Source organism: Corallococcus sp. Z5C101001, from assembly GCF_007352635.1.
GTDB classification, from domain to species: Bacteria; Myxococcota; Myxococcia; order Myxococcales; family Myxococcaceae; genus Corallococcus; species Corallococcus silvisoli.
Map to the genome: position 1 here is coordinate 681,249 of NZ_VKLU01000001.1, position 56,842 is coordinate 738,090.

48 protein-coding genes (2 of these 48 only partly in view) are annotated in these 56,842 nt (G+C 71.6%); 21 read left to right on the plus strand and 27 right to left on the minus strand.

Features of this window, described 5'->3' with window-relative positions; translation table 11 throughout:
• From treY to hemH, 5 genes are all read left to right on the plus strand, one after another.
• Positions 1-1,994: the 3' portion of a malto-oligosyltrehalose synthase gene (gene treY, locus FOF48_RS02860; protein ID WP_186001741.1), read on the plus strand. It extends 1,114 nt beyond the left edge of the window; 1,994 of the gene's 3,108 nt are visible here — the last part of the coding sequence; its start codon lies off the left edge, out of view; its stop codon occupies positions 1,992-1,994.
• A complete protein-coding gene (gene glgX, locus FOF48_RS02865; protein ID WP_143898467.1) occupies positions 1,991-4,135 on the plus strand; it encodes a glycogen debranching protein GlgX in 2,145 nt (714 codons plus the stop codon). The genes treY and glgX overlap by 4 nt, the downstream gene beginning before the upstream one ends.
• 113 nt (positions 4,136-4,248) lie before the next feature.
• Complete coding sequence (locus tag FOF48_RS02870; protein ID WP_304503193.1) at positions 4,249-5,244, plus strand: TerC family protein; 996 nt, start codon at positions 4,249-4,251, stop codon at positions 5,242-5,244.
• A 63-nt stretch (positions 5,245-5,307) separates the two neighbouring features.
• Positions 5,308-5,691, plus strand: a complete 384-nt coding sequence (gene apaG, locus FOF48_RS02875; protein WP_143898469.1) for a Co2+/Mg2+ efflux protein ApaG — start codon at positions 5,308-5,310, stop codon at positions 5,689-5,691.
• A 20-nt stretch (positions 5,692-5,711) separates the two neighbouring features.
• The gene (gene hemH, locus FOF48_RS02880; protein ID WP_143898472.1) at positions 5,712-6,779 is read left to right on the plus strand and encodes a ferrochelatase; all 1,068 of its coding nucleotides are present in this window, start codon (positions 5,712-5,714) and stop codon (positions 6,777-6,779) included.
• Here the strand turns inward: hemH and FOF48_RS02885 are convergent.
• Positions 6,754-7,830, minus strand: a complete 1,077-nt coding sequence (locus FOF48_RS02885; protein ID WP_143898474.1) for a hypothetical protein — start codon at positions 7,828-7,830, stop codon at positions 6,754-6,756. The genes hemH and FOF48_RS02885 overlap by 26 nt on opposite strands.
• A gap of 541 nt (positions 7,831-8,371) precedes the next feature.
• Between FOF48_RS02885 and FOF48_RS02890 the strand changes: the two genes are divergently transcribed.
• Complete coding sequence (locus FOF48_RS02890; RefSeq protein ID WP_186001742.1) at positions 8,372-9,943, plus strand: aldo/keto reductase; 1,572 nt, start codon at positions 8,372-8,374, stop codon at positions 9,941-9,943.
• A gap of 28 nt (positions 9,944-9,971) precedes the next feature.
• On the opposite strand, the gene FOF48_RS02895 is transcribed toward FOF48_RS02890, so the two are convergent.
• Complete coding sequence (locus tag FOF48_RS02895) at positions 9,972-10,901, minus strand: L-threonylcarbamoyladenylate synthase (protein WP_255441833.1); 930 nt, start codon at positions 10,899-10,901, stop codon at positions 9,972-9,974.
• Positions 10,902-10,969: 68 nt separating this feature from the next.
• Here FOF48_RS02895 and FOF48_RS02900 point away from each other — a divergent pair, with 68 nt between their 5' ends.
• The 5 genes from FOF48_RS02900 (at position 10,970) to FOF48_RS02920 (ending at position 17,245) form a co-directional block, all read left to right on the plus strand.
• Complete coding sequence (locus FOF48_RS02900; RefSeq protein WP_143898479.1) at positions 10,970-12,388, plus strand: TIGR01777 family oxidoreductase; 1,419 nt, start codon at positions 10,970-10,972, stop codon at positions 12,386-12,388.
• A gap of 108 nt (positions 12,389-12,496) precedes the next feature.
• On the plus strand, positions 12,497-13,423 hold the full coding sequence (locus tag FOF48_RS02905; RefSeq protein WP_143898481.1) for an ABC transporter ATP-binding protein: 927 nt from the start codon (positions 12,497-12,499) through the stop codon (positions 13,421-13,423).
• The gene (locus FOF48_RS02910; RefSeq protein WP_143898483.1) at positions 13,420-14,142 is read left to right on the plus strand and encodes an ABC transporter permease; all 723 of its coding nucleotides are present in this window, start codon (positions 13,420-13,422) and stop codon (positions 14,140-14,142) included. Before FOF48_RS02905 ends, FOF48_RS02910 begins: the two co-directional genes overlap by 4 nt.
• On the plus strand, positions 14,139-16,010 hold the full coding sequence (locus tag FOF48_RS02915) for a Gldg family protein (RefSeq protein WP_143898485.1): 1,872 nt from the start codon (positions 14,139-14,141) through the stop codon (positions 16,008-16,010). Before FOF48_RS02910 ends, FOF48_RS02915 begins: the two co-directional genes overlap by 4 nt.
• Positions 16,007-17,245: a hypothetical protein gene (locus FOF48_RS02920; protein ID WP_143898487.1), complete on the plus strand. Its 1,239-nt coding sequence runs from the start codon at positions 16,007-16,009 to the stop codon at positions 17,243-17,245. Before FOF48_RS02915 ends, FOF48_RS02920 begins: the two co-directional genes overlap by 4 nt.
• 9 nt (positions 17,246-17,254) lie before the next feature.
• On the opposite strand, the gene FOF48_RS02925 is transcribed toward FOF48_RS02920, so the two are convergent.
• From FOF48_RS02925 to FOF48_RS02940, 4 genes are read right to left on the minus strand one after another with little or no spacing between them, the layout of a single operon-like run.
• Entirely contained in the window at positions 17,255-18,016 is a 762-nt protein-coding gene (locus FOF48_RS02925; RefSeq protein WP_143898489.1) for a GvpL/GvpF family gas vesicle protein, read from the minus strand.
• Positions 18,017-18,055: 39 nt separating this feature from the next.
• Positions 18,056-18,466 (minus strand): response regulator, encoded by a 411-nt coding sequence (locus FOF48_RS02930; RefSeq protein WP_143898491.1) that lies wholly within the window; start codon positions 18,464-18,466, stop codon positions 18,056-18,058.
• Entirely contained in the window at positions 18,463-20,580 is a 2,118-nt protein-coding gene (locus FOF48_RS02935) for a PAS domain-containing sensor histidine kinase (protein ID WP_143898493.1), read from the minus strand. The genes FOF48_RS02930 and FOF48_RS02935 overlap by 4 nt, the downstream gene beginning before the upstream one ends.
• Positions 20,581-20,584: 4 nt before the next feature.
• On the minus strand, positions 20,585-20,803 hold the full coding sequence (locus FOF48_RS02940) for a hypothetical protein (protein WP_143898495.1): 219 nt from the start codon (positions 20,801-20,803) through the stop codon (positions 20,585-20,587).
• A gap of 226 nt (positions 20,804-21,029) precedes the next feature.
• Between FOF48_RS02940 and FOF48_RS02945 the strand changes: the two genes are divergently transcribed.
• The 3 genes from FOF48_RS02945 to FOF48_RS02955 all read left to right on the plus strand — a co-directional run bounded on the left by FOF48_RS02945 (position 21,030) and on the right by FOF48_RS02955 (position 23,860).
• A complete protein-coding gene (locus FOF48_RS02945; protein ID WP_143898497.1) occupies positions 21,030-22,544 on the plus strand; it encodes an FAD-dependent oxidoreductase in 1,515 nt (504 codons plus the stop codon).
• 80 nt (positions 22,545-22,624) lie between these two features.
• Positions 22,625-23,116 (plus strand): hemerythrin domain-containing protein, encoded by a 492-nt coding sequence (locus FOF48_RS02950; protein WP_143898499.1) that lies wholly within the window; start codon positions 22,625-22,627, stop codon positions 23,114-23,116.
• Positions 23,117-23,173: 57 nt separating this feature from the next.
• Positions 23,174-23,860, plus strand: coding sequence for a DNA-3-methyladenine glycosylase (locus FOF48_RS02955; RefSeq protein WP_143898501.1), 687 nt, complete (start codon positions 23,174-23,176; stop codon positions 23,858-23,860).
• Positions 23,861-23,921: 61 nt separating this feature from the next.
• Here FOF48_RS02955 and FOF48_RS02960 read toward each other — a convergent pair whose 3' ends face one another.
• Positions 23,922-24,281 (minus strand): GFA family protein, encoded by a 360-nt coding sequence (locus FOF48_RS02960; RefSeq protein WP_143898503.1) that lies wholly within the window; start codon positions 24,279-24,281, stop codon positions 23,922-23,924.
• A gap of 192 nt (positions 24,282-24,473) precedes the next feature.
• Complete coding sequence (locus FOF48_RS02965) at positions 24,474-25,721, minus strand: MFS transporter (protein WP_143898505.1); 1,248 nt, start codon at positions 25,719-25,721, stop codon at positions 24,474-24,476.
• 62 nt (positions 25,722-25,783) lie between these two features.
• Here FOF48_RS02965 and FOF48_RS02970 point away from each other — a divergent pair, with 62 nt between their 5' ends.
• On the plus strand, positions 25,784-26,467 hold the full coding sequence (locus tag FOF48_RS02970; protein WP_143898507.1) for an SIMPL domain-containing protein: 684 nt from the start codon (positions 25,784-25,786) through the stop codon (positions 26,465-26,467).
• Between the two features lie 25 nt (positions 26,468-26,492).
• On the opposite strand, the gene FOF48_RS02975 is transcribed toward FOF48_RS02970, so the two are convergent.
• The 10 genes from FOF48_RS02975 to FOF48_RS03020 all read right to left on the minus strand — a co-directional run bounded on the left by FOF48_RS02975 (position 26,493) and on the right by FOF48_RS03020 (position 39,018).
• The gene (locus tag FOF48_RS02975) at positions 26,493-27,767 is read right to left on the minus strand and encodes a pyridoxal phosphate-dependent aminotransferase (protein WP_143898509.1); all 1,275 of its coding nucleotides are present in this window, start codon (positions 27,765-27,767) and stop codon (positions 26,493-26,495) included.
• 39 nt (positions 27,768-27,806) lie between these two features.
• Positions 27,807-28,289, minus strand: coding sequence for a DNA starvation/stationary phase protection protein Dps (gene dps / locus FOF48_RS02980; RefSeq protein WP_143898511.1), 483 nt, complete (start codon positions 28,287-28,289; stop codon positions 27,807-27,809).
• Positions 28,290-28,402: 113 nt separating this feature from the next.
• Complete coding sequence (locus tag FOF48_RS02985; RefSeq protein WP_143898513.1) at positions 28,403-28,930, minus strand: carboxymuconolactone decarboxylase family protein; 528 nt, start codon at positions 28,928-28,930, stop codon at positions 28,403-28,405.
• Positions 28,931-28,936: 6 nt separating this feature from the next.
• On the minus strand, positions 28,937-29,491 hold the full coding sequence (locus tag FOF48_RS02990; protein WP_014394422.1) for a peroxiredoxin: 555 nt from the start codon (positions 29,489-29,491) through the stop codon (positions 28,937-28,939).
• 460 nt (positions 29,492-29,951) lie between these two features.
• On the minus strand, positions 29,952-33,092 hold the full coding sequence (locus tag FOF48_RS02995) for an efflux RND transporter permease subunit (protein ID WP_143898515.1): 3,141 nt from the start codon (positions 33,090-33,092) through the stop codon (positions 29,952-29,954).
• A gap of 22 nt (positions 33,093-33,114) precedes the next feature.
• Positions 33,115-34,233: an efflux RND transporter periplasmic adaptor subunit gene (locus FOF48_RS03000; protein WP_370456541.1), complete on the minus strand. Its 1,119-nt coding sequence runs from the start codon at positions 34,231-34,233 to the stop codon at positions 33,115-33,117.
• 389 nt (positions 34,234-34,622) lie between these two features.
• The gene (locus FOF48_RS03005; RefSeq protein ID WP_143898518.1) at positions 34,623-35,999 is read right to left on the minus strand and encodes a TolC family protein; all 1,377 of its coding nucleotides are present in this window, start codon (positions 35,997-35,999) and stop codon (positions 34,623-34,625) included.
• A gap of 123 nt (positions 36,000-36,122) precedes the next feature.
• Positions 36,123-36,890 (minus strand): outer membrane lipoprotein-sorting protein, encoded by a 768-nt coding sequence (locus tag FOF48_RS03010; protein ID WP_143898521.1) that lies wholly within the window; start codon positions 36,888-36,890, stop codon positions 36,123-36,125.
• A 134-nt stretch (positions 36,891-37,024) separates the two neighbouring features.
• Complete coding sequence (locus FOF48_RS03015) at positions 37,025-37,840, minus strand: LytTR family DNA-binding domain-containing protein (RefSeq protein WP_143898523.1); 816 nt, start codon at positions 37,838-37,840, stop codon at positions 37,025-37,027.
• Positions 37,837-39,018, minus strand: a complete 1,182-nt coding sequence (locus FOF48_RS03020) for a sensor histidine kinase (RefSeq protein WP_143898525.1) — start codon at positions 39,016-39,018, stop codon at positions 37,837-37,839. Before FOF48_RS03020 ends, FOF48_RS03015 begins: the two co-directional genes overlap by 4 nt.
• A gap of 235 nt (positions 39,019-39,253) precedes the next feature.
• On the opposite strand from FOF48_RS03020, the gene FOF48_RS03025 reads away from it, so the two are divergent.
• Positions 39,254-40,843 carry a sigma 54-interacting transcriptional regulator gene (locus tag FOF48_RS03025; RefSeq protein ID WP_255441834.1) on the plus strand — a complete coding sequence of 530 codons (1,590 nt, stop codon included), beginning with the start codon at positions 39,254-39,256 and terminating at the stop codon, positions 40,841-40,843.
• A gap of 57 nt (positions 40,844-40,900) precedes the next feature.
• On the opposite strand, the gene FOF48_RS03030 is transcribed toward FOF48_RS03025, so the two are convergent.
• The 7 genes from FOF48_RS03030 to FOF48_RS03060 form a co-directional block, all read right to left on the minus strand.
• Positions 40,901-41,488 (minus strand): hypothetical protein, encoded by a 588-nt coding sequence (locus tag FOF48_RS03030; protein WP_143898527.1) that lies wholly within the window; start codon positions 41,486-41,488, stop codon positions 40,901-40,903.
• Between the two features lie 94 nt (positions 41,489-41,582).
• The gene (locus tag FOF48_RS03035; RefSeq protein ID WP_143898529.1) at positions 41,583-42,956 is read right to left on the minus strand and encodes a hypothetical protein; all 1,374 of its coding nucleotides are present in this window, start codon (positions 42,954-42,956) and stop codon (positions 41,583-41,585) included.
• The gene (locus tag FOF48_RS03040; RefSeq protein ID WP_143898531.1) at positions 42,953-43,879 is read right to left on the minus strand and encodes a biotin-dependent carboxyltransferase family protein; all 927 of its coding nucleotides are present in this window, start codon (positions 43,877-43,879) and stop codon (positions 42,953-42,955) included. The genes FOF48_RS03035 and FOF48_RS03040 overlap by 4 nt, the downstream gene beginning before the upstream one ends.
• On the minus strand, positions 43,876-45,165 hold the full coding sequence (locus FOF48_RS03045) for a LamB/YcsF family protein (RefSeq protein WP_143898533.1): 1,290 nt from the start codon (positions 45,163-45,165) through the stop codon (positions 43,876-43,878). Before FOF48_RS03045 ends, FOF48_RS03040 begins: the two co-directional genes overlap by 4 nt.
• 27 nt (positions 45,166-45,192) lie before the next feature.
• Positions 45,193-45,888 (minus strand): histidine phosphatase family protein, encoded by a 696-nt coding sequence (locus FOF48_RS03050; protein ID WP_143898535.1) that lies wholly within the window; start codon positions 45,886-45,888, stop codon positions 45,193-45,195.
• A complete protein-coding gene (locus FOF48_RS03055) occupies positions 45,888-46,967 on the minus strand; it encodes a phosphotransferase family protein (RefSeq protein ID WP_143898538.1) in 1,080 nt (359 codons plus the stop codon). The genes FOF48_RS03050 and FOF48_RS03055 overlap by 1 nt, the downstream gene beginning before the upstream one ends.
• Positions 46,968-46,969: 2 nt before the next feature.
• Positions 46,970-48,208, minus strand: coding sequence for an acyl-CoA dehydrogenase family protein (locus FOF48_RS03060; RefSeq protein WP_143898540.1), 1,239 nt, complete (start codon positions 48,206-48,208; stop codon positions 46,970-46,972).
• A gap of 60 nt (positions 48,209-48,268) precedes the next feature.
• On the opposite strand from FOF48_RS03060, the gene FOF48_RS03065 reads away from it, so the two are divergent.
• A complete protein-coding gene (locus FOF48_RS03065; RefSeq protein ID WP_143898542.1) occupies positions 48,269-49,216 on the plus strand; it encodes a LysR family transcriptional regulator in 948 nt (315 codons plus the stop codon).
• Between the two features lie 24 nt (positions 49,217-49,240).
• Here the strand turns inward: FOF48_RS03065 and FOF48_RS03070 are convergent, their stop codons facing one another.
• Positions 49,241-49,957: a TetR/AcrR family transcriptional regulator gene (locus FOF48_RS03070; protein WP_143898544.1), complete on the minus strand. Its 717-nt coding sequence runs from the start codon at positions 49,955-49,957 to the stop codon at positions 49,241-49,243.
• Positions 49,958-50,090: 133 nt separating this feature from the next.
• Here FOF48_RS03070 and FOF48_RS03075 point away from each other — a divergent pair, with 133 nt between their 5' ends.
• The 4 genes from FOF48_RS03075 to FOF48_RS03090 all read left to right on the plus strand — a co-directional run bounded on the left by FOF48_RS03075 (position 50,091) and on the right by FOF48_RS03090 (position 56,783).
• Positions 50,091-50,738, plus strand: coding sequence for a hypothetical protein (locus FOF48_RS03075; protein ID WP_143898546.1), 648 nt, complete (start codon positions 50,091-50,093; stop codon positions 50,736-50,738).
• Between the two features lie 25 nt (positions 50,739-50,763).
• On the plus strand, positions 50,764-51,885 hold the full coding sequence (locus FOF48_RS03080) for an efflux RND transporter periplasmic adaptor subunit (protein WP_143898548.1): 1,122 nt from the start codon (positions 50,764-50,766) through the stop codon (positions 51,883-51,885).
• Complete coding sequence (locus FOF48_RS03085; protein ID WP_143898551.1) at positions 51,882-55,577, plus strand: efflux RND transporter permease subunit; 3,696 nt, start codon at positions 51,882-51,884, stop codon at positions 55,575-55,577. Before FOF48_RS03080 ends, FOF48_RS03085 begins: the two co-directional genes overlap by 4 nt.
• A 66-nt stretch (positions 55,578-55,643) precedes the next feature.
• A complete protein-coding gene (locus FOF48_RS03090) occupies positions 55,644-56,783 on the plus strand; it encodes an aminotransferase class V-fold PLP-dependent enzyme (RefSeq protein WP_143898553.1) in 1,140 nt (379 codons plus the stop codon).
• Between the two features lie 30 nt (positions 56,784-56,813).
• Here the strand turns inward: FOF48_RS03090 and cysK are convergent, their stop codons facing one another.
• On the minus strand, positions 56,814-56,842 hold the 3' portion of the coding sequence (cysK, locus tag FOF48_RS03095; RefSeq protein ID WP_143898555.1) for a cysteine synthase A. It continues 892 nt past the right edge of the window; only the last 29 of its 921 coding nucleotides appear in the window; its start codon lies beyond the right edge, outside the window; the stop codon is at positions 56,814-56,816.

Genomic DNA, 56,842 nt, shown 5'->3' on the forward strand with positions numbered 1-56,842 from the left:
TCACGGGCCTGCGAATCGACCATCCGGACGGCCTGTTCGACCCCACCGCCTACTTCCTGGACCTCCAGGAGCGCTTCTTCGTGGAGCGCGCGCGGGCGCGCTTCGAGGCGGAGCACGCGGGCGGGGCGGGTTCGCGCTGGGCGGAGGTGGAGGCGCTGCTGCGCGCGAAGTGGCGCGGCGAGGTGATGGACACGCCGGACAGCCCGCTGCGCAAGGCGCTCTTCGTGGCGGTGGAGAAGATCCAGGGCGGCCGCGAGCGCATCCCGGACGCGTGGGGGGTGCACGGCACCACCGGCTACCGCTTCGCCAACGCGGTGAGCGGCCTCTTCGTGCACCCGGCCGCGGAGGCGCATCTGACGGAGACGTACGAGCGCTTCGCGGGCGGCACGCAGGACTTCGCGGAGCTCGTGTACCAGAAGAAGCTGCTCATCATGCGCGTGAGCATGGCGAGCGAGATCAACGTGCTGGCGCACGAGCTCAACCGCATCTCGGAGATGAACCGCCGCACGCGCGACTTCACGCTCAACAGCCTGCGGCGCGCGTTGGTGGAGTTCATCGCGCTGTTCCCCGTCTACCGCACCTACGTGGACGGCTGGCGCGCGGAGCTGGACGTGCGCGACGTGCAGTACATCGAGTGGACGCTCCAGCGCGCGAAGGAGCGCAACACCACCACCAACGCGTCCATCTTCGACTTCCTGCGCGACATCCTCCTGGGCCGCTACCCGGAGCACGTGGGCGACGAGGAGAGGGCGGTGATGCTGCGCTTCGCGATGAAGCTCCAGCAGGTGACGGGGCCCGTGATGGCCAAGGGGCTGGAGGACACCGTCTTCTACATCTACAACCGGCTGGTGAGCCTCAACGAGGTGGGCGGCGAGCCGGAGCACTTCGGCATGCGCGCCACCACCTTCCACCTGCGCAACCAGGAGCGCGCGGAGCGCTGGCCGGGGAGCATGCTCACCTCCAGCACCCACGACACCAAGCGCAGCGAGGACGTGCGGGCGCGCATCAACGTCCTCACGGAGCTGCCAGAGGCCTGGCGCGAGCGGGTGCGCGCCTGGGCGGACCTGACGCAGCCCTTCGTCAGCCACCTGCCCTCGGGCCCCGCGCCGTCCTCCAACGACGTCTACTTGTTCTTCCAGACGCTGGTGGGCGCGTGGCCCATGGGCGAGCACGTGCCCGCCGACGAGCTGAAGGCGTTCCACCGCCGCGTGCGCGAGTACATGGGCAAGGCCATCAAGGAGGCCAAGGTCCGCACGTCGTGGACCAACCCGGACGGCGCCTATGACGACGCGATGGCGCGCTTCGTGGACGCGTGCTTCGACCCGGCGAAGGGCGGCGCGTTCCTGGACGACGTGAGGGCCTTCAAGCGCCGCATCGAGCGCGCGGGCCAGCACAACTCGCTGGGGCAGCTGCTCCTGAAGCTGGCCTCGCCCGGCGTGGCGGATACATACCAGGGCTGCGAGCTGTGGGACCTGTCGCTGGTGGATCCCGACAACCGCCGGCCGGTGGACTACGCGCTGCGAGAGAAGCTGCTCGCGGCGCTGGACGCGGCGGCGGCGAAGGACCGGCCGGCCCTGTGCGCGCGGCTGTCCGCGGACCTGGACGACGGGCAGGGGAAGCTCTTCCTGCTGGCGGAGGCGCTGCGGCTGCGCCAGCGGCACGCGGACCTGTTCCGCGGCGGGGGCTACGAGGCGCTGGAGGTGTCCGGTCCCCGCTCGCCCGCGGCGGTGGCGTTCGCGCGCACGCACGGTGCCAGCGTGCTGATTGCCTGCGCGCCGCGTTACACCTTGGAGGCGCTGGAGTCAGGCGGGCTGGCGAAGGCCTACGACGGCACGTTCCTGGACCTTCCGGAGGCATATGCGGGCATGATGTTCCGCAATGTCTTCACCGGGCGCCCCGTCCGTCCCCAGCCGGGGCCGGGAGGCGTGGGGCTGGCCCTGGGGCCGCTCCTCGCGGAGTTCCCGGTGGTGCTGCTGGAGAGGAGCACTGGATGAGAAGGACCGAGGTGCTTCCAGGGAAGCCGTTTCCCCTGGGCGCCACGTACGACGGGAACGGTGTCAACTTCGCTGTGTTCAGCGAGCACGCGAAGAAGGTGGAGGTCTGTCTCTTCGACCCCGCCGACCCGAAGAAGGAGACCCGCCGCTTCCCGTTGCTGGAGACGACGCATCACGTCTGGCATGGCTACCTGCCGGGCTTGCACGCCGGCGCCCTGTACGGCCTGAGGGTTCACGGGCCGTACGAGCCGAAGAAGGGCCTGCGCTTCAACCCGCACAAGCTCTTGGTGGACCCCTATGCCCGGGCGTTGCACGGCAAGGTGGACCCCAAGGCCCCCATCCACGCCTACGTGCACGGGAGCAAGGACGAGGACCTGTCCTTCGACACGCAGGACGACGCCTGGGGCGTGCCCAAGGGCGTCATCCTGTCGGACGCGTTCGACTGGGAGGGCGACCGGCGGCCGGACGTCCCCTGGCACAAGACGGTCCTCTACGAGCTGCACGTGAAGGGCTTCACGAAGCTCCACCCCCGCGTGCCCGAGCACCTGCGCGGCACCTACGCGGGGCTGGCGCACCCGGCGACGCTCGAACACCTGAAGAAGGTGGGCGTGACGTCCGTGGAGCTGCTGCCCATCCACGCGTTCATGGACGAGCCGTTCCTCACCCAGCGCGGGCGCACCAACTACTGGGGCTACAACACGCTGGGCTTCTTCGCGCCGGACGCGCGCTACAGCGCGTCGGGCTCGCTGGGCGAGCAGGTGTCGGAGTTCAAGGGGATGGTGAAGCTGCTGCACCGCGCGGGCATCGAGGTCATCCTCGACGTGGTCTACAACCACACCTGTGAAGGCAACCACCTGGGGCCCACGCTGTCCTTCAAGGGGCTGGACGCCGGCGCGTACTACCGGCTCAGCGACAAGGACCCGCGCTACTTCATGGACTTCACCGGGTGCGGCAATTCGTGGAACGCCACGCACCCGTACGCGCTGAAGCTCATCGCGGACTCGCTGCGCTACTGGGTGGAGGTGATGCACGTGGACGGCTTCCGCTTCGACCTGGCGACGACGCTGGGGCGGGACCGGCACGGCTACGACACCCGCGCGGCGTTCTTTCAGATCCTCCACCAGGACCCGGTGCTCAGCCGCGTGAAGCTCATCGCGGAGCCCTGGGACGTGGGGGACTACGGCTACCAGGTGGGCAACTTCCCGGTGCTGTGGAGCGAGTGGAACGGCAAGTACCGCGACACCATGCGCCGCTACTGGAAGGGCGACGACCGGCAGGCGGCGGAGATCGGCTCGCGGCTCACTGGCAGCTCGGACCTGTATGCGCTGTCCGGCCGCAAGCCCACGGCGAGCGTGAACTTCGTCACCGCGCACGACGGCTTCACGCTGCATGACCTGGTGACGTACAGCCAGAAGCACAACGAGGCCAACGGCGAGGAGAACCGCGACGGCGCCAACGACAACCACGCGTGGAACTGCGGCGTGGAGGGGGAGACGCACGACCCCAAGGTGAACGCGCTGCGCGAACAGCAGAAGCGCAACTTCCTGGTGTCGCTCTTCCTGTCCCAGGGCGTGCCCATGCTGGTGGCCGGCGACGAGATGGGCCGCACGCAGAAGGGCAACAACAACGCCTACTGCCAGGACAACGAGCTGTCGTGGGTGAACTGGGAGCTGAACGAGACGCAGCGGCAGCTCCTGGACTTCACCACCCGCATCATCAAGCTGCGGCGCGAGCAGCCGGTGCTCTCCAAGCGCCGCTTCTTCCGCGGCGCCCACATCTGGGACAGCGAGCTGAAGGACCTGGCGTGGTTCCGGCCGGACGGCAGGGAGATGAAGCGCGAGGACTGGGAGAAGCCCTATGTGCGCTCCCTCGCCTTCCTGCTGGGGGGCGACGCCATCGCCACGCCGGACGACGAGGGCCACCGCATCGTCGGGGACACGTTGCTGGTGTTGCTCAACGCGCACCACGAGCCCATCACCTTCCTCCTGCCCGCGCTGGAGTGGGGCGCGGACTGGGAGCTGGTGGTGGACACGGCGGCCACGGGCGAGTCCCAGCGCACGCACACCCCCGCGGGGGGCAAGGTGCAGGCGGTGGGGCGCTCCGTGGTGGTGCTGCGGCGGCCCGCGACGGAATGGGAGTAGCCGCCGGGGCCGTCCCGGGGTAGGCAGCGGATTCGAGACGCGCGGCGCGGCACCTCCCCCGGGGTGCCTTCCGCTGGCGCGCGGCGGCTGACCGACCGGGAACGGATGCGCGCGTGACGACCAACACACTCTGGCTCTGGGTGGGCTTCAACGTCTTCGTCCTGGCGATGCTCGCCCTGGACCTGGGGCTGTTCCACCGCAAGGAGCACGTGGTGTCGCCGAAGGAGGCGACGCTGTGGACGCTGGTGTGGGTGAGCATCAGCCTCGCGTTCTGCGGGGGCGTCCTGCACTACGGCGGCCGGGGCCCGGCGCTGGAGTGGCTGACGGCGTACGTGGTGGAGTACGCGCTGTCGGTCGACAACCTCTTCGTCTTCCTGATGGTGTTCGGCTACTTCCGCGTGCCGCCGCAGCACCAGCACCGGGTGCTCTTCTGGGGCATCCTGGGCGCGTTCGTGATGCGCGCGCTGCTCATCGTCGCGGGCACCGCGCTGGTCGCGCGCTTCAACTGGCTCATCTTCCTGTTCGGCGCGTTCCTCGTCTACACGGCCTCCAAGATGCTGTGGGCCAAGGACGACGACGAGGTGGACCCGGAGGCGGGGCTCATCGTCCGGATGGCGCGGCGCCTGTTGCCGGTGGCGCGGCAGGGCGAGGGCAGCCGCTTCTTCCTCACCGAGGACGGCCGGCGCAAGGTGACGCCGCTGTTCATCGTCCTGCTGGTGGTGGAGGCGACGGACCTGCTCTTCGCCATGGACTCCATCCCCGCGGTGCTGGGCATCAGCAAGGACCCGTTCATCATCTACTCGTCCAACGTCTGCGCCATCCTGGGCCTGCGCTCGCTGTTCTTCGTCGTCTCCAGCCTGATGGAGAAGTTCCACCTGCTGAAGGCCGCGCTGGGCGTCATCCTGGCCTTCGTGGGCGTGAAGATGCTCATCGAGCACTGGTACAAGATCCCCATCGGCGTCTCGCTGTCGATCATCGGCGGGTGTCTGGGGGTGGCCATCCTCGCGTCGCTGGTGTTCCCCAAGCCCCCGGAGGCGGAGCAGCCCCCGGAGGTGGCGGAGGCGGACAAGACCCCGGAGGCGCCGGCCCGGAAGCAGGAGCGCGGCTGACGGGCGGCGCCGGGGCCTGTGTTTCCCTTGCATCGGGCGGGAGTCGCTGCCAAGTCTTCCGCCATGTCCACCGCCACCACCGATGGCATCCGCGTCACCGTGGAGCCGACCTTCTGGCCGGAGCGCAGCACGCCTGAGTCCGGTCAGTTCGCCTTCATGTACAAGGTGGAGATCGCCAACGAAGGCGAGGTCCCCGCGCAGCTCCACGCCCGGCACTGGCTCATCACCGACGCCCAGGGGCACGTGGACGAGGTGAAGGGCGAGGGCGTGGTGGGCCGCCAGCCTCACCTCAAGCCGGGCGAGCGGTTCGAGTACACGAGCTGGGCGATGCTGCGCACGCCCTTCGGCACCATGCGCGGCACCTACGAGATGGTGCGCCCGGATGGCACGCGCTTCGAGGCGCGCATCGCCGAGTTCGCCCTCACGCTGCCCCACTCGCTGCACTGAAGGCCCCGGGGGGACACGCCATGGCCGTGCCGACCACGAAGCGGGGGCTGCTGCTCGTCAACCTGGGGACGCCGGACGCGCCCGAGTCCGGGCCGGTGCGCCGCTACCTGCGCGAGTTCCTCAGCGACCCGCGCGTCATCGACATCCACCCCGTGGGGCGCTGGTTCCTGCTGAACCTCTTCATCCTGCCCTTCCGCCCCGCGAAGAGCGCGGAGGCGTACCGCAAGGTGTGGATGCGGGAGGGTTCGCCGCTGCTCGTGCACGGCCGCGCGCTGGAGGCCGCGGTGGCCGAGCGGCTGAAGGACGACTACGAGGTGGCGCTGGCCATGCGCTACGGCAACCCGTCGCTGCCGGACACCGTCGCGGCGCTCCGGGCGAAGGGCGTGTCGGAGTTCACGGTGCTGCCGCTGTACCCGCAGGAGGCGACGTCGTCCGCGTCATCATCGCTGGCGCGCCTCTACGAGGTGCTGGCGGAGGGCTGGGACGTCCCCAACGTGCGCGCGGTGCCGGCCTTCCACGACGACGCGGGCTTCCTGGACGCGTTCGCGGCGGTGGCCCGGCCGGTGATCTCCGACGCGCGCGCGGACCACGTGCTCTTCAGCTTCCACGGGCTGCCGGAGCGGCACATGCGCAAGAGCGACCCGACGGGGCGGCACTGCCTGGCGTCCCAGGGCTGCTGCGACGTGCTGACGGCCGAGAACCGGCACTGCTACCGCGCGCAGTGCTACTCCACGGCGCGGCTCCTGGCCCAGCGGCTGGGGCTGCCGGAGGGCGGCTACACCGTGGCCTTCCAGTCGCGCCTGGGGCGCACGCCGTGGGTGAAGCCCTACACGGACGTGGTGCTGCCGGAGCTGGCGGCGAAGGGCGTGAAGCGGCTGGCGGTGATGTGCCCGGCCTTCGTGGCGGACTGCCTGGAGACGCTGGAAGAGATAGGCCTCCGCGCGAAGGAGCAGTTCGTGGAGGCGGGCGGGGAGTCGCTGACGCTGGTGCCGTCCCTCAACGCCCACCCGGAGTGGGTGGACGCCGTGGTGCGGATGGTGCGCGCGTCGGACGGGCCGTCCGCTACGGCGTCGGCGGGGTCGCGGTAGGCGGGGTCGCGGTGGGCGTCTGGGGCGCGCTGACGGGCGTGACGCGGGCCTGGTAGGTGCCCACGGGCAGGTTCACCGCGGGCTGGGCGGGGCCGGTGATGGTGGTGGAGAGGGTGCCCTCCCACGAGCGCCACTGCCCGGCCTTCACCAGGAACTCCCCCTTGCCGCGGACCTTCACGGTGGCGCCCAGCTCGGTGCCTTCGGGAGGCCCGGTGGGGGCCGCGGGGGCGTCCGCGGGCTCGTCGGCGCCTTCGGTGGGGGTGCCGCCTTCGGTGCCCGTCATGCGCACGCCCTTCTTGGCGCCGCTGTTGACCACGCTGACGCGCGGGGCGGAGAGGGTGCCGCCGAACTGCTCCACGATGTCGTACTCGAGCGTGGCCACCTGCTCGCCGTTGTCGCCCGGGCTGACGGAGACGAGCTTCACGCGGTTGTGGCGCTCGCCGCCGGGGGCGCGGCGGAACTGGGTGCCCAGGGCGTCCGGGGCGGTCAGCTCGGTGCCCAGGGACCACGTCTCACCGGGGCGCACGGGGTCGCGCGGCAGCTCCAGCACCAGCGTGGCCAGGTTGCGCTCCAGGCCATGGAGCCCGTCGATGATGAAGCCGCGGTCGCTGAAGCTGGCGTCCTCCGGGGCTCCGCCCGCGGGCGTCACGCGCAGGTGGCGCTCACCGGAGCGGTCCAGCTCCAGGAGGTAGGTGATCTCCGAGGGGACGGGGGCCGCGGCGGCCGCGGGGGCCGGGGCGGGGGCGGCCTTGGCGCCCTTCTTCTTCTTGTCGGCCTTGGGCTCCGCGGGAGCGGACTCGGGGACTGCCGCGTTGCGGTCCAGCGCGAGGCCCAGGCGGAAGGAGATGGGGGCGTCCTGGACGAGCTTCCAGCGCAGCACGACGGCGTCCTTGGGCACGGCGGGCGCCGCGGGGGGCGGCGCGGCCTCCTCGACGGGGGCGGGCGCGGTGGCCCCGGGCGGGCGCGGGATGGGCTCCATCTTCCCGGGGGCTTCCTGCTTGCAGGCGGTGAACGCGAGGGCAACGAGCAGACCGGACAGACTTCGCTTCACGGGGACACTCCTGGGTGACCGTCGCGGGATAGCGGAGCGGACGGCGGTTGTAAAAGGGAGAAGGTGGATTGACGCGGCCCGCTGAAGTGGGGGCTTCAAGGATGGCCGTACGGTGCCACGCCCCGGGGTGAAGCCCTGGGGCTCGGTCCCCTCTCCAAGAAGGGAGCCTGGGGGAGCGGGGCCCCCGACCGCAAGACCCCTCGGCCATCAGGAGGACCCCCGGGCTTCCGCCGGGCGCGGTCTTCCTGTCGGGGCCGAGGGCGCGACGCGAAGCCCTTCGCGCGTGCATCGCCGGTGCTGCCAGGGATTGAAGGACGTCCAGGGTGAGGTCGGCCGTTTCGTGCGGGCGATGGGAGGTGCTGACTCGCGGGGGGCCGCGTTGAGCGCTGTCGTCGCCGACTGCTACCTTCACGGCACGAGAGGACGAACCATGTTTTGCCGACGCTGTCACAAACGCGCGAACCAGTGCATCTGCCGTGCGGGCCCGCAGCTCCGTGCGGTCGAGCGGGGCTCCATCGCGGGCCCGAGCGGTCAGCTCCCCATGGGCGTCACGCACCCCGTGCTGGATCCGCCCCCGGGGCTCGCCACCGAGCTGGACGACCGCGACCTCGACCAGGCTTTCGGCACGGACGTTGGCAAGACCCGGCCGAACGTGGAGAAGAAGCGGATCATCGGCCAGGCGCTGGACGCGGGCTACCGGCTCCTGGACTGCGCGCTCCTCTACGATTCGTTCGCCAGTGTCTGTGAGTGCTTGCGCGAGCGCGACCTGCTCGACGAGGCCTTCATCCTCTTCAAGGTGAAGCCCACGGAGATCGCCGAGCTGCGAGGCGTCTTCCGGCCGCTGGGGCGGGGGCCGGACGTCCTGATGCTGCACGAGATGGCGGCGACCACCTCGAAGACGGTGACCGCGATCGGCGAGCTGGCCAATCGGATCCGCAGCGGCAACGGGCGCTACCTGGGCCTCAGCAACGTCACCACCGTGGAGGAGCTGCGCACCCTCTGCGAGGCCGCGCGGGGCTTCCGGGTGCCGGTGTCCTGCGTCCAGAACCGGTGCAGCCCGTACTACCAGGACACGGAGATCCGCCGGTACTGCCGCGAGCAGGGCATCGTGTACCTCGCGTACGGGCTGATGGGCAGCCGGCAGCAGGGGGCCTGTCACGGTGAGGGTTACGGGCTGCCGACGCTGTATCTGTTGCCCACCCTGGACCCGCGACTGGAGGCCCTGGCCGGGGGACTCCAGCTCCGGGATGCGGGTCGGCTCCGGCCGGCCTCGACGGGCGAGCTGCTGCTGTACTGGGCGTTCATGCAGAACGTCATCCCCGTGGCCTTCTCCACCGACCGGGAGCGGGTGCGCTACAACCTGGAGGCGACCCAGATCAGCGCGGGGGCCACGCTGCGAGGCATCGAGGCGCTGTTCAGCGTCCCCCAGATGGACGGCGCCCGCGCCATCCGGACTCGCGATTCGCCGATTCGCGCGCTCTACATGGCGCTCCGCGACCCGACGGCGTGGTGGCTCCTGGACGAGGTGTGCCGGGTCGCCGGACCGCTGATGGCCGCGCTGGTCGAGCGCGCGGGGCTCGGGTCCTCCGTGGCGTTGCGCAACATCGTCTACAACCTGATGCGCTTCGTCGCCGACCTCCAGTCCAACAACATGCCCTGGCAGGAGACCCTGCGGGACGAGTTCCAGCAGCTCGACACGGCGTTCCGGAGCGCGGGGGACGCGGACGCGAAGCGGCGCCTCTTCGAGCTCTGCTACGAGTGGTTGATGAAGGACTCCCTGGCGGGTGGTGGCGTGAAGGAGGCCCTGGACCGGCCCGGGGAGATCCGCAACGGCAGATATGTCCCGGCGCACCCGGTGACCGCCACGGGGCGGCTCGCGGCGGGGCAGTCAGCCCGGCTCGTCGAGCGGCGGCCGGACGTGGGGACCGTGCTCACCCTCAAGGAGAGCGACCACTCCACGTACATGGATGGCTACACCCCCGTGGAGTTCGAGGACCTGGCCGCGAACCAGGTCTACGACGTGCTCTACTGCGGGCAGCACGACCTCAGCGTCCGGCTCTTGTCAGCGGGCTCCCGGCCCAAGGCGGCGGTCCTCAAGCCCGAGCCGTTATGAGCGTGGGGGCGGGGGCGTTGGTGGCCGCTCACCCTTCGCGGGGGGCCGCCGCGCGGGACAGCCGGTCGCGCACGGCGATGCCCAGGCCGCTGGCGGCGGGCAGGCAGGCCACGAGCACGTCGTGGCCCTGTTCATCCGCCTCCCGCAGCCGCGCATAGAGGACGCGCGCGGCCTCCGCCGGCTCCCCTGGAACGTCGAACCGCCGCACGTCTCCAGGCAATGACAGCGACGCGGGGCCCAGCACGCCCACGCGCAGTCCCTGGGCCCGCAGGGCCTCCACCCGCTGCACCGCTTCGCCCGGCTCCGCCAGCACCACGCCCGCTCGCGGCGCGTAGTGCGAGGCGAGCGAACCCGACACGCGCACCGTGGCGGACGCGCGCACCGGCACCGCGCGCCCCAGCACGCGCTCCACGTCCTCAATCGCCAGCCCGCCGGGCCGGAGGATGGCCGGGGCTCCCGACGACAGGTCCACGATGGTCGACTCCACGCCCACCGTGGACGCGCCTCCGTCCAGCACCAGGTCCACGTCCGTGCCCAGGTCCCGCTGGACGTGCTCCGCCGTCGTCGGGCTCACCCGGCCGAAGCGGTTGGCGCTGGGCGCGGCCACGCCTCCGCCCAGCTGGCGCAGCACCTCCAGCGCCACCGGATGCCCCGGCACGCGCAGCGCCACCGTGTCCTGGCCTCCCGTCACGGCGTCCGTCGCCCTCGCCGTGCGCGGCAGCACCAGGGTCAGCGGCCCCGGCCAGAACGCCCGCGCCAGGGCCTTCGCTTCGTCCGGCACTTCGCGGGCCCACGCGGACAGGTGCTCCGCGCCCGGGATGTGGACGATGAGCGGGTGGGTCGCGGGCCGGCCCTTGATGGCGAAGACGCGACGCACCGCCAGCTCGTCCTCGGCGTTGGCCGCGAGTCCGTAGACCGTTTCTGTTGGCAGGGCGATGACGCCACCGCGTCGCAGCAATTCGACTGCACGGTCGAGGAGGTCGGGATTAAGCATGCGCGGGTCGCACTGTCTCCCCAGGAGAAACCATGGGCAAGTCGCACGTTTTCGATGCGCGCAGCCAGATGCCTGTCCCCCCCGCCGACCTCTTCTCCTGGCACGCCCGCGAGGGAGCCTTCGAACGCCTGTCGCCCCCCTGGGAGACCGCCGAGGTCGTGGAGCGCACGGGCGACGGCATCCGCCCCGGCGCCCGCGTCGTCGTGCGAATCCACCTGGGGCCCATCCCCCAGCGCCTGGTCGCCGAGCACACCGGCTACGTGGAGGGCGTGAGCTTCCAGGACACCCAGCGTGAGGGCCCGTTCGTGAAGTGGGTGCACGACCATCGCATGCTCCGCGCGGGCTCCCCGGACGCCTCCGTCCTGGAGGACGCCATCCAGTACGAGCTGCCCGTGGGGACGCTCGGGGACACCTTCGGCGGGGGCTACGCGCGCAAGCGCCTGGAGCGGATGTTCGCGTACCGCCACACCCTCACCCGCGCGGACCTGCGCCGTCACGCCGCCTTCGCGGACCAGGGCCCGCTCACCGTGGCCATGGGCGGCGCCTCCGGCCTGCTGGGGTCGGCGCTGTCGGCGTTCCTCACCACCGGCGGACACCGCGTGAAGCGGCTGGTGCGCGGCCGCGCGAACGCGGCGCGGGGCGACATCCCGTGGGCGCCCGACAAGGGCACCGTCGACGCGGCCGGGCTGGAGGGCGTGGACGCGGTGGTGCACCTGTCCGGCTCCAACGTGGGCGAGGGCCGCTGGACGCCCGAGCGCAAGGAGGAGATCCGCAAGAGCCGCACGGACAGCACCCGCCTGCTGTGCGAGACCCTGGCCCGCGCGAGCCGCAAGCCCCGCGTGCTCATCTGCGCCTCCGCCGTCGGCTTCTACGGCAACCGGGGCGACGCGGAGGTCACCGAGGCGTCCTCCTCCGGTGACGGCTTCCTCGCGGACGTCACGCGCCAGTGGGAGGCCTCCACCGCGGCGGCCGAGGCCGCGGGCATCCGCGTGGTGCACCTGCGCATCGGCGTGGTGCTGGACGCGCGGGGCGGGGCGCTCGCGAAGCTGGCGCTCGCGACCCAGGCGGGCGGCGGCGGCCCGGTCGCCTCCGGCAAGCAGTGGCTGAGCTGGGTGGCGCTGGAGGACGTGCTGGGCCTCATCCAGCTGTCCCTCTTCACGCCGTCCATCCGGGGCCCCCTCAACGCGGTGTCCCCGAACGCGGTGCGACAGGGCGAGCTGGCGAAGGTGCTCGGCCGGGTGCTCCACCGTCCCGCCGTCTTCCCGCTGCCCGCCGCCGTGGTGAAGACCGTGTTTGGCGAGATGGGGGAGGAGACCCTGCTCTCCAGCACCCACGCCCTGCCCACCGTCGCGCAGGCCCACCGCTTCCCGTTCCTCTTCCCCGACCTGGAGGGCGCGCTGCGCTTCACGCTGGGCCGCACCACCGACGGCGCGGAATACCGCCACGGGTGAGCCCGTTGGGGCGGCGCCTGTCGTTCGCGGTGGCGCGGCCCGTGCTTGACACTCCTCGGGAGGGGCGACAGAAGAGCGCCGCTTCCCCCCTCGCGTCGAGGAGTCCTGATGATCCAGGTCGAAGGGCTGACGAAGTTCTACGGCGAGCACGCGGCCATCCGGGACCTGGCCTTCACCATTGGCCAGGGCGAGGTCATCGGCTTCCTGGGCCTCAATGGCGCCGGCAAGTCGACGACGCTCAAGATTCTCGGGTGCGTGCTGCTGCCCACCTCGGGCCGCGTCGTCATTGACGGGCACGACGTGGTGAACCAGTCCCACGAGGTGCGCCAGCGCATCGGCTACCTGCCGGACGTCCCCCCGGTCTACGACGAGATGACGGTGGGCGAGTACCTGGCCTACGTCGCCCGGCTGCGCGACGTGCCGGCGAAGGCCACCGCCACCCACGTGGGCGAGGCCGAGGAGAAGACCGGGCTGCGCGACGTGCACGGCGAGGTCATCTCCACGCTGAGCCACGGCTACCGCCAGCGCGTGGGGCTGGCGCAGGCGCTGGTGCACCGGCCCGCGCTGCTCATCCTCGATGAGCCCACCAGCGGCCTGGACCCGCTGCAGATCGTGGAGATGCGCGACGTCATCCGGGGACTGAAGGGCGCGCACACGGTGCTGGTGTCCAGCCACATCCTCCCGGAGATCTCCCAGACGTGTGACCGGCTGCTCATCATCCACAAGGGCGCGCTGCTGGCGCAGGGCAGCGAGGAGGAGCTGTCGCGCAGCCTGGGCGGGCCGTCCATCGTGCTGGAGGTGCGGGGCGACCGGGCGCGGGCGGTGGAGGCGCTCCAGGGGTTTGGCGCGGTGGAGGTGCGGGAAGGGGAGGGCGGCGTGCTGGGGGTGAAGGTCGCGGCGCCGCCAGACCTGCGGCCCCAGGTGGCGCGGGCGGTGGTGGGCGCGGGCCTGGAGCTCTTGCGGCTGGACGCGAACGAGGGACAGCTGGAGGCGCTCTTCCTGCGCCTGACGCATGGACAGGAGGTGCGGGCGTGAAGGCGCTCCTGATTGCCCGCCGCGAGCTGGCCGGCTACCTGCGCACGCTCAGCGGCTACGTCATCCTGGCCATCCTGCTCGCGGTGAACGGGCTGTTCTTCAACGCGTATGCGTTGGGCGGCGCGAGCAAGCGCTCCGCGGAGGTGCTGTCCGGCTTCTTCTACTACTCCAGCGGCTTCACCATCGTGGCGGCCATCCTGGTCTCCATGCGGCTGCTCGCGGAGGAGCGTCAGACGGGCACGCTGCCGTTGCTCTACGCGTCGCCCGTGCGGGACCGGGACATCGTGCTGGGCAAGTTCCTGGCGGGGCTCGCCTTCCTGGCGCTCTACCTGGTGCTCACGCTCTACATGCCGCTGCTGGTGCTGGTGAACGGCAAGGTGTCCTTCGGGCACGTGGCGGTGGGCTACCTGGGCCTGCTCTTGCTCGGCGGTGCTTCGCTGGCGGTGGGGACGTTCGGCTCGTCGCTCGCGAAGAACCAGCTGCTCGCGGCCATCTTCTCCGCGGTGATGCTGGTGGCGCTCATCCTGTGCTGGCTGCTCGCGCGCATCACCGAGCAGCCCCTGGCGGATGTCTTCAGCGCGATGTCGCTGTGGAACCAGCACTACCCCCCGTTCCAGACAGGGCTCATCCACGTGCGGGACGTCGTCTACTACCTGTGCGTCACCTACGTGGCGCTGTTCGCGGCGACACGGGTGTTGGAAGCGCGGAGGTGGCGATGAGCACGCCGGCTTCGTTCGGGACCGGGCTCGCGGCGACGGGGGCGTTCGTCGCGGGGCTCGTCGCTGTCTTCATCGCGGAGCGGGTGCTGGGGGCGGGCTCCGGCCGCGTGGCCCTGGCCGCGCTGGGCGTGGGGGTCGCCGTGGCCGCGACCGCGTGGCGCGTGGTGCGGATGCTCGCGGCGCCCGTGGCCCGGCGCACGCTGGAGCGGTGGGTGCTCACGCTCTACGGCCTGGGGCTGCTGGCGCTGGCGCTCTACTTCGTGAGGGGGGACGTGGGGACGGCGCTGGTGGGTGAGCCGCTTTCGCGCTCCTCGCCGCGGCTTTCGGGCGTGCTGTCGGTGCTGTTCCCGGCGCTGCTGCTGTGCGCGCTGGTGCCGCTGGCGATGGTGGAGGCGGCGCTGGTGGCGATGGCGCGCGCGCCGGTGCCGGAGACGGGGCGGGTTCGCAGCGCGCTGTTCTCCGGCCTGGGCGTGGCGTTCGCCGTGGTGTTCGCGTTCGCGGCGACGTACGTGGCCACGGAGGCGGATGCCAGTTGGGACCTGTCGTATTTCCGGACCGCGAAGCCGGGCGAGGCGACGCGCAAGCTGGTGCGCGGCCTCAACGAGCCCCTCCAGGTGACGGTCTTCTTTCCTCCCGCCAACGAGGTGGGCGAGGCGGTGCGGCAGTACTTCCGCGACCTGGCGCCGGAGAGTCCGCGGCTGGGGTTGGAGGTGTTGGACCAGGCGGTGGAGCCCGCGCGTGGCAAGGCGCTGGGGGTCAGCAGCAACGGCTCGGTGGTGCTGGCGCGGGGCGACCGCAAGGAGATCCTGACGCTGGGCCTGGATCCGGAGCGTGCGCGAGGACAGCTCCAGCGGCTGGACGCGGAGGTGCAGCGGCGGCTCTTGGCGGTGGCGAAGCCCCGCCGCATCGTCTACCTCACGGGCGGCCATGGAGAGCGCGCCGACACGCGGCCCGTCCCTGGAGAGGCGGTGCGGCCTTCGGTGGCGCAGCTCAAGGAGCTGCTGCGCGCGCAGAACGTGGACGTGCGCACGCTCACGGTGGCGGAGGGGTTGGGGACGGAGGTGCCACGGGACGCGTCCCTGGTGGCGGTGTTGGGGCCCACGCATGAGCTGCTTCCGGAAGAGGTCGCGGCGCTGCGCGAGTACTGGGAGCGAGGGGGGCGGCTGTGGATCGCGCTGGAGCCGGATGGCGCTGGGCTGGAGCCGTTGCTCCGGCCGCTGGGGCTCCGGTCGTTGCGCGTGCCGCTGGCGAACGACCGCGTGTTCTTCCGCGCCACGCGGCAGCAGAGCGACCGGGGCAACCTGGGCACGGCGAACTTCTCGTCGCACCCGTCGGTGACGTCGCTGTCCGCGCTGGGGTCGCAGGGCGCGGTGGCGTTCCTGGGCGCGGTGGCGTTGGAGCCGGTGACGCCGCCCGTGCCCGGGGTGATGCTGGACACGAGCGTGCGCGCGCACCCGGAGACGTTCGCGGACGCCAACGGGGACTTCGAGCCCGGGCCCGGGGAGGTCACGAAGGCGTGGCCGCTGGTGGTGGCGGTGGAGCGGCCGGCGCCGGAGGGAAAGCCCGCGTCGCGCGCGGTGGTGATGGCGGACGCGGACGCGGTGGGTGACGGCATCCTGGGCAACGTGGGCAACGCCTATCTCGCGGTGGACACGCTGCGCTGGCTCTCCGGGGAGGAGGCGCTGTCCGGCGTGACGACGAGCGAAGAGGACGTGCCGATCCAGCACACGCGCTCGCAGGACGTCGCGTGGTTCTACGCGACGGTCTTCGGGGTCCCGGTGGCGGTGCTGGCGGTGGGGTTCTTCGTGACGCGGCGGCGGGGACGGCGCGCGCCCCGGAGCGCGGCGGTAGCGGGAGGTGCGCGATGAAGGCTCGCGACGTGGCGGTGCAGGGAGTGCTGGCGGGGGTGGCGCTCGTGGCCGCGTTCTTCGTGTGGCAGCGCGAGCCGTCCCGTGCGCCAGGGGAGGTGACGGTGGAGGACGCGCAGGCGCGCTCGCTCGACCGCCTCCGGTACGACGAGGAGACGCGCTTCGTGGAGTTGAGCCGTGACCCGAGGGACCCCGAGACCATCTGGGTCCGTCTGGGCAACAAGCCCGCGAAGCCTGTCACCGGCCCTGCGGGCGTGGATGCGGGGGCGCTCGCCACCGCGTCCGGTGCCGCCGAGGGAGCCGCGCTGGATGCGGGAGCCCCCGGCCGCGCGCCGTTCGACGCGGGCTCCCTCGCGCAAGTCAGCGCGGGCGGTCCCGCGGGTGCTTCCGATGCGGGGGCTCATGCTCACGCGAACGCGGGAACGCTCGAGGGTGCCACTGAAACAGGTGACCACGCTCACGCGAACGCGGGACCGCCCGCGAGTGCCGCGGCGGCGGGTGCATTCTCCGCCCCTGTGCCTCCGCCCCGCGAGCTGCGCGGCAATGACGTGGCGCTGAAGCTGTTCTCCCGCCTCGCGCCGCTGCGCGCGCAGCGGGACCTGGGCGTGATGGATGCGACGAAGCTGGGCGAGATCGGCCTCGCGAGCACGGAGCGCGGCCTGACGCTCACGCTGGACGGCACCCCGAAGTCGTTCCGCCTCGCCGCGCCCGTGTCGGGCTGGGGCGCGCCCTACCTCCAGCGCGTGTCCGACGGCCGCGTCTTCCTCCTGGGCCCTTCGCTGCTTCCGGACCTGGAGGCCGCCAGCAGCCGGCTCGTGGATCGCCGCATGCACACCTTCGACGTGGATGGCTTCGACCGCGTGATCATCTCCGCCGGATCCACGTCCCGGGCCTTCCTCGCCAGCGGCAAGCCCCCGGGCGCCGTACAGCTCACACCCGTGTCCGCCCCCGGCACCCCGGATGAGTTCGCCCGCAACTGGCATGACCGCCTGTGGCGCCTCACCCCCGTGGAGCTGCTGGGCCGGGGCGAGTCCCCTCCCGGCCTGCCCTCCGCGCCCGCCTTCCGCGTGGAGTACCAGCGCGGCGACAAGCCCGTGGGCGAGCTCGCCATGGCCAAGGCGCCCGATGGCTCGTGGTACGCGCGCACGGAGTTCACCCCGGGATGGACGCGCATGGGGGGCGGCCTGGAGCCCCTCGCCGAGGAGGCCCTGAAGCTCACCGCGCCCCCGCGCTGAGGCGCTACGTCACGGCGTCTCGGGGCCGGCCTGCTCCACGTCCAGCCGCACGTCCACGAAGCTGTAGGCCGGCCACGGCCCGGTGAAGCGGAACGTGTACGCGTCCAGCCGCGCCACCAGCGACTGCAACCGCGCCTCGAACGCGGCCACCCGGGTCCGGTCCACCAGGAAGGCCGCGTTGAGGATCATCCGCTCGCCCAGCGGCGGCGCCTCGTGCGTGGCCTCCGCCAGCGGACACAGCCCGACCCTCAGCCCGTTCAGGTCCCGCGTGGTGCACTCGCGCAGCGCCACTTCCAGCCGCTGCTCGTGGTCCTCCTCGGGCTCGTCGTCCCTGCGCGCGAGCCCCGGCGTCTCCGCCACCAGCCGCCGCGTCAGCGCGTCGCCGTGGCAGAGCACCTTCAGCCCCAGCTCCACGCGCCCCTCCAGCGCCGACAGCGCCCGGGTCAGCGGGGCGCGCGCCACGCGCAGCAGCTCCCGCACCCGCGCCTCCGAAGGCAGCACCGTGCCGAAGGCCACGGGCACCAGCGTGTGCTCGCGCAGCACGGCCTCCGTCACGCGCTGGTGCATCAGCAGGTGCGTTCGCGTGGGCACCACCCGCAGGCCGCCCGCGTCGGACACCAGCGCCGCGAGCCCGCCTTCGCGGACCACGCGCACCGGCGACGTGCCCAGCCCCGCCACGGATGGCTCCCAGCCGCCGTCCCCGCGCACGATTCCGTAGAGGTAGTGCGCTCGCCCCTCCCGCGACGACTCCGCATGGGTCTTCGCCGTCATGACGTGCCTGCCTCCCTGCTGCTTCGGAGATGCTTCGGCTCAGCGCGCCGGCGGTACCCCCCGCCGGGCGATCATCTTCTTCACCTGGTCCACCAGCGCGTCCGGCAGGCACGGCTTGGTGACGTACGCATCACACCCGGCCTCGTTCGCGTCCTCCGAGTGCCCCTTCAGGGCATGGCCGGTGAGCGCCACCACCGGGATGGCCTTCGTGCGCGCGTCGCGCTTCAGCCGGCGCGTCGCCTCCCAGCCGTCCATCACCGGCAGCGACAGGTCCATCAGGATGACGTCCGGCACCAGCTCGAACGCCTTGTCCAGCGCCTCCTGGCCGTTCTTCGCCTCCGCGACGCGGAAGCCGGAGAACTCCAGGTACTCCGCGTACATCTCCCGGGCATCCTGGTAGTCGTCCACCACCAGCACGAGCGGCTTTTGTTTTTCCGGGGTGTTCGTCATGTCCGTCTCGCACGTCTTGGAAAGTGCAGGGTGAAGGTCGAACCCTGGCCCGGGGCGCTCTGGAGGGAGACGCGTCCCCCCAGCATCGTGGCCAGACGACGGCAGATGGACAGGCCCAGGCCCGTGCCCCCATAGGCTCGCGTGGGGGAGCTGTCCACCTGCTGGAAGTCCTCGAAGATCTTCTCCTGGTTCGACACGTCGATGCCGATGCCCGTGTCCTTCACGGAGATGGCCACCGTGCTGGTGGCGCTCTGATACTCCGCCGCCACGCGCACGCCGCCCTCATGCGTGAACTTCAGCGCGTTGGACAACAGGTTGAGGACGATCTGCTTCACCTTCTGTCGGTCGCTCCACACGCCCGGCAACCCTTCATCCAGGTGCGTCTCCACCGTCAGCTTGCTGCGCGCGATGATGGGGTCCATCTCCGCCATCACCTCCTGCAGGAGCTCCGGGATGCCGAAGTCCGTCAGGTGCAGGGGCATCCGCCCCGCCTCGATGCGGGTGATGTCCAAGATCTCGTTGATGACCTCCAGCAGGTGCCGCCCGTTGGAGTCGATGCGCGTGAGGTTGCGGCGCTGCGGCGGCGTCATCTCCCCGGACACGTTCTGGAGCAGCATGTTCGTGTAGCCGAGGATGGCGTTGAGCGGCGTGCGGAACTCATGCGACATGTTGGCCAGGAACTGCGACTTGGCCGCGCTCGCCTGCTCCAACTGGATGGCCTGCCGGCGCAGCAGCTCGTTCTGCTCCGCCAGCTCCGCCGTGGCGGACTGCACGCGCGCCTCCAGCTCGCTGGAGACCTCCTTCACGCGCTCCAGCAGCCGCGCCCGCTCCAGCACCTCCGTGCGGTCGTGGAACACGGTGACGATGCCCGTCAGCTCGCCCCCGTCCCCCAGCACCTTGTTGGCCATGGCCTCCATGGGCACGGGGGCGCCGGTGGCCGGCTCGTCCAGCGTCAGCTGGCTCTTCCAGCGCGACACGCCCGCGTTGACGGGGCCCAGCAGGTTGGCCAGGAACGACGCGAAGAGCGCGGCGTTGGCGCGCACCCGGCGCTCGGTGGCCTCGCTCGAAGGGCCCTCCTCGTGGGGCCACGCGAAGAGCCGCTCGGCCGGGTCGTTCATCATCACCATTCCGCCCGCCGGGTCGGTCAGGATGATGGGGTCCGCCACGGAGTCCAGCACCCGGTCCAGCCGGTGGCGCTCGCTGCGCGCCTCGCGCTCGGTGGCGCGCAGCCGCCGGTAGCTCTCCCCCAGGGCCTGCGTGGCGCGGCCCAGGTCCGTCACGTTGCGCAGCACGCTCACCACCACCGAGGGCCCGTCCGGCGCCAGCACCGGCGTGGTGACCAGCTCGAAGAGCAGGTCCATCCCCTCCAGCGGATCCACCAGCGGCACCTCGCGCCGGTGCACCGTGGTGCCTCCGCCCTGCGCGAGCGTCTCCCGGAACAGCCGTTGGTTGACCTCCACCGCCCGCGCGCGGCCGGGGCTCGCGTCCGGCCCCGCGACCAGCAGGGCCTCCGCGCGGCCGTTGGCGAAGAGCAGCGTGCCCTCCGCGTCCGTCAGGAGCACCGGATCCGACACCGCGTTGATGACCCGGCGCAGCAGCCGGTCCGGCTCCGGCCGGCGCGGCGCCCGGGCGTCCGCCGCCACCCACCGGGCCATCAGCGGCCCCGCGCAGGACGCCACCCACGCCACGTCCTGCGGCACGAGCGGACCCGGCAGCCCCACCACCAGCAGCGCCACGGCGGGCGACCCCGCCCGGCCCAGCGGCACCGCCAGGAAGCCACCCGGAATCACCACGCCCTCCAGCGCGTCCGCCCCCAGCCACCGCGCCCCGGGCCGGGTGCGGAAGGACGACAGGGGCGAGGCGGGCGCGTCCCAGGCCCTGGCGAGCGCGGCCTGCTGCGAGCCCGTCAGTCCCTCACTGGCCAGGCACGCGGAGCCATTGCCCCCATCCCCGGGGCCCAGGCAGGCGACCGCCGCGCTGGACCGCCGCGCGAGCCACTCCACCATCGCCCGTGCGCAGGCGACGGCGGACTCGCAGGCGAGCAGGTGCTCGGCGAGCACGAGGCGCGCCCCGGGTTCGGCTTCGGCGGGGGGCAGCGGGGCTGGAGACGCCACGACCTTACGCTCCGGGAGAGGGTGGACGCGGGGGTGGGCCGCGCTCCAGCGAGTCTGCGGTGCGGACCTCCGAAAATGCCACCACGATGCGCGCCTCCTCCTCCATGGGAGCGGCGCCGCCCAGGGCCGCCAGGGCCCGCGCGTCGAAGCGCAGCCCCCGGTCCAGCAGGCGGTCCAGGACGTCCACCAGGCTGGCGCCTCCAGCCACGCGTTCCACGGGCATTCGAATCGCGCTCCTTGAGCCCGCCCGGCGCGGACCCTCAGGTCACCCCGCGGTTCTAACGCGCTGGGGTCCGTGCACCCCAGCGCCTCCGCCGCCCAGCCCCTGACTTGCCAACACCCGGGGCCGGCCTCTGTTGGGTCGCGCACACCCCATGCTGGGCAGCCGGGCGGGCGGGTCGCGGCGGCCGTGGCTTATGCCCTGGAGGGCGGGTTCCTAGCCTTCCTCCATGAATGACGAGCGGCTCCACAAATCCCTTTGGACGGTGACGGCGCCGCCCCGGAACTTTCCCGTCCTGCCAGGGGACCTGGACGTGGACGTGGCCATCATCGGCGGGGGCGTCGCGGGGCTGACGACCGCCTGGCTGCTCAAGCGTGCCGGCAAGAAGGTGGCGGTGCTGGAGATGCACCGCATCCTCTCCGGACAGACGGGGCAGACGACGGCGCACCTCACGGAGCTGCTGGACACGCCGTACACCGCGCTGCTCAAGGACTTCGGCGACAAGGGCGCCCACCTGGCCGCGTCCTCCAGCCGGGCCGCCATCGAGCAGATCGCCTCGACGGTGGAGACGCTCTCCATCGACTGTGGCTTCACCCGCGTGCCTGCCTTCAAGTTCGCGGAGACGGAGGCGGAGCTGCGCGACCTCCTGCACGAGGTGGCCGCCGCGCGGCGGGTGGGGCTGTTGGCCTCCTTCAACCGGAGCGTGCCGCTGCCGTTCCCGGTGAAGGGCGCGCTGCGCGTGGAGGATCAGGCGCTGCTGCACCCGCGAGCGTACCTGCTCGCGCTGGCGGACCGCGTCCCGGGCGACGGCAGCCACCTGTTCGAGCAGAGCAAGGTCGTGGACATCCATGACGGCACGCCCTGCCGCGTCGTCACCGAGCACGGCACCGTGACGGCGCGGGCCGTGGTGGAGGCCACCACCACGCCGCTCAACCGCGTGGCCCTGCACACCCGGCTCTATCCCTACCGCACCTACGCGGTGGCGGCCCCGCTGGACGGCCCGCTGGAGCCGGGCCAGTACTTCGACAGCCGCGACCCGTACCACTACATCCGCACGCAGCGGGTGGACGGCGTGCCGTACGTCATCGTGGGGGGCGAGGACCACAAGGTCGGCGCCCACGAGGACACCGCCGCGCGCTTCGCCACGCTGGAGGCCTACGCCCGCGCGCGGTTCCCGCTGAAGCGCGTCACCCACCGCTGGTCGGGCCAGGTCATCGAGCCCGCGGACGGTCTGCCCTCCATCGGCCGGAACGTGGGCAGCCGCCACGTGTACGTGGCCACGGGCTTCTCCGGCACGGGGATGACGTTCGGCACGCTCGCGGGCATGGTGCTGTCGGACCTCATCCTGGGCCAGGAGAACCCCTACGCCGCGCTGTATGCCCCGGGCCGCTTGAAGCCCCGGGCGGGCGCGAAGGACTTCATCCAGGAGAACGCGGACGTCGCCTTCCGCTTCGTCGCGGACCGGCTGTCCAAGCCCGACGGGCGGCACCTGAAGGACCTGGCGCCAGGGGAGGGGCGGATCCTCGAGGTGGACGGCCGCAAGGTGGCCGTGTACCGCGACGACGAAGGCACCGCGCACGCCGTGTCCCCGGTGTGCACGCACCTGGGCTGCCACGTGCACTGGAACAACGCGGAGCGCTCCTGGGACTGCCCGTGCCATGGCGGCCGCTTCAGCCCCACCGGCCGCGTGCTCAACGGTCCCGCGGTGAGCGACCTGCCGTCGCGCAAGCTGCCCGTGAAGTGAGAAGTGCATGCGGGTGGGCTTCCCTCTGGCCGCTTCCACCCCCATCTCTCAGCACATCCCCGCACTTCACGGAGCCACACATGCACGCGCTGGAGTTGATCCATCAGCAGCATGAAGAGGTGTCCAAGCTCTTCAAGCGGTACGAGAAGCTGGCCGACCACGACGATGCGCGGCGCCAGGCGCTGTTCGAGCAGATCGCCGACCGGCTGGGCGCGCACGCGAAGATTGAGGAGCTGTACCTCTACCCGGCGCTCAAGACGGAGGACACCGAGGACGACCTGCGCGAGGCCGTCGAGGAGCACCTGTCCCTCAAGCGGCTGATTTCGGACCTGCTGGACATGGAGGCGTCGGACGAGGAGTACGACGCGAAGATGAAGGTCCTCCAGGAGCAGGTGGAGCACCACGTCGAGGAGGAGGAGCAGGACCTCTTCAAGGCCGCGCGCAGGCTCCTGAGCCAGGAGCAGTTGGAGGACCTGGGCATCCAGTTGGAGGAGGAGTACGACGCGCTGATGGAGGGCGAGCCGCGCAAGGACGTGCCCGACGAGACGGAGCACGCCGCGCCCCTCGAGTGAGGGGACCGCCAGCAGACAGGGGTTGCGCGGCGCGCGGGGCCGGGCAGCATGCGGCCCATGCCACGCGCTCCGCTTGCCACCCCGGTGCTGCTCCCTGATGCGTACACCCCCGCCGTGCGCCGCGCCCTCGTGCGCGCGGACCCGGCGCTGGCGCCCCTCTTCAAGACGGTGGGCCCGTTCCGCATGGAGCTGAGCCCGCTGCACAGCCCCTTCGAGGCGCTGGCGCACTCCATCGTGTACCAGCAGCTCCACGGCCGCGCGGCGGCGACCATCTTCGGCCGGGTGTGCGAGCGCGTGGGGAAGGGCAAGGCCTTCACGCCGCAGAAGCTGCTCGCGCTGCCGGACGCCACGCTGCGCGAGGCCGGCCTGTCCGCGAACAAGCTGCTGGCCATCCAGGACCTGGCGCGCAAGACGGTGGACGGGACGGTGCCGCCGCTCGCGCGCGTGCGCCGCATGTCCGACGAGGACCTCATCGAGCACCTCACCCAGGTGCGCGGCATCGGCCAGTGGACCGTGGAGATGTTGCTCATCTTCCGCCTGGGCCGGCCGGACATCCTGCCCGTGGACGACTACGGCGTGCGCAAGGGCTTCATGGTCATGAAGGGCCTGAAGGAGATGCCCAAGCCCAAGGCCCTGCTGGAGTATGGCGAGCGCTGGCGCCCGTTCCGCACCGTGGTGAGCTGGTACCTGTGGCGCGCGGCGGACCTGCCCGCGGGCGCCTACACTCCGCTGGCGGAGGGCTAGACGCGGAGGCCGCCCGGCCTCCGAGGGGGCTGGGCGGCCTCTCGTGAAAGGCGGCCCGCGGCTACATGTCCTTGCCGTTGTAGTGGAAGGGCTTGAGCGTGGACAGGTCCACGCCCTCCAGGCAGCGCACGTTGACGGCGAACATGGGCTTGCCGTCCGGGCCCTTGCCGGTGGCGTAGGACTCCACGCCGCACGTGGGGCAGAACAGGTGGTTGATGACCTTCTTGTTGAACTGGTAGCTCTTCACGGTGTCCTGGCCGGAGAGCGACTTGAACTGCTCCGGCGGAACGAAGGTGAGCACCGCGCCCAGCCTGTGACAGATGGAACAGTTGCAGCTCACCACCTGGGCCAGGTCCGTCTGCGCCTCGTAGCGGACCTGTCCACAGTGGCAGCTCCCCGAATACGTCTTCATCTCCGCCATGGTGCTTCCTCCGTCCCACGTGAAGCCCGGGCCGGAGTCACGGCTCCGCCCACCCGGTGCGTGTGCGCGCATCAATGAACGGAGGCGGCGCGGACCGCAAGCGGCCCGGAGCGCCTCACGGCCCCCGCTGCCTTCTTCGCGGTGCGTCAGGGCGGCTTCACGCGGGTGCGCGTGTCGTGAGGCCGGAAGGTTTCACGCCGCGGGCTGTGGCGTGGGCGCGGGCGCGCTCCGGCGAAGGGGACCCAGCAGCGCGAGGAACGCGGCGGACAGCGCGACGCCCAGGAGGAAGACGTTCGCGTAGCCCCAGCCGCCGTACCGGGGATCCGCGAGGATCCCCGCCAGGGGGCCCGCGGGCGCCTTGCCCGCGACCTCCACGCTGGCCAGCAGCGTGTAGTGCGTGGCCCCGATGCGGCGGTCCGTGCGCGACATCATGAAGGCGAACATCACGGTGGTGAGCGCGCCGCCGAAGAACTCCTCGGTGAGCGTGACGCCCAGCACGCCCGCGTCGCTGACCCCGACCTGCGTGAGCACCCACCGCCCCAGCAGCGGCAGCAGGCGCAGCGTCCCGGTGAGGGCCACCGCCCGCAGCAGCGGCAGGCGCGAGGCGAGCAGCCCCCCGCACATGGACCCCAGCAGCGACGCGGCGGTGCCCCACGTGCCCACCCACAGGCCAATGCGCGCGGGCGTGAAGCCCGCGTCCACGAGGAAGGGCTTGTAGAGGACGTCGGACATCGTCTCGCCCAGCTTGTACGTGCCGATGAAGAGCAGCAGCCACCCCGTGCCCGGCACGGTGAGCGCGGACTTGAGGCGGGACAGGAGCGCGGGCCAGTCCAGCTTCGCGCCCTGCGCTCCTGACTCCTCGCGCGGGGGCGGCTCCTTCACGAACAGGACGACGGTGAAGACGGCCAGGCACAGGGCCGACATGACGACGAACAGCCCGGACCAGCCGATGCGCGAGCTGGCCCACACCAGGAGCCCGCCGCCGGTGAGCATGCCCAGCTTGTAGCCCACGACCTGCGCGGTGTTGCCCAGGCCCAGCTCCTCCGGGCGCAGCAGGTCCACCGCGAAGCCATCCACCGCGATGTCCTGGGTGGCGGCGAAGAGGTTCATCGCGAAGAGGAGGCCCAACAGCAGGGGCAGCGAGTCCCGGCCCGCGGCGACGGCGGCCAGGGCGCACGCGAGCGCGAGCCCCGCCTGCATGGGCAATATCCACGAGCGCCGCCGCCCCACGCGCGCGGAGCCGTAGCGGTCCACCAGCGGGGCCCACAGGGCCTTGAGCATCCACGGCAGGGACAGCGCGCCCGCGAACCCCAGCGCCGCCAGGGAGACGCCGCGCGTGCGCAGGTAGACGGGCAGCGCCGTCACCTGGAAGCCGAAGGGCAGCCCCTGCACGAAGTACAGCGCGCACAACAGCCACAGCCGGGACGGGATGCGTCGCATGGTCTGGGCGTGAGCATAGGCGCGTATACTCCGGCGCCTGCAACCAGGACGAAGAGGGGCGCATGCCGGAGCAGACCGAAACCGAGTCGGGAATCATCGTCGTGGAGCTGGCCTCCGAGCACGAGCTGGAGGCGGACCACGTGGACGCGGTGGTGGACGTGAAGGCCACGGCCTTCTTCACCGGCAACGCGGCCTTCGCCAACGCGAAGGAGGTGGCCTCCCTGGTGCGCCGCATGGAGGAGCTGGGCGTGCCCGCCACGGCCTTCACGCTCCAGGCGGTGCAGGCGGAGACGACGGAGGGCCTGCTCACGCGCTCCTCCTCCGCGCTCTACACGCTGCGCATCCGGCTGGTGGACATGTCGCGGGTAGGGGACGTGCTCTCGGCCCTGTCCGGCCTGAAGCAGGCGACGCTGCGCGAGCTCAAGTGGGGCTACGTCCGGGAGTCGGAGGCCCGGCAGGACTGGCTGGAGGCGCTGGCCCGCGAGTCGGTGAAGAAGGCGCGCCGCGTGGCGGCCGGGCTCGGCGTGACGCTGGGCGGGCTGCACCGCTTCTCCGAGCGCACCTGGGACTCGCCGGCCTTCGGCCCCCGGGTCGGCGGCTACGTCAGCGATGATGAGACGCTGCCCCAGTCCATGCCGGGCAGCTATGGCGGCCGCGCCTCCCTGGGCTTCACCGTGTCCCACCGCAAGAAGGTGCACGTGACGGCCACGGCGCAGTTCCGCACCCACCCGGCCCCGGGGTCCTAGTCCGGGGCCAGGGGGCCCGCCGCGCTCACGGCGCCGCGGCGGGCGTGTGCTGGAGCACCAGGGCCTCCAGCCGCTGGAGCGCCTTGTCCAGCGTCTCCCACGAGGGGCCGAAGGACAGGCGCACGTAGCTGCGGAAGCGCGAGGCCCGCGCGCGGCGCTTGCCCGGGTTCACGTCGAAGAACTCACCGGGCACGGTGATGACCTTGTGCTCCAGCGCGGCGCGGAAGAAGGCCATGCCGTCGTTGAGCGGCGCGGGCAGTCCGGACAGGTTGCCCCAGACGTAGAACGTCCCGTCCGGCGCCCGGTCCGTGCGGATGCCCAGCCGCTCCAGCCGCGAGTGGAACCGGTCCCGCTTCTCCCGGAACGTCGAGTGGATGGCGCGCGTCTCCGCCACCACCGTGTCCTCCTGGAGCAGGGGGATGGCCGCGCGCTGCAAGGGCCGGCTGCCGCCGCCATCCAGGAAGCTGCCCGCGCTGGACACCGTGTCGATGACCTGCTTCGGCCCCACCGTCCACGTCATGCGCCAGCCCGGATAGCGCCAGTTCTTGGTGAGCCCGTCGAAGAGCACCACCGGGTCGCGGTTCACGTCCTCCACGTACCGCGCGGCGCTCTCCACCGGCAGCATCCCCGGGCGGGCCGTCCAGACGTAGTGCGAGTAGAACTCGTCGATGAGCAGCGAGCACTCCAGCTCCCGCGCGACGCCCACCCACCGGGCCAGCTCCTCGCCCTGCACCAGCTTGCCGGTGGGGTTGCACGGGTTGGAGAAGAGCAGCGCGGACAGCCCGCGCCCCTGGATTTCACGGCGCAGGTCTTCATGCGTGAAGGCGTAGCCGCGCTCGCCCTCCAGCAGGATGGGGATGGCGGTGAACGCCTTGAAGACGTCCAGCAGCTCTTCATACGCGGTGTAGTCCGGCAGGAAGTGGCCCAGGTTCACCTGGCCCAGGCTGGCCGCGGCGCGGGTGAGGGCCGCGCGGCCACCGCCGGACAGGCACACGTTCTCCGCGCTGTACTGGCTGGGCATCCCCTTGCGGTAGAGCCGGTTGTAGAGCCCGGCGATGGCCTCCCGAACCTCCCAGAGGCCCGCCACCGGCGCGTACTCCTGGTCCGCCATGTCCACCGTCACCTGACCCACGCGCGGCGGGGCGCCGGGCAGGTCTCCCGTCTCCGGCTGACCCTGGCCCAGGTTGCACCAGTCCGGGTCGCCGGGGCGGTAGCCGCGGCGCGTGGCCTCGGCGGTGACGAAGATGACGCCCGTGCGGGGCACGGTGCGAAACGCATGCAGGGGGACGCTGTCGCTCACGGCGTGCACGCTAGCGCGCCCCCTGCTCCGGCGCAGCCTTTAGCCTTCCAGTGAGGCCCGCAGGAACCAGGCGTGCTTCTCGAATTCCGTGATGATGCCGGTGAAGAGGTCCACCGTGTCCGTGTCCTGGTGCCCCTCCACCTGCTTGCGGCTGTCGCGCAGGTGGGCCAGGTACACCTCGATGCGCTCGGCCAGGAGCTTCACGTGCTCCAGGTCGCGCGAGGTCTCCTGCGGATACTCCGGCAGGCGGCTGTGCGTGCCCACGTGGCGGCTGGTGCCGTACGCCCGGCCGCCCAGCGTCACCGCGCGCTCCGCGATGGAGTCGTTGTGGTTCGCGAGGCTCACCGCGAAGGTCTCGAACAGCGGGTGCAGCGCGGCGAACTGCGGGCCCTTGATGTTCCAGTGGGCGACCTTGATCTGCGAGTGCAGGTCCAACCCGTCCGACAGCCGCTCATTGAGGGTGGCGGCGATGGCGGTGCGGGCCTGCTCGGACAGGGGACTGGGGCTCTTGTAGAGGGCCATGACGGACACGTTCCTTTCGGGTGGAGGGTGGGACGTCGGAAAGAAAAGACAGCGCCCCCCGGTGTCATCCACCGGAGGGCGCCAATCACAGCTCAGGGATAACGGCCGGGTGTCTAGGATTCCAGCCCGACCGCCGCCGCGTGGATGACGCCCGCGATGCGGACCGCGTCGTGCACCTGGTCCTCGGAGAGGCCGCCGTCGATGACGACCTTCTCGTGGGACTGGATGCACAGCTCGCAGCCGTTGATGGCGCTGACCGCGAGGCAGACCAGCTCGAAGTCCACCTTGTTGGTCAGCACCTGCGCCAGCCGGTTCATCCGCAGACCGGCCCGCTTGGTCGAGTACGACTCCTTCCCGACCATGTGACGGAACCGGTAGTAGACGTTGTTCATCGCCATCAGCGAGGCCGCCGCGCGGGCGTCCTCGATGACCGGCCCGGCCTTGTCACCCAGGGCCTGCTTCGCCTCGTTCAGCATGGCCTCCTTCAGCCGCTCGTTCCGAGCGGCGAAGGCGCATGCCACGGCCGTCCCCCAGCGCTGCTCGGGGGTGAGGCTCGTGCTCTCCAGGACCGCGGAGAGGTTGAGGCGGGTGTCCTTGTGGGCGTCCGCGAGCTCACTGCGGACGACTTCGAGCGAGGCCATGGTGCCTTACCCCGCCTTCTGCAGCTTCGAGGTGAGCGTCTCCTCACCCTTCTGCCAGTTGCACGGGCACAGCTCGTCCGTCTGGAGCGCGTCCAGCGTGCGGACCGTCTCCTTGACGTTGCGGCCCACGGACAGGTCGTTCACGGACACGTGGCGGATGATGCCCTCGGGGTCCGCGATGAACGTGGCGCGCAGGGCCACGCCCTCCTCCTTGTGCAGGATGCCCAGCGCGCTGGACAGCTCGCGCTTGATGTCCGCCAGCATGGGGAAGGGCAGGTTCTTCAGGTCCGGGTGGTGCGTGCGCCACGCGTGGTGCACGAACTCGCTGTCGGTGGACAGGCCCAGCACCTGCGCGTCGCGGTCCTGGAAGTCCTTGTTGTGCTTGCCGAACTCCGCGATCTCCGTCGGGCAGATGAACGTGAAGTCCTTCGGCCACGCGAACAGGACCGTCCACTTGCCCTTGTACGTGTCGTTGGAGATGTCCTGGAACTCCTTGTTCTTCTCCAGGCTCACGGTGCCCTTCAGCTTGAAGTTCGGAAGCTTGTCGCCAACGGTCAGCATGGTTCGACTCCTTGGGGATGGGGGGCGGGCCACCGTGGTCCACCCCAGATGTTGTAGGTTGCTACTGGTAAAGCAGCCACCGTGCCAATGTTTAATCTGCTGTGATTCCAGGGGTTTACATCAGTCCCTGGCCTCTGCACCGGCGGGGCGGTGTCTCCGGGATGGTGAATAGCGAAATCCCGGTGCCTTTCGCCACTGCAATTTCGGTGGAGCGGAGCGCCTGGTGGCGACTGGACGCTCACAGCCCGCCCTCCCGAGAGTGCGGCCGAAAATACGAGAAAGCGCGCGTGGTTGCATCAGGTACGGGCAGGGGGAGGCGTGAATGGTTGGCCGCGAACGCCCCTTTCGCCCGCCCGCGAACGACAACAGACGAAAAGGGGCCCGCGCCTGCCGGTGGCGCGGGCCCGCTTTCGCCGCGGGTCTGCTGGCCTGGAGCTGGAGCGGCCGTCCGGGCGCGCGGTCAGTGTGACGAAGCCGCCACGGGCGCCACGTCGTCCACGGCCCGCTTCGCCCCGCCGCGCAGCTTCTGCATCAGGACGTAGAGGCCGGGGATGAAGACGAGGTTCACCCCCGTGGACACCAGCATGCCGCCGAAGACGGCCGTCCCCAGGGAGTTGCGCGACGCCGCGCCCGCGCCGGAGGCGGTCATCATCGGCACCACGCCGAGGAGGAAGGCAATCGACGTCATGAGGATGGGGCGCAGGCGGACCTCGGATGCCTCCACCACCGCGTCGGTGGCGCTCCGGCCGTGCTCGCGCAGCTGCTCCGCGAACTCCACGATGAGGATGGCGTTCTTGCTGGCCAGCCCCACCAGCATCACAAGCCCCAGCTGGCAGAACACGTCGTTGGCGTAGCCGCGCAGGGACTGCAGGCCGAGCGCGCCCAGGAGGGCCAGCGGCACCGAGAGGAGGATGACGAGCGGCAGGCTGAAGCTCTCGTACTGCGCCGCCAGCACCAGGAAGACGAAGAGCAGGCCCAGCGCGAAGATGAGGAGCGTCTGGGCTCCGCTCTGCTTCTGCTCCAGGCTGATGCCCGCCCACTCCGCGCTCATGCCCTGGGGCAGGTGTCGCTCGGCCAGGGCCTCCATCGCCTCCATCGCCTGTCCGGAGGACTCGCCGGGCGCGGGCTGGCCGCTGAGCTCCACCGCCCGGAAGAGGTTGTGGTGGCGGATGACCTGCGCGGACACGGTGGTCTCCACCTTCACCAGCGACTCCAGCGGAATCATGTCCCCGCTGTCGCTGCGCACGTAGAAGGCGCCGATGTCCAGGGGGCTGTCGCGGAACTGCTGGTCGGCCTGGACGTAGACGCGGTACGCGCGGTTCGCGTAGTTGAAGTCGTTGACGTACTGGCTGCCCATGTAGAGCTGCATGGTGCTGAAGATCTGCTCGATGGGGACGCCCAGGGCCTTGGCCTTCTGGCGGTCCACCTCCACGTCCAGGAGGGGCGTGTCCGCGTTGAAGCCGGTGAAGACGCCGCGAAGCCGGGCGTCCTCGTTGCCCTTCGCCATCAGCTGCTGCGCGGCCGACGCGAGCTCGTCCAGTGAGCGGGTGCCGGCGGTGTCCTCGATGACGTACTGGAAGCCGCCCACGGCGCCGACGCCGCGGATGGCGGGGGGCTGGAAGGGCACGACGCGCGCGCCGCCCAGCTGGCTCAGGGGGCCTCGCAGCCGCTCGACGAGCGCGGCCACCGACTGCTCACGGCCGGGCCGCTCCTCCCATGACTTCAAGGCGACGAAGATGCTGGCCATGTTGGGGCCCGTGCTCTGCGGGGAGAAGCCGCCGTTGGCGAAGATGGCGCGCACCTCCGGCTGGGCCTGGAGCACCTTCTCCACCTCCGCCATCACCTTCTCCGTCTGGGCGAGCGACGAGCCCTCCGGCCCCTGCACGGAGATGATCAGGTAGCCCTGGTCCTCGTCGGGGATGAAGCCCGTGGGCGTCACCTTGAGGAGCACCCCCGTGACGCCGATGCACAGCAGGAACGCCATCAGGAGGAGGGCCGGGTGCTTCAGCAGCCGGCGCAGCCCCCTCCCGTACAGGTCGCGCGTCCGGTCGAGCACCGCGTCCACCGCGCGGAAGAACCCCCACTTCGTCCCGGCATGGTTCGTGAGCATCCGCGCGGAGAGCGCGGGCGTGAGGGTGAGCGCGCAGAAGGTGGAGAGGGCCACCGACGCGGTGAGGGTGAGGGCGAACTGGCGGTAGATGGCGCCGGTGGTGCCGGGGAAGAAGGCCACCGGGATGAACACGGCCACCAGCACGATGGAGATGGCGATGACCGCGCCCGACACCTCCTTCATGCCCGCGCGCGCGGCCTGGGGGGCCGACAGCGCCCGCTCCTTCATCAACCGCTCGATGTTCTCGATGACGACGATGGCGTCATCCACCACCAGGCCCGTGGCCAGGGTGAGGCCGAAGAGGGTGAGGGTGTTGACGGAGAAGCCCATCCACCGCACGAAGGCGAAGGTGCCCACCAGCGAGACGGGGAGGGTAAGCGCGGTGATGAGCACGCTGCGCCAGCCGTGCAGGAACAGGAAGATGACGACGATGACCAGGGCGATGGCTTCCACCAGCGTCTGGACCACCTCGCGGAGGGTGGCGCGCACCGCGAGCGTGGTGTCCGTGCCCGTCTGGAACTCCATGCCCGGTGGGAACTGGGCGGACAGCCGCACCAGCTCCGCGTAGACGGCGTCGCGCACCTCCAGGGCGTTGGCGGTGGGGAGCTGGAAGGTGGCGATGCCCACGGCCTGCTTCCCGCCGAAGCGCAGCAGCGTGCTGTAGTTCTCCGCGCCCAGCTCCACCCGGCCTACGTCCTTCACGCGGACGCTCCTGCCGTCCTCCTGGCGCAGGAGGACGATGTCGCCGAACTCCTCCGGCTCCATCAGCCGGCCTCGCGCGCGCACCGCGAACTGGTAGGGCTGCTCCTCCGCGGAGGGCGGCTGGCCCACCTGGCCCGCGGCCACCTGGAGGTTCTGCTCCTGGAGGGCGCGCGTGACGTCCTGGGGCGTGAGCTTGCGCCGCGCCAGCTCCGTGGGGTCCAGCCACAGGCGCATGGAGAACCGCCGCTCGCCGAAGATGCGCACCTCGCCCACGCCGCGCACGCGCTTGATGGCGTCCTTGAGGTTCACGTCCGCGTAGTTGCTGAGGAACTTCGCGTCGTAGCGGTCGTCCGCGCTGAACAGCGCCACGGACAGGAGGATCTGGCTGGAGGCCTTGTTGACGATGATGCCCGTCTGGTTCACCTGGGAGGGCAGGCGCGCGGCGGCACGGCTGACCCGGTTCTGCACGTCCACCGCCGCGACCTCGATGTCCCGGGTGGCTTCGAAGGTGAGGGTGATGGTGCTGGTGCCGTCATTGCCGCTGGTGGAGGTGATGTAGCGCATGCCCTCCACCCCGTTGAGCTCCTGCTCCAGGGGGATGGTGACGGCGCTCTCCACGACCTCCGCGCTGGCGCCCACGTAGGTGGCGGTGACGGTCACCTGCGGTGGCGCGAGGTCCGGATACTGGGCGATGGGCAGCGTGGGGATGGCGATGGCGCCCGCCAGCGTCAGCAGGATGGAGCAGACGATGGCGAAGACGGGCCTGCGGATGAAGAAGTCGATGAACATATGGTGTGTTCCGTCCCCTGGCTCAGTGGCCGCTCGCTGGTGGCACGTTCGCCAGGGTCTGGGAGGGCGGAGGGGCGCCGGGGTGCTTCACCTTCACGGACATGCCGTCGCGCAGGGCCTGGATGGACGACACGGCCACCACGTCCCCTGTCTTCAGGCCCCCTTCCACGACGTAGGCCTGATCACCCAGGGCTCCCAGGGTGATGGGGCGGCGCTCCACCACCGCCCCTGCGCCCTGCGCCCGCACCACGAGGGCGAAGGGCTGGCCGCTCTGGCGCACCACCGCCAGCGCTGGAATCCGCAGCGCGTCGCGCGCCGAATAGACGATGCGCGCGCGCACCAGCTCGTTGGGGCGCAGGCCCACCGTGTTGCGGAAGGCGGCCTTCACCTCCACCAGCTGGGTCCGCGGGTCGGCCTGGGGCGCGATGAAGAAGACCCTGCTGGTGAGCAGCACCGCCCCTCGCGCGTCCAGGAGCTCCAGCACCGTGTCTGGCTTCAGGGCGCGCGCGCGTGTCGGGGGGATCCACACGCCCACTTCGAGGACATCCGCTTGCGCCACGTGGGTCAGCGGCGTGGAGGCGCTGACGGAGTCTCCCACGCGCACCAGCACGTCATCCACGGTGCCCGCGAAGGGCGCTCGCACCACGTTGAGCTGGAGTTGCACCTGGCGCTGCGTCACCTGCGCGGCCGACGAGCGAGCCGCGGCCTCCGCGGCCTCCACCTGCGCCCGGACGTTCTCCAGCTCCTGCGCGCTGGCGAGGCCTTCTCCGTGAAGTGCCTCGGTGCGGGCGCGGGTGCGGCGGGCCAGCTCCAGCTGGACCTGGGATGCGCTCAGTTGTGCCTGCGCGCTGTCGAGCGCGGCCGTCTCCTCGCGCGCGTCCACCTCCACCAGCGGCGCGCCTTCCTCCACCTGCTGACCGGGGCGCACGTGGATGCGGCGCACGGCGCCCGCGACCTGTGGCAGCACGGCGACGCTCCGCCGCGACAGCAGGTTGCCCAGATACTCACCCGTCTCACGCACTGCCTGCGGCGCCAGCGAGACCGCTTCGATTTCGCGTGGCGGAGGTGCGGCGGGGGGCGCCTTGTTCTCCGAGCAGCCGGCCACGGCCGCGATCACCGCCATGCTCCACAACATCTTCATCCACGTCTCCAGGGGGCGCATCGGGTTGTCAGCAGGAACAGGTCCAGGTGTGGCTGGAGGGGGTGTCGTCATCCGCGCTTCCTGATTCACCCGCCGCATCAGGCCTCCGTCAGGAACGCGTCCAGGAGTGGCTGGATGGGTCGTCATCCGCGCTTCTTGCTTCACTCGCCGCATCGGGCCTCCGTCAGGAGCGCGTCCAGGCGGGCCTGGATGGGTCGTCATCCGCGCTCCCGGCTTCACCTGTCGCATCGAGCCTCCGTCAGGAACGCGTCCGGGTGTGGCCGGGTGGGGCGTCATCCGTGCTCCGTGCTTCACCTGTCGCATCGGGCCTCCGTCAGGAACGCGTCCGGGTGTGGCCGGGTGGGGCGTCGTCATCCGCGCTTCCTGCTTCACCTGTCGCATCGGGCCTCCGTCAGGAACGCGTCCAGGCGTGCCTGGACGAGCGTGAACTCGCGCAGCACCAGGTCCAGCTCCGCCTGTCGCAGGGCCGCGCCGCTCTGCACCAGATCGAGGCTGCCGCCACGGCCCACTTCGTAGGCGCGGCGGGTGAGCCGGTCGGTGCGCTCGGCGAGGTCCCGCGACTCCACCGCGTTCTTCACCAGCGCTTCGGCCACCTCCACGCTGCGGCGGGCCCGCGCCACCTCCAGCTCCACGTCGCGGCGGGCGCGCTCCAGCGCCGCCTCCGCCTGGGCCTCCACGCCCGTACGCTCCCGCACCAGCCCTCCGCGCCCGCCGCCCTCCCAGAGAGGCACCGAGAGCACGGCGGCGACGTTCCACGTCGCGATGCGACCGAAGCCCGGGTCCGTGGTGAGGCCCGCGAGGGTGCTGCTGACGCCCAGCGTGGGCAGATAGCCCGCGGCGGCCTGCCTCCGGCTCTCTCGCGCGGACTCCACCTGAGCGCGCGCCGCCACCAGGTCGGGCCGCGCGTCCAGGCTCTCCAGCGGGGCGCAGGTATTGCGCGTCCGCTCCACGAGCCCCCGCAAGTCGAAGGCCGGGTCGACGCCCATGGACTGGCCGAAGCCCAGCGAGAGGCCCAACGCCTCGCGCGTCCGGCGCAACTGTTCGTCCCCGGCGATGAGCGCGCCGCGAGCCACCGCCACGTCCTGATCGACGCGCACCACGTCCAACTGGTTGCCCGCACCCAGCTCCAAGGTGCGCTGCGTGAGCGCGGCACGCTCCAGCGCGCGCCTCAGGCCCACGCGGTTGATCTCCGCGGCGCGTTCAGCGGCCACGGTAGCCACCAGCACCTGCGCCAGCCCCAGGGTGAGCCGACGCCGGGTGTCTTGAAGGCTGGCCACCGCGCCCGTCTCCGCCTCCCGGGCCGCCGACAGTCCCCTCCACGCGCTCAGGTCCACCACCGCCTGCGTCAGCGTCGCGCCAAGGGTTCCCGTGGGGGCGGTGACGGTGTGGTTGTCTCCCGCGGCGCCGGGAAGCACCCCCGAAGGAACGTCGGGATTGAGGAGATCCAGCGCCACGCCCGCCTGGGCGCGCGCATTGGGCAGCAGCGCGGAGAGGGCCTGACGCCAGCGCCCGCTCGCGCGCTCCACGCTCGCTTCGGCGCCGCGCAGGTCCGTGGACCGCTCGCGCATCAGTGCGAGCGCCTCATCCCAGCTCTTCACGAGCCGGGGCGCGGCCGGGACAGGGGTGAGCATCGAGTCCTCCACCGCGGGTGGGCGGGTGGCCGGAGGCAGGTCGGAGGAGGAGGGCGCCACGGCCTGGGTCGAGACCGCGGCGAGCGCGAGGAGGAGGACGGAAGGAGGGGCCATTCGCCGGACGTGGAGGAGGAAAGGGAGTCGAAGCGCCCACGGTCCGGGCTTTCCGGCGCGGGGGGCTTGGGGACCGTCCCCCAGGGGAGCCGAGCGCTCCCGCTAGGGAAGAAGCGCGGCGGCTCAGCTGCGCGGCGTCGTCGCCTTGAACGTGGCGGCGTCGACGGGCGCGTCGTAGCGGGCGCTCTGGACGACCTTCTCGCCCGGCTTACCGTCGGCCTCCCACCGCACGTGGTGGCTCAGCATGATGCCGTCCACGTCGCGGTAATCGGAGAAGGCCATCGTCTTGTTGAACGCCTTGCCCTCCTGGGTGCCGGCATACGTGCGGCGCACCTCCAGGAAGGACTTCGCGTCGATGAAGCGGACCTCCGTCTCCCGGGCGCGGGTGAGGACCAGCTTGAACGCGGGAGCGCCCTCCACCTCCACCGTGCCGTCCAGCGCCAGCGTGACGACGCCCCGGGCCTTCGGGTCCAGCAGGGCGTCATCGAACACCGCGCCCTCGGCCATCAGCGCGTTCAGCTCCTGGCTCACTTGCTTCGGCGCGGCCGTCCCCTCCACCACCCAGCCCTGCTGCCCATCGAACAGCCTGGTGACCTGGGCGCCGTTCGTGTCCATGTCGTTGCGCAAGAGGTTGGGTCGCGCACGCCGCAGGGTCGAAGTCGTCACCGTGGTGCCCTCGGTGACGCGGGTGGTGATCTGAAACGTCTTCGCGGCCTTGATCCGCTCCTTGCCGCCCATGGCCTTCAGGTGCTTGTCGACGACCGTCTGGAGCGTCATCGAAGCCTGGGAGGAACCCTGGGTGCATCCGGCGCCTTCGCCCGCCGCCGCGATGGTGGGCGCGAACGTCAGACCGAGGGCCAGGAACGAGACGACGAGGGGCTTGCGCAGCATCAGGTGTGCCTCCGTGCGGGTGGGTCGCGGGAGGCACGGTGCCCGTGCGGGCACGTCGCGGGTGGAGCGTTCAGCCGGTGGGGATGGGCGTGCGGTGAACGGGCCTGGGCGTGCAGCGAACGGGCCCGGCCAGTTCAGCCCAGGTGCTGGAACTTCTCCCGGTGGCTGCGCGCCACGCGCAGTTCGGCGCCGCCCGTCAGCACCACCACGAGCTCCCTGCGCCCTTCGCTGCGCAGCTCGCGGATGCGGCGCGAGTTGACGATGGCCGAGCGGTGGATGCGCATGAAGCGCTCCGGATCCAACCGCGCCTCCAGGCTCTGCATCGTCTCGCGGTGGAGGTACGCCTTCCCGCCCGCGTGGATCTGCACGTAGTAGTCGGCGGCCTCGATGTATTCGATCTCATCCACGTCCAGGAACACGACCCGGCCCGTGTCGCGGATTGCCAGCCTGCGCACCCATGGCTCCGGCGCGGCGGGAGGGGCCGGTGCCATGGTGGGTGGGGGCGTGATGTCGCGCTCGCCATAGGTGGAGAGCACGGACATCAGTCGCTGGCTGAGGTCGGACATGCGCCTCAGGCGGATCTGCGCCTTGGCGCGGCCGACGGCGTCGTGGAAGCGGTCGTCGCGGAAGGGCTTGAGCAGGTAGTCGAGCGCGTGGATGTCGAAGGCGCGCAGGGCGTAGCGGTCATACGCGGTGACGAAGATGACGGCGGGCATCTCGCCAGGGCCCAGGTGGGAGAGCACCTCGAAGCCATTGAGCTCCGGCATCTGCACGTCGAGCAGGACGAGGTCCGGCCGCTGCTCGCGGATGAGGCGCACCGCCTCCGGTCCGTTGCCGGCCTCACCCACCACGCGGACCTCCGGGTCCGTGGAGAGCAGCAGGCGCAGCCCCTCGCGAGCGAGCGGCTCGTCATCCACGAGGAGGGTGCGGATGCAGGCGGACGCGTTCATTCCGAGGGCGAGGCCGGCTGGAAGGGAAGCTCCAGGCGGGCGCGCACGCCCCCCCCGGCGCGGTTCTCCAGGGAGAAGACGTGGCGGTCCGCGTAGAGCGAGTGCAACCGCGCCCGCACGTTGGCCACGCCGATGCCGCCGTCCGGGGTGTCCCAGCCGGGCGCGAGCCCCGGGCCGTCATCGAGCACCTCCAGCAGCAGCCGGGCTCCGTCGCGCGCCGCGCGCAGCTCCACGCGTCCAGCGCCGGAGCGGGTGGCGAGGCCGTGCTTGATGGCGTTCTCCACGAGCGGCTGGAGGATGAGGCTGGGCACGAGCGCGCCGAGCGCCGCGGGGTCGATGGCGCGGACCACCTGGAGCCGGTCCTGGAAGCGCGTCTGCTCGATGTCGAGGTAGCGCTCCAGGAAGGCCAGGTCCTCATGGAGCGGGACCTGCTGGCGGCCGGTGGTGTTGAGCGCCATGCGCAGCAGCTCGCTGACGCCGGTGATCATCCGGATGGAGCCGGCGGTGTCCTGCTTGCGCACGAGGACGGAGATGGCGTTGAGCGTGTTGAAGAGGAAGTGCGGGTGGAGCTGGGCGCGCAGGGCGTCGAGCTGCGCGTGGACCAGTCGCGTCTCCAGCTGCGATTGGATCAGCGCTCCCTCGACATAGCGGCGCTGGTACTCCAGGGCGGCGCCCACGGCGAGGATGCCCCCATAGACAGGGATGTCCGTGACGCCGTACTTGCCCAACAGCATGGGCATGATGAAGCCCAGCGAGTTGTCCAGGTACCACTTCTCCTCCGCGAAGCGGTTGACGGCGATGATGAGGAACAGGTGGGGAATGATCAGCCCGACGAGGACGGGCACGTGCACCGCGAGCGAGCGACGCCAGACGCCGCGCTCCAGGCGGAAGCGCCGCCCGAGCGCGACGATGAGGGGCGTGACCAGCGCCCAGTACCACCAGGGTGGCAGATGCAGCAGCAGGGCCTGGGTGAACGGGTACGTGGGGTCCTTCGCCTGGGCGTAGAAGTAGGTCTGGCTGGAGGTGATGACCCCCGGCACGGCGTAGGCCAGCAGGAGCAGCGGCAGGCGGCGCGCCTGACGGAGCCACGCGGACGGCGCGGACGCGGAAGCCTCCGGCCGGAGGCTCACGGCGGGAGACGGCAGGAGGTGGCTCGCGGCGGGGGAGGTGGATTCCACGTGTGCGCGACTCTACGTCCGCGCCAGGGCCCCCTCCGAACCGGTGCAGCCAAAGGGCTCCGGCGTGCAGCGAACGGGCCCGCCCGCCTGCTCCTCACTCCCGGGACAGGGGCTGGCGAAAACCGCCCCTGGATTCAAGGGGTTGGATGAGAGCCTGCCGCTGGGACGCGAGGGACCACGAAATCCCGGTGCGGCCGCCACTGCAATTTCGGTGAATCGCTGTTATCGGTCGCCCATGCCGGACGAACTCATGGGACGCCACCCGGAAGTGACACACGATGCCCGGGAGCTGGTCGAGCTGGCCACCACCGAAGAAGGGGTGGCGGAGCTGCTCCGGCGTGGACTGGATTGGCTGACCCGGGTGGTGCCGTTCGACCTGGCCACGCTGTTCCTCCTCAAGGAGGGGAAGCTGGAGGCGGTGGCGGCGCGCGGTCCGCTGGCGAACCAGGCGGTGCGCAAGCATTCGCTCCAGTTGTCGGACTTCCCTTCGCTGCGGCAGGCGCTGGAGACGCGGCGCGCGCGGGCGTTCACGGAGGAGGACCACGCGCACGGGGATGGGGACCCCTTCGACGGGGTGCTGGACCTGCCCGAGGGGCACGCGTGCATGGTGGTGCCGCTGTGCGCGGGGGAGCGCTGCTACGGCGTGCTGACGTTGGACCGCGTGCAGTGCGAGACCTACGCGCAGCCGGTGGTGGACCTGGTGGAGGTGTACGGGCAGATGCTGGCCACGGCGCTCCAGGGCGCCGAGCAACGCGCGGTGGTGGAGCGGCTGCACCGCCAGGACCACGAGCACGCGAAGCTGTTGGAGTCGCAGCTGGGCGGGGAGTCGGAAGGCATCCTGGAGACGTCGCTGAGTCCGGTGATGCAGGACCTGGCCCGGCGCGCCCGGCAGGTGGCGGAGACGGACACGCCGGTGCTCATCACCGGCGAGACGGGCACGGGCAAGGAGCGTCTGGCGCGGGCCATCCACCGCTGGAGTCCGCGGGCGGACCAGCCCTTCGTGTCGCTCAACTGCGCGGCGATCCCGGCGGGGCTGCTGGAGAGCGAGCTGTTCGGCCACGTGAAGGGCGCGTTCACCGGGGCGAACCGCGACCGGGCGGGCCGCTTCCAGATGGCGCACGGAGGCACGCTGCTGCTGGATGAGATTGGCGAGCTGCCGGTGGAGCTGCAGGCGAAGCTGCTGCGCGCGCTGCAGGAGAAGACGTTCGAGCCGGTGGGCAGCGACAAGACGGTGAAGGCGGACGTGCGCATCCTGGCGGCGACGCACGTGGACCTGCACCAGGCCATCGCGCAGAAGCGCTTCCGCGAGGACCTGTTCTACCGCCTGAGCGTGTTCCCGCTGCGGCTGCCGCCCCTGCGCGAGCGGCGCGAGGACCTGCCGCAGCTGGCCGCGTTCCTGCTGGAGGAGCAGGCGCGGCGCATTGGCCGGCGCGGCATCCGGGTGTCGACCTCCGGGCTGGCGCGGCTGGCGGCGTATGACTGGCCGGGCAACCTGCGTGAGCTGGCGAACGCGCTGGAGCGCGCCACCATCCTCACGAGCGGCCCGGAGCTGTCGTCGCAGTCCTTCGACCTTCCAGGGGAGCGGGCGCGGGTGACGCCGGTGGAGGAGACCGCGGCGCCGCTGCAGGCCGGGGCGAAGGTGCTCACGCTGGCGGCCGTGCAGCGCGAACACATCCTGCGGGTGCTCACGCTCACGCGGGGCCGGGTCTACGGAGACGGCGGGGCGGCGGCGCTGCTGGGGCTCAAGCCGTCCACGCTGCAGAGCCGGATGAAGAAGCTGGGCATCGCGCGGCTGGAGGGGTTCTCGGCCGCGGACGAGGTGTGACGGCGGCCGGAGGATGAGGGCCGGCGCTCGCGGGCCCTCTCCTGTCCCAGGGGCCGCTCAGTACCAGCGGCTGTCTTCACGGGCCTCGCGGCGGTCCTCCCGGAGCTCCTGACGGTTTCGCGACTGCTCGGCGCGGGCGAGCTGGACCAGGTCGGCGATCAGCATACGCTTGCGCGTGACGCTGCCGCTGTCCATGCGCCCGTAGAGGCCGTTCAGCTCCTGCGCGATGGCGCGCGTCTGTTGCAGGGCGCGGGCCTCCTGGCGGACGTCGCGCACGTCGTCGCGGTGGTCCTGACGGTCGTCGCGGCGGTAGCCGTCGTGGCGCACCTCGCGGGCGCTGCTTCGCGCCTCCTGCTTGTCCTGCGCCAGCTCGCGGCGGGATTCGCTCAGCTCCGACGCCACGTAGGCGCGCAGCTCTTCCTCCACCCGCTGCAGATCCCGGCGCGCGTAGCGGCCCCGGGCCGAGTCGTAGCGGGACAGCAGCGTCTCCACCTGCCGCAGGTCGAGGCGATCATCGCGGAGCTCCCGGGCGTCCTGGCGCAGCTCCTGCCGGTCGCGGGCCTGCTCGGCGTGGTCGCGGGGACCGCCCGCGTGCGCCAGGGCCGGGAGGGACAGCGCCATCGTTGCCAGCAGCCACTTCACCATGGGGAGTCTCCTTCAAGTGCGTCGATGCCCGGATGGACGAAGCCGGGCGCCGCGCATTCAAGGAGGGGACTCCCTTGGTGGGGATGACAGGGGCCTACGCCACTCCGGGTGCGGAGGCGGTTCGCGGAGCGGCGGGGGCCACCGGGTAGTGTGCCTCCTTGCCGAAGGGCTGGTCGAACAGGCGCGGATCCGACTGGCGCGAGCGGAAGAGGTCCACGATGTAGTTCATCCGCTGGTCCAGCTTGCTCCAGTCCTTCGCGGCCGTGCCCTTGAGGCTGTCGGGCGTGGCGTCCAGGCGGCCCATCAGCTCGCGCAGCTTCGGGTTCTCCAGGGTGCGCAGGTGCGGCGGGAAGAGCGTCGACTCCATGCCCGCGGGCGGAGGCAGGTCGTTGCCCAGCTTCAGCGCGCCGCCGGGCACCGCGAGCTTCATCATGTGCTCGGTGGCGATGCCGCGGAACACGTCCGCCAGCTTGCCCACCAGCGGGTTGACGGCCAGGTCCACCACGCCCGACTTGATGGCGGCCCGCGCCGCGAGGTTGGCGGGGAAGGGCAGCGCGCTGGCCCCCGCCTGGATGCTCTTCTTGAGGATGTTGCTGAAGATGTCCTTCACCGGCGCGTTGAGCGCCTTCTCCACGAAGGACTGGAGCTGCGTCTGCTCGTGCAGGCCCACGGTGTCGTTGGCCAGCAGCATCAGCTCGGCCTTCTTGTTCGGGTCCTTCTCGAACATGGCCTGCGCGTAGTTGCCGAACGCGTCCTTCAAGAGCGGCTTGTCGGAGGGGAAGGCCTCCAGGTACTGCTGGAGCTTCGCGGGGTCCAGCTGGGTGTCGCCCTGGAAGGTCTCCACGAAGCGGGCGAACTCCTGGCCCACCTCCTGGAAGACGAACTGGTTGCCGTCGCCAATGGCCTTGCTGACGGTGTTGAGCGCGTCCGCGCCCGCCTTGGCGATGTCGCCCGTGGGCATCGCGGGCAGGCCCAGCTTGCGCAACAGGTCGTCCACCTTGGACATGGCCTCACCGAGGACGCCGCCGCCCTTGAGCACGTCCACGAAGGCCTTCGGCATGTCCTCCTGGCGGATGCTCACGCCGGCCTGCTTCGAGGCCCAGGTGGCGAAGGTGGACCAGTTGGCGTTCTCCTTGCCCAGCAGCGTCCCCACCGCGTCGGACAGGTCGTGGTAGCCCTGGGTGATGGCCAGGTTGCGCGCCACCGGGTCCTTCATCGCGGCGATGTTCGCCACGTCGGCGCGGGTCGGGTAGGTGCCCGGCGTGGGGCGCGGGCCGCCCTGCTGGGTCGCCGCGGCCGGCGTGGACAGCGCCACCGGGGCCTTCGTGGACTTCGACGACTCGAAGAGGGAGGCACCCTGGCCGTCGCGCGCCGCGGGCTTCGCCTCGTTGCGCGGGCGAGGAGGGACGACTGGATCGGACGTGCGGGGCGTGGAGGCGGTGCGCGGGCCGATCTTCGGGGAGTTCATCCTTCCAGTATCGGACGGAGGGGGCCGGGAGTTGCCTGGGGCGGACGGGCGGGATGCGCCCTCCATGCCTCGCGGGCCTCCTCCAGGGACACGGCCTGGAAGCGCACCGGAGTCCCCGGACGGCGCGCGCCCAGCCGGCCCCAGTCGGCGCGGATGACGGAGGCGATCAACGGGTAGCCCCCGGTGGTGGGGTGGTCCGGGCCCAACACGATGGGGGCGCCGGACAACGTGACCTGGAGGGCGCCGCGCACCATGGGACGCGACGTGCCCGTGCCCTCGTCTCCGTGTGGGACAGGGGGCCCGTCCAGGCGCTGACCCACGCGGTCGCTGGAGGGCGACACGGTGAAGGTGCTGCCCAGCAGCACGGCCAAGGCCGCGTCGCCGAAGCAGGCGGCGTCCGGACCCAGCAGCACCCGCAACGGAGCGGTGGGGTCCAGTGCCGCCTCGAGCCGCTGGAGGTCCGCGTCCGAGGGCGGGCCCTGCCTCGCGGCGGGAATGCCCAGCGGGAGCCGGTCGCCGGTGCGCAGCGGACGGCCCTCCCAGCCGCCCATGCGGGCCACCCACAGCGTGCCATGGCCCCCCAGGACCTCGGGAACCGCCAGCGCGCCGTCCACGGCCACGTAGCGCACGGCGTACCGGGTGGGCGCGGGCACGGTGAGGGTGTCGCCGTCCGAGAGCAGGTCGGGGGGCGCGCCATCCACGGACACGCGCACGTCGCGGCCCCGCGCGCGCAACTCCATCCGGCCATACGCCTCCACCGCCGCCGCTCCCGGCGCATTGCCCACCGCGCGGTTCGCCGCGATGAGCAGCTCCGGCACCCACGCACCGCCCGGGGGAACGCCGTGGTGCATGGCGCCCGGCCGGCCGCCGTCCTGCACCATCGCGGGAGCACCCAGGCCGGTGATCTCGACAGCGGTCGTCATCCGTCCTCCCGTTCGAAGCGCACGCGGTCGCCCAGGTGCAGCACCGCGCCTCGCGCCGGGTCGAAGGCGGTGAAGTCTCGCGCCGTGCCCACGAGGTTCCAGCCCCCTGGAGACGCGAACGGATACACGCCCGTGCGCGCCCCGGCGATGCCCACCGCGAGCGCTGGAACGCGCGTGCGCGGCGCGGGCAGCCGGGGACACGCGATGCTCGGGTCCACCTCTCCCAGGTACGCGAAGCCCGGCAGGAACCCCACGCAGCGGACCGTGTATTCGCGGGCCGTGTGGCGGCGGATCACCTCCTCCACCGACAGGCCCGCGTGCCCGGCCACCTTCGGCAGGTCCTCGCCGTCGTAGCGCACGCGGATGCGGATGAGCGGCGCCTCCACGCGAGACACGGGCTCCACGCGCAGCCGCGTCAACACGAGCGCGGGGGACTCGGGCGGGGTCGCCGGGTCGAAGTACACGCAGGCGTGGGCCTCCGTGATGACCGCGTCGAGCACGCCCGGCAGCGCGCAGAGGGCCTCGCGCGCCCGTGCCCGGGCCACTGCCTCCGGCAGCACCAGCCGCAGCGCGCTGTCCCCCAGCGGCTCCGGGGGCTGCTCCAGCGCATCCAGCATCGCGCGCACCTCGCGGGCCAGCGCCACGGCCCCCGGCGTGTCCCCGTGCACGCACAGCGTGTCCACCGCGCCGCCCGTGGCCAGCCTCGCCGTGTTCTCGCGCGCCAGGGCCACGTCGGTGAGCACCGCGCCGGGCTGGCCGCGTGGAATCAACGTCCCGTCCGGCAAGGTGCCCCGGTCCGCGAAGCCCTCGCGCGCGTAGCCGAGCCCGGCGGCTCGCGCCGCGTCCCTCAGCGCTCCCGTTCCCGGTCCCACGAAGGTGACGTCCTGGCCCAGCGCGTCCACCACGCCGTCCACCACCGCCCGGGCCAGCGCGGGCGCCTGGTTGGCCGCGTGGTACAGCGCGCCGTGCGGCTTCGCGTGCCGCACCGGCACGCCGCGCTCCCGGGCCAGCGCCGCCAGCCGCGCGCACTGCCCGGCCACCTGCGCGCGAAGCACCTCCGGCGCCACGCTCAGCGCCTTGCGGCCAAAGTTCTCACGGTCCTCGTACGACGGATGCGCGCCCGCCCGCGTACCATGGCGCTCGCACAGCTCCAGGGCCCGCCGCATGGACGCCGCGTCCCCCGCGTGTCCTCCGCAGGCGATGTTCGCCAGATGCGCGAGCGCGTAGAGCTGTTCGTCCTCCCCGGGCAGCTCCCCCAGGTCGATGTTGAGCAGGCACCGCGTCATGGGCCCACGCTACGCGAGCCCCGCCGGTCAGCGGTAGGTGATGAGCGAGCGGTGCGCCCCTTCGAAGTGGCCGTGCTCGTTGAGCGTGGACAGATACCTGCCCCGCTCGCTGTAGATCACCTTGGTGATTCCACAGTTGGCCAGCGTCCAGTTCATCCGGAAGGCGTGCGCGTCCGGGATGCCCAGCAGCTCCTGGGCGATGGCGGTGATGGGCCCACCGGAAGTGAACACCAGCGCCGTCCTCGAGGGCCCCAGCGACGCGACCAGCGCGGCCAGTGCGTCCAGGCAGCGCGCCTTGAAGGCGGACCAGGACTCCCGGTACTCGCCGTCGTGGCCGCCCGCCACCCAGCGTGCGACGGCCTGGGTGAACAGCTCCTGGAAGGCGCGGCGCGGATCCTTCATGGCCGCCAGCTCCTCCCGCATCACGTCGGGGTCCGCGAAGCGCGGCGTGTGGCGCTCCACGACCTCCACGTGGTCGAACTCGTTGAAGCCCGCCACCTGCCGCCGGGTCTCCACCGGGTGGCCCAGCGCCTGGAGGCACGCGTCCGCCGTCTCGCGGTGGCGCAGCATCGTGCCCGTCACCACGACGTCCACCGTGGGCAGGCGGGAGCGCAGCGCCTCTCCCAGGACGCGCGCCTGCTCCACGCCCACGTCGGAGAGCTTGTCGTAGTCCGCCGCGCCGAAGGACGCCTGTCCGTGGCGCACGAGGTACAGGGCGCCCATCAGCCCCCCGCCTTCTTGATGAGCCGCCGGCAGCGGTAGGCGAGGTAGTTGACGATGAGCCAGTAGTTCTTGAACGCGGGGTTGCGCGTCTGCTTGTGGTGGTAGCGGTAGTAGATCTGCTGCGCGATGACCGCGAGGCGGAAGACGCCGTAGACCTCGTAGAAGGTCCAGTTGGCGGGCTTCAGTCCGGTCTTCTCCAGGTAGTACGCCACCACCTCGTCCCGCCGGAGCATGCCGGGCAGGTCCGTGGGCTGCCGGCGCGTCATGCGCAGGAACACGTCGTCATCCGCCTGGACCCAGTAGGCCAGCGTGTTGCCCAGGTCCATCAGCGGGTCGCCCAGCGTGGCCATCTCCCAGTCCAGCACCCCGATGACCCGCGTGGGGTCCTCCGGGTGGAGCACCACGTTGTCGAAGCGCCAGTCGTTGTGGATGACGCAGGTGCGCAGGTCCGGGGGCACGTGCGCGGCCAGCCACTCGCGCGTGCGCTTCATCTTGGGCACGTTCCAGGTGCGCGCCTTCTCGTAGCGGTCGGACCAGCCGGAGATCTGCCGCTGCGGATAGCCCGGCCCCTTGCCCAGCGACTGGAGCCCCACCGCCTGCGCGTCCACGCCGTGCAGCGCGATGAGCTGGTCCACGACGTTGAGGCACAGCTGACGCGTCTGGGCCTTGTCCAGGTTCACCCCCCGCGGCAGGTGCTTGCGCGGGATGAGGCCGGGGATGCGCTCCATCACGTAGAACTCCGCGCCCAGCACCGCGGGGTCCTGGCACAGCCCCACCATCGTGGGCACCACCGGGTACACGGGCTTGAGCGCCCGCTGCACCGTGTACTCGCGCGACATGTCGTGCGCGGACTTCGCCTTGGTGCCCGCGGGCGGCCTGCGCAGGATGAGGTCGCGGTTCTCGTACTTGAGCCGGTACGTCCAGTTGGACGCGCCGCCCGTGTACTGCGTCACCTCCGGCGTGCCCGCGAGCGAAGGCTCCTGGGCCTTGAGCCACGCGTCCACGGCGGCCACGTCCAGCGCCTCGCCGGAGCGCACGGCCTTGCCCTCGTCCAGCGGGATGGAGACCGGGGTCGTCATGGTCAGCCTCCCTTGCTGAAGCCGCGCTTCGCGAGCTCGATGCGGGTGATGACGCCCTTGTGCACCTCATCCGGGCCGTCCGCGATGCGCAGGCTGCGCGCCTGGGCGAAGAAGCCCGCGAGCGGCGTGTCGCGCGACACCCCCGCGCCGCCGTGGACCTGGATGGCGTCGTCCACCACCTGCTGGAGCACGTTGGGGGCCACGACCTTGATGGCGGAGATCTCCGTCATCGCTCCCAGCGCCCCCACCTCGTCCAGCTTCCAGGCCGCGTACAGCGTGAGCAGGCGGGCCTGGTCGATGGCGATGCGCGCCTCCGCCACGCGCTCGCGGTTGCCGCCCAGGTTGAGCAGCGGCTTGCCGAACGCCGTGCGCGCCATGCCCCGGTCGATCATCAGCTCCAGCGCCCGCTCCGCCGCGCCGATGCAGCGCATGCAGTGGTGGATGCGGCCCGGCCCCAGGCGGCCCTGGGCGATTTCAAAGCCCATGCCCGGCCCGGAGATGATGGCGGACTTCGGCAGGCGCACGTCGTGGAAGTGCACCTCGCCGTGGCCGTGCGGGGCGTCATGGTCGCCGTACACCGGCAGCATGCGGATGATCTCCACGCCCGGCGCGTCCAGCGGCACCAGCACCATGGAGTGGCGGTGGTGGCGGTCCGCGCCCGCCTGGGCGGTGAGCCCCATGAAGATGGCCACCTTCGCGTTCGGGTGGCCCAGGCCGCTGGACCACCACTTCTTGCCGTTGAGCACCACGTGGTCGCCGTCCACGTCGGCGGTGGCCTGCATGTTGGTGGCGTCCGACGACGCCGCGTCCGGCTCCGTCATGCAGAACACGGAGCGGATGTCGCCCGCGAGCAGCGGCTTCAGCCACTGCTCCTGCTGCTCCGGCGAGCCGTAGCGCCAGAGCACCTCCATGTTGCCGGTGTCCGGGGCGCTGCAGTTGAAGACCTCTGGCGCCATGAAGCTGCGGCCCATGGCCTCCGCGAGCGGCGCGTACTCCAGCGTGCTCAGCCCCGCGCCCAGCTTCGCGTCCGGGAGGAACAGGTTCCACAGGCCCTCGGCCTTCGCGCGGGCCTTGAGCTGCGCCATCACGGGCGGGACCTTCCACTGGCGCCAGTCACCGCCGGCCTCCATGCCGTGCAGCGCCTGGAGGTAGGCCCCCTCCGCCGGCTCGATGTGGTCAGCCATGAAGCGCTTCACGCGCTCCAGGTATTCGGTCGTCCTGGCGGAGGGCTGGAAGTCCATGCGCGGCATCCTGCGCCCCGGCGGGTTGATGAAGCCACTGAATGTTGGTCATGTGTTCTCATGAAGCCTGTTCAGGATTCGTCCGTCCGCCCGGCGCTGGACCTCAACCTCTTCCGGGTGTTCGACGTGGTGCTGCGCGAGCGCAACCTGGCCCGGGCCGCGGAGGCGCTGTTCCTCAGCCCCTCCGCCGTGAGCCACGCCCTGTCCCGCCTCCGCGAGCAGCTGGGCGAGCCGCTCTTCATCCGGGAGGGGAGGGGCGTGGCCCCCACGGCGCTGGCCGAGCGGCTGGCCCCGGGCATCCGCGACGCGCTCGCGCTCCTCCAGCAGGCGGTGCACCGCACCCGGCACTTCGAGCCCGCGCGCGACGTGCTCCACGTGGCCCTGGCGATGCCCGACGTGCTGGAGCCGTCGCTGCTGCCCGCGTGGGTGGAGCGCCTGCGCGTCCGCGCCCCGGAGGCCCGCGTCACCAGCGTCCGGCTGGAGCGCACGCGGCTGGAGCGGGACCTGGCGTCGGGGAGGCTGGACCTGGCGGTGGACGTGGCGCAGCCCACCGGACCGGACCTGCGGCACGCGGTGCTCCTGCGCGACGAGCTGTGCGTGGTGTCGTCCCGGCGCCGCGCGTTGTCCTCCGCCGCGTACCTGTCCGCGCGCCACGTCGCCGTGTCGTCCCGGCGCACGGGCCTCGCGTTCGAGGACCTGGTGCTGGGCCGGCTGGGGCACCAGCGCGACGTGGCCGTGCGCTGCCAGCACCACGAGGCCGCGTGCCGCATCGTCACGGGCTCCGACCTGCTGCTCACGATGCCCCGGCGGCACGCGGAGGCGCTCAACGCGGGGCTGGGCAACCACCTGCTGCCCGTGCCGCTGTCGCTGCCGCCCGTGGACCTGCACCTGTACTGGCACCGTCAGGTGGAGGAGGACCCGAAGAGCCGCTGGCTGCGCACGGAGCTGCTGGCGCTGGCGTCGGAGGTGATGAGGCCCGCGCGGAGGCCGAAGCGCCGGACGCGATGACGCCGCGCCGGCCCGTCCCCTGGCTCAGCGCCTGCGCGCGCCCGGCGTCGGGCGCTTGCGCGGCGTGCGCACCCCTCTGCGCCCCTGTGCCTTCGGCTTGCGCGCGGGAGGGCGGGAAGGGGCGGGCTGTTCGATGCTCGCGAGCATGATGCGGCGCAGGAGCGCGTAGACCGGCAGCGGGTCGAAGTCCTTGTCCAGCTGGTGGTGCAGCGCGAGCCCGTCCACGCACGCCTTGATGATGACGGCGTAGTGCAGGTCCTCGGCGCTGGGGGCGGTGTCTCGGCCGGAGCGCACGTGCGCCACGGTGCGGGCGATCTCACTGTCCCCCTGGCCCAGCAGTTGGGAGACCGCGGGCGTCAGCTCCCGGTTGCGCAGCCCCAGGGCGAACAGCTCGTAGCGCAGCCGGCACGTCCCCGGCGCGTCCGTGGCCAGCTTCTCGCCCCAGGCGAAGGCCGTCTCCGCCAGCTCCTCCACCGGCGTCTGCGCGCGCAGCCGCTCCAGCTCCGACATGTACTGCCGGCTGGCCTCCTGGGTGACGGCCAGGAGCAGCGCGTCCTTGCTGCCGAAGTAGTAGTGCACCAGGCCCTGGTTCACCCCCGCCTCACGCGCGACCTCCTTCACCGTCGCGGCGTCGTAGCCCCGCTCCCCCAACACCCGCTGGCCCGCGGCGATGAGGCGCGCCCGGGCGTCAGGCTCCGGAGCGGACGGGGGGGCGGTCTTTCCTCGACGCGAAGAAGGCATCCCTGACCCATAGGGCACGGCCTCCCACCCCGCAAGGGCGGACGTCCTGCCCTCGGCTTGACATCTCGCGTCGCCGGCCTTAGTTAGTCGTGTAGCTAAATTAGTCGAGTGACTAAATCGAAGGGGGAAGTCCATGCGAGTCGAAGCCAGTCGGTCGATGCGGTGGGTGAAGCCTGTGGCGGTGGTCGCGGCGTTGGCGGCGGTGCCGGCGGTGGCCCAGGACGTGGGTGTTTCGTCCACGGGGCAGGAGCAGCAGCGGCGCGGGGCGTTCCTCCTGGAGCTGCTGCCGCCCGCGCTGGACGGCTCGCTGTACGGGGTGCGGGCGGAGGTGGCGCCGTCGCGGGACTCGCGGCTGGCGTTCGGCCTGATGGGGCGCGCGGGTGGATGGAACCGGTCTCTGGGGGCGAAGGCGCGCTTCAGCGGCGTGGGCGCTGGCGACGTGAAGCTCAACTTCGGCGTGGGCATGGACAGCCGCTACACGCTGGCCTTCCTGGCGGACGGCACGGTGCGGCCGTTCGTGGGGATGTCGGTGGGCCTGGAGGAGTTCGTCGCGCGGCCCACCGCCGGGATGCCGGACCGCAAGGACTACACGACGACGGCCTTCCTGGAGCCGACGCTGGGCGTGATGTGGCGGCCGGGCACCGGGCGCGTGGGCCTGTCGGCGCGCGCGGGCCCGGGCTTCACCTTCACCGACGTGCGGGAGCTCCAGGTGGGCTCGAGCACGCTGGGCCTGCGCACGGTGTACCCCACGGCCTCGCTGGGCCTGCTCGTCGTCCTGTAGTCGTTCCCCTCTCCTGGAGTCCCCCATGCTGAAGCAATCCCTGCTCGGTGGAGCGCTGGCGTTCACCACCCTGGCGTGCGGTGAGCGCGCGCTCCCACCGCAGGAGCCCACCGCGGTGAAGGTCGCCGTCGTGGGCCGGGCGGAGGCGGGCTCCGGAGCGCGCTACTCGGCGGAGATCCAACCCGCGACGCGCGTGGACCTGGCCTTCAAGGTCGGGGGCTACGTGGAGTCCATCGCGAAGGTGCGCGGGGTGGACGGCGCGCCCCGGCTGCTCCAGGAGGGCGACGCCGTGCGCGAGGGCATGGAGCTGGTGTCGCTGCGCAAGGGGGACTTCCAGCAGAAGCTCGCGGAGGCGCAGGCGGCCCTCTCCCAGGCCCGCGCCTCCGAGGAGCAGGCGCAGCTCCACTTCGACCGCACGACGAAGCTGGTCGCGGGGGAGGTGGCCACGCCCGCGCAGCTCGACACGGCCCGCACGCAGCGCGACAGCGCGGCGGGCGCGGTGGCCGCGGCGAGGGCCCGGGTGGAGGAGGCCCGCTCGGCGCTGGCGGACACGGCGCTGCGCTCACCGCTGGAGGGCGTGGTGCTCAAGCGCCCCGTGGAGGTGGGCGCGCTGGCCGCGCCGGGCACCTTCGCGCTCTCCGTGGCGCAGACGCGCACCGTGCGCGTGGTGTTCGGCGTGCCGGACACGGTGCTGCCCGCCATCCGCCTGGGCGCGCCGCAGACGGTGACGACGCAGGCGTACGCGGGCCAGTCCTTCGAGGGGCGCATCTCCCGCATCGCGCCGTCGGCGGACCCCAAGAGCCGCGTGTTCGAGGTGGAGGTGTCCATCCCCAACGCGGATCAACGCCTGCGCCCGGGCATGGTGGCCGCGCTGTCCCTGAGCGCGAAGGGCGAAGCGGTGGCGCAGGAGCTGCTGGTGCCCCTGGCCGCCATCGTCCGCTCGCCGAAGCAGCAGGACGCCTTCGCCGTCTTCGTCATCGCGGACGGGCAGGGCGCGAGGCCCGTGGCCCGGGCGCGCGAGGTCCAGCTGGGGGACTACCTGGGCAACATCATCCCCGTGAAGGCGGGCCTCCAGGCAGGGGAGCGCATCGCCGTGCAGGGCGCGAGCCTCCTGTCCGACGGTGAGCCCGTGGAGGTGATTCCGTGAGCGCCCCCGGGGAAGGCCCGGCGCACGCCTCCCATGCGGCGAAGGAGCGCGCCCGGGACGAAGCGCTGGTGAACGGCAAGCACAACACCGCGCGCTACTTCACGGAGACGCGCCACGTGGCGTGGGTGGCGCTCGTCTTCACGCTGGTGTGGGGCGTCTACGGCTACCTCCAGATGCCCAAGGCGAAGGACCCGGCCATCGCGGTGCGCGTGGCGGTGGCCACCTGCCTGTGGCCGGGCGCGGAGGCGGAGAAGATCGAGCAGCTGGTCACCCGCCGCATCGAGCAGAAGCTGGCGGAGAACGCCTCCGTCGAGAAGGTGGAGTCCATCAGCCGCACCAGCCTGTCCGTCGTCTACGTCACGCTGAAGGAGGACGTGGCGGACCGGGCCCGGGAGTTCGACGACATCCAGGGCCGGCTCAACACGCTTCGCGACCTGCCCTCGGGCGCGGGCCCCATCCAGTTCCTCAAGGACTTCGGTGACACGTCCACGCTGCTGCTCACCGTGTCCAGCCCCAAGGCCAGCCCCGTGGAGCTGGACCTGCGCGCCCGGGCCCTCTCGCACGCCATCACCGAGGTGCGGGGCGCCGCCGCCGCGCCCGGGCCCCGCGCGACCCTGGTGGTCAACTTCCCGCCGTCCATCAACGCGGCCTCCATGCAGCGGCTGGGGGAGGACGCCCGGCGCTTCCTGGAGGCGCTGCCCGGCAACAGCGACGCGCACCTGCTCCAGAGCCCCGGCTTCATCGGCGTGGACGTGGCGACGCCCCTGACGGACGCCGCGCTGCTGGAGCACCTGCGCGGCTTCGTGCACGGACACCTGAGCGTGTCCGAGCTGCACCCGGACGTCTGGCGCCCCCTGGTGGTGCGCGACCCGAAGGACGCTCGGGCCCGGCTGGAGGAGGGCGCGGGGGACCGCTACAGCTACCGCGAGCTGGACGACTTCACGGACGCGCTCCAGCGCAGGCTCCAGCGGCTCCCCCTCGTGTCCAAGGTGACGCGCACGGGCGTGCTGCCGGAGAAGGTGTTCCTGGAGTACTCGCAGGAGCGGCTGGCGTCGTACGGCCTCCAGCAGTCCAACCTCTCCAGCCTGCTCGCCGGACGCAACATCACCGCGCCGGGAGGCATCGTGGAGGTGGATGGCCGGAGCGTGACCATCGACCCGTCGGGCGAGTTCAGCAGCGAGCGGCAGGTGGGCGACGTGGTGGTGACGACGAGCGGCGGCGGCGCGCCCGTGTACCTGCGCGACCTGGTGGACGTGCGGCGCGACTACCAGAGCCCCGCGCGCTTCCTGCATTACCTCAACGCCCGCGACGCGCAGGGCCACTTCACGCGCACGCGCGCCATCACCCTGGCCGTCAACATGCGCCCGGGCGAGCAGATTGGCGACTTCGGGGCCGCGGTGGACGCGGAGCTTTCGCAGGTGAAGAAGCTGCTGCCGGAGGACCTGGTCATCCGCCGCACCTCCGACCAGCCGCTCCAGGTGCGGGAGAACGTCCACCTCTTCATGTCGTCGCTGTACGAGGCCATCTTCCTGGTGGTGCTGGTGGCGCTGGTGGGCTTCTGGGAGTGGCGCACGGCGCTGCTGCTGGCCCTGTCCATCCCCATCACCCTGGCGATGACGTTCGGGCTGATGCACCTGTTCGGCGTGGACATCCAGCAGATCTCCATCGCGTCGCTCATCATCGCGCTGGGGCTGCTGGTGGATGATCCGGTGGTGGCGAGTGACGCCATCAAGCACTCGCTCTCCCAGGGGTGGAAGCCGCGCGTCGCCGCGTGGCTGGGGCCCACGAAGCTGGCCACCGCCATCCTGTTCGCGACCCTCACCAACATCGCGGCCTATCTGCCGTTCCTCACGCTGCCGGGGGACACGGGGAAGTTCATCCACTCGCTGCCCATCGTGCTCACGCTGTCGCTCGTCGCGTCGCGCATCGTATCGATGACGTTCGTGCCGCTCTTGGGCTCCACGCTCCTGCGGGCGCCGAAGACGCCGGAGCCGTCGTCGCGGGAGCGGCGCTCGAAGGGCTTCGCGCGCCGGTATGCCCAGGTCGTGGGCTGGGCCATCGACCACCGCTTCGTGGTGGTGGGCATCGCGGGCCTGCTGCTCGTGCTGGGGGGACTGGCCGGGACGCGGGTGAAGTCCGCCTTCTTCCCCAAGGACCTGTCGTACCTGTCCTACGTGGACGTGTGGTTGCCGGAGGACGCCACGCTGTCCTCGACGCGCGACGCCTCCGCCCAGGCGGTGACGGTGGTGCGGGAGGTGGCGGAGCAGTACGGCCGCGAGCACCCGGGACCGGACGGCGAGCCGCGCGAGGTGCTGGCGTCGGTGACGGAGTTCGTCGGCGGAGGCGGGCCGCGCTTCTGGTTCTCCGTGGCGCCGGAGCAGCAGCAGCTCAACTACGCGCAGCTCCTGCTCCAGGTGGAGGACAAGGAGGACACGCGCGCGCTGGTGCCGCTCCTCCAGGAGCAGCTCTCCCGCAGGATCGCCGGCGCGCGGCTGGACGTGCGCGAGCTGGAGACGGGCAAGCCCGTGGGCATCCCCGTGTCGGTGCGCATCTCCGGAGAGGACATCGGGCAGCTGCGCGCGCTGGCGGAGGAGGCCAAGGCGCTGTTCCGGAGCACGCCCGGCACCGCGCGCACCCGCGACGACTGGGGCAGCGACACCTTCGCGGTGAAGCTGGAGGTGGACCCGGACCGCGCCAACCTCGCGGGGGTCACCAACCTGGACGTGGCCACGTCCTCCGCGGTGGCGATGAACGGCATGACCGTGGGCCAGCTGCGCGAAGGCAACCATCAAATCGACATCGTGGCCCGCCTGCGCGCGGACGAGCGGGCGGGGCTGGGGGACATCGAGAACCTGTATGTCAGCTCGCGCACCGGGCCGCAGAAGGTGCCGCTCCGGCAGGTGTCGCACGTGGCGTACTCGCTCCAGACGGAGAAGATCCGCCGGCGCAACCAGTTCCGCACCATCACCGTGGCCACGTTCCCGCAGGCGGGCGTGCTGCCGTCGGAGGTGATGAAGCTGGCGAAGCCGAAGCTGGACGCCCTGCGCTCGCGCCTGCCCGTGGGCTACACGCTGGAGGTGGGCGGCGAGGCGGAGGAGCAGGTGAAGAGCTTCCGCAGCATGGCGATGGTGATGGGGATGCTGCTCGTCGCCATCTACGTGGCGCTGGCGGTGCAGTTCAAGAACGCCATCAAGCCGCTGGTGGTGTTCGCCGCGCTCCCGTTCGGCGCGGTGGCGGCGGTGGTGTCGCTGGACGTGATGGGCGCGCCGCTCAGCTTCATGGCCTTCCTGGGCATCATCAGCCTGATGGGCGTCATCGTCAGTCACATCATCGTGCTCTTCGACTACATCGAGGAGGCGCACGAGCGCGGCGAGCCCCTCCGGGAGGCGCTGCTGGACGCGGGGCTGATGCGCCTGCGGCCCGTGCTGGTGACGGTGGCGGCGACGGTGCTCGGGTTGATCCCGCTCGCCCTGCATGGCGGCCCGCTGTGGCAGCCGCTCTGCTACGCGCAGGTGGGGGGCCTCACGGTGGCCACGGTCCTCACGCTGCTGCTGGTGCCGGTGCTCTACACGCTGTTCGTCCGGGACCTGAAGTGGATCCGCTGGGACGCGCCCGCGCCGCACGACGCCGCTCCGGAGGTGACTCCGCCGCTGGCGCTTCCCCCGCGCGAGGAGCAGGCCGGGGTGGGGTGACAGGTAGCGCACGTCCCGCGTCACGGGCCGTCCATGACGCGGGGCGGGTGGGTACACTCGCGGCCCATGAGCTTCTCGTTCGAGCCCTACCGCGCCGAGTTCCCCGTCCTGAAGGAGCAGCTCTACCTCAACCACGCCGGGGTCGCGCCCACGAGCCTGCGCGCCGCCACGGCCGTCAAGACGTGGATGGACGACCTGGTGAACCACGGCGTCCTGAACGAGCGGAGCTGGGAGGCGCACAGCGAGAAGGTGCGGGGGCTGGCCGCGCGCATCATCGGGGCCTCGCCGGAGGAGGTGGCCTTCGTGCGCAACACCAGCCACGGCCTGGGCCTGGTCGCGGAGGGGTTGGACTGGCGGCCCGGGGATGAGGTCGCCGTCGCGACGAGCCTCGAATACCCCTCCAACGTCTACCCGTGGCTGCACCTCCAGGCCCGGGGCGTGGAGGTGCGTGAGATTCCCGCGCCGAACGGGGGCGTGACGCCGGAGGCGGTGGCGTCGGTGCTCACCCCTCGCACGCGGCTGGTGGCGGTGTCGTCCGTGCAGTTCGCCACCGGCCACCGCACGGACCTGGATGCGCTGGGGGCGCTGTGCGAGCGCTCGGGCGTGCTCCTGTGCGTGGACGGCATCCAGAGCGTGGGCTGCATGCCGGTGGACGTGAAGAAGAGCCGCGTCCACTTCCTCAGCGCGGACAGCCACAAGTGGATGCTGGGCATCTCCGGCATTGGCTTCTTGTACGTGGCCAGGGACGTGCTGCCGCGCGTGCGGCCCGCGCTGGTCGGCTGGCGCAGCACCACCGACGCGTGGAACTTCAACCGCTCCCACTTCGAGCTGCGCCCGGACGCGGCGAAGTTCGAGGAGGGCAGCGCCGCGTACCCCGGCATCTACGCCATGGGCGCCGCGCTGGAGCTGCTGCTGGAGGTGGGGCCCGAGGCCATTGGCGGGAGGATTGGCGAGCTGCTGGCCCGCCTGGACATGGGCCTGCGCGGGCTGGGCTGCGAGGTGGGGCCGGAGCCCCGGGACCGCGCGGGCATCCTCACCTTCCTGCCGCCCGGGGCGAACGTCCGGGCCCTCAGCGCCTTCCTGTCGGAGAAGAAGGTGTCCCACTCCGTGCGGCGCGGGCGCATCCGCCTGTCTCCGCACTTCTACAACACGGACGCGGAGATGGACCGGCTGGTGGAGCGGGTGCGCGAGTACCGGCCCGGGTGAGGTGCTCCACCCGGACCGGGGGGCGCACGGCTACTGCGCGGGGAAGAGGTTCTCCACGG

Bases quoted from the DNA above. Each gene is read 5' to 3' on its own strand.
- glgX (WP_143898467.1), top strand. From the start codon at position 1,991: ATGAGAAGGACCGAGGTGCTTCCAGGGAAGCCGTTTCCCCTGGGCGCC.
- apaG (WP_143898469.1), top strand. From the start codon at position 5,308: ATGTCCACCGCCACCACCGATGGCATCCGCGTCACCGTGGAGCCGACC.
- hemH (WP_143898472.1), top strand. From the start codon at position 5,712: ATGGCCGTGCCGACCACGAAGCGGGGGCTGCTGCTCGTCAACCTGGGG.
- FOF48_RS02890 (WP_186001742.1), top strand. From the start codon at position 8,372: ATGGGCGTCACGCACCCCGTGCTGGATCCGCCCCCGGGGCTCGCCACC.
- FOF48_RS02900 (WP_143898479.1), top strand. From the start codon at position 10,970: ATGGGCAAGTCGCACGTTTTCGATGCGCGCAGCCAGATGCCTGTCCCC.
- FOF48_RS02905 (WP_143898481.1), top strand. From the start codon at position 12,497: ATGATCCAGGTCGAAGGGCTGACGAAGTTCTACGGCGAGCACGCGGCC.
- FOF48_RS02915 (WP_143898485.1), top strand. From the start codon at position 14,139: ATGAGCACGCCGGCTTCGTTCGGGACCGGGCTCGCGGCGACGGGGGCG.
- FOF48_RS02920 (WP_143898487.1), top strand. From the start codon at position 16,007: ATGAAGGCTCGCGACGTGGCGGTGCAGGGAGTGCTGGCGGGGGTGGCG.
- FOF48_RS02925 (WP_143898489.1), bottom strand. From the start codon at position 18,016: ATGACGGCGAAGACCCATGCGGAGTCGTCGCGGGAGGGGCGAGCGCAC.
- FOF48_RS02930 (WP_143898491.1), bottom strand. From the start codon at position 18,466: ATGACGAACACCCCGGAAAAACAAAAGCCGCTCGTGCTGGTGGTGGAC.
- FOF48_RS02940 (WP_143898495.1), bottom strand. From the start codon at position 20,803: ATGCCCGTGGAACGCGTGGCTGGAGGCGCCAGCCTGGTGGACGTCCTG.
- FOF48_RS02945 (WP_143898497.1), top strand. From the start codon at position 21,030: ATGAATGACGAGCGGCTCCACAAATCCCTTTGGACGGTGACGGCGCCG.
- FOF48_RS02950 (WP_143898499.1), top strand. From the start codon at position 22,625: ATGCACGCGCTGGAGTTGATCCATCAGCAGCATGAAGAGGTGTCCAAG.
- FOF48_RS02955 (WP_143898501.1), top strand. From the start codon at position 23,174: ATGCCACGCGCTCCGCTTGCCACCCCGGTGCTGCTCCCTGATGCGTAC.
- FOF48_RS02960 (WP_143898503.1), bottom strand. From the start codon at position 24,281: ATGGCGGAGATGAAGACGTATTCGGGGAGCTGCCACTGTGGACAGGTC.
- FOF48_RS02965 (WP_143898505.1), bottom strand. From the start codon at position 25,721: ATGCGACGCATCCCGTCCCGGCTGTGGCTGTTGTGCGCGCTGTACTTC.
- FOF48_RS02970 (WP_143898507.1), top strand. From the start codon at position 25,784: ATGCCGGAGCAGACCGAAACCGAGTCGGGAATCATCGTCGTGGAGCTG.
- dps (WP_143898511.1), bottom strand. From the start codon at position 28,289: ATGGCCCTCTACAAGAGCCCCAGTCCCCTGTCCGAGCAGGCCCGCACC.
- FOF48_RS02985 (WP_143898513.1), bottom strand. From the start codon at position 28,930: ATGGCCTCGCTCGAAGTCGTCCGCAGTGAGCTCGCGGACGCCCACAAG.
- FOF48_RS02990 (WP_014394422.1), bottom strand. From the start codon at position 29,491: ATGCTGACCGTTGGCGACAAGCTTCCGAACTTCAAGCTGAAGGGCACC.
- FOF48_RS02995 (WP_143898515.1), bottom strand. From the start codon at position 33,092: ATGTTCATCGACTTCTTCATCCGCAGGCCCGTCTTCGCCATCGTCTGC.
- FOF48_RS03000 (WP_370456541.1), bottom strand. From the start codon at position 34,233: ATGAAGATGTTGTGGAGCATGGCGGTGATCGCGGCCGTGGCCGGCTGC.
- FOF48_RS03005 (WP_143898518.1), bottom strand. From the start codon at position 35,999: ATGGCCCCTCCTTCCGTCCTCCTCCTCGCGCTCGCCGCGGTCTCGACC.
- FOF48_RS03010 (WP_143898521.1), bottom strand. From the start codon at position 36,890: ATGCTGCGCAAGCCCCTCGTCGTCTCGTTCCTGGCCCTCGGTCTGACG.
- FOF48_RS03015 (WP_143898523.1), bottom strand. From the start codon at position 37,840: ATGAACGCGTCCGCCTGCATCCGCACCCTCCTCGTGGATGACGAGCCG.
- FOF48_RS03025 (WP_255441834.1), top strand. From the start codon at position 39,254: ATGCCGGACGAACTCATGGGACGCCACCCGGAAGTGACACACGATGCC.
- FOF48_RS03030 (WP_143898527.1), bottom strand. From the start codon at position 41,488: ATGGTGAAGTGGCTGCTGGCAACGATGGCGCTGTCCCTCCCGGCCCTG.
- FOF48_RS03035 (WP_143898529.1), bottom strand. From the start codon at position 42,956: ATGAACTCCCCGAAGATCGGCCCGCGCACCGCCTCCACGCCCCGCACG.
- FOF48_RS03040 (WP_143898531.1), bottom strand. From the start codon at position 43,879: ATGACGACCGCTGTCGAGATCACCGGCCTGGGTGCTCCCGCGATGGTG.
- FOF48_RS03045 (WP_143898533.1), bottom strand. From the start codon at position 45,165: ATGACGCGGTGCCTGCTCAACATCGACCTGGGGGAGCTGCCCGGGGAG.
- FOF48_RS03050 (WP_143898535.1), bottom strand. From the start codon at position 45,888: ATGGGCGCCCTGTACCTCGTGCGCCACGGACAGGCGTCCTTCGGCGCG.
- FOF48_RS03055 (WP_143898538.1), bottom strand. From the start codon at position 46,967: ATGACGACCCCGGTCTCCATCCCGCTGGACGAGGGCAAGGCCGTGCGC.
- FOF48_RS03060 (WP_143898540.1), bottom strand. From the start codon at position 48,208: ATGGACTTCCAGCCCTCCGCCAGGACGACCGAATACCTGGAGCGCGTG.
- FOF48_RS03065 (WP_143898542.1), top strand. From the start codon at position 48,269: ATGAAGCCTGTTCAGGATTCGTCCGTCCGCCCGGCGCTGGACCTCAAC.
- FOF48_RS03070 (WP_143898544.1), bottom strand. From the start codon at position 49,957: ATGCCTTCTTCGCGTCGAGGAAAGACCGCCCCCCCGTCCGCTCCGGAG.
- FOF48_RS03075 (WP_143898546.1), top strand. From the start codon at position 50,091: ATGCGAGTCGAAGCCAGTCGGTCGATGCGGTGGGTGAAGCCTGTGGCG.
- FOF48_RS03080 (WP_143898548.1), top strand. From the start codon at position 50,764: ATGCTGAAGCAATCCCTGCTCGGTGGAGCGCTGGCGTTCACCACCCTG.
- FOF48_RS03090 (WP_143898553.1), top strand. From the start codon at position 55,644: ATGAGCTTCTCGTTCGAGCCCTACCGCGCCGAGTTCCCCGTCCTGAAG.